This window comes from Paenibacillus rhizosphaerae, from assembly GCF_014192015.1.
GTDB classification, from domain to species: Bacteria; Bacillota; Bacilli; order Paenibacillales; family Paenibacillaceae; genus Paenibacillus_AQ; species Paenibacillus_AQ rhizosphaerae.
The window spans coordinates 1,613,266-1,670,936 of the sequence record NZ_JACHXJ010000001.1; the positions used below are offsets into that span (position 1 = coordinate 1,613,266).

Sequence of the window (57,671 nt, forward strand, 5' to 3'; positions counted from 1 at the left end):
TCCTCTACTGGACAAGGAACAATATAACGCGTGGGTTAACGAACTGGACCGGAAAACCTATAAGGAAGCGCAAAACGCGAGTTTTGACGCGGGGGGGCGCATTGTCGAGGGGAAGAACGGGTACAAGCTCGACCGCAGGGCTTTTTTGATGAAGTATTATGCGTATATGTACGAGACGAGCGGGCCGGCCGCGATTGAAGTTCCAACGTACCCGGTATTTCCGAAGGTCGATACGGAGCTGCTGGCGTCTTTGCGTTCCAAGCAAATCGGTTATTATATTACTTATTTCAACGCCGGCAACCGAGACCGTTCCCATAATATAGCTCTGGCGGCCGAAGCGATTGACGGTACGGTTATCTTTCCCGGTGAACGGTTCTCATTTAACCGGGTGGTTGGCATACGCACGACCGGCAGAGGCTACCGCCGGGCTGCTGTCATTGTGCGGGGCGAATTATCCGAAGGCGTGGGAGGCGGCATCTGTCAGGTATCCTCCACCTTGTTTAATGCTGCCGATCGGGCAGGGCTGAAGATTGTGCAGCGGTACTCCCACAGCCGTCATGTTCCCTATGTCCCTTCAGGCAGAGATGCAACCGTAAGCTGGGGCGGACCGGATTTTGTCTTTGACAACGCGTACAATCAGCCGGTCCTTCTGCGCGCGTTTGCTGGTGGGGGAAGCATGGGCGTGTCCATCTACTCGTCTGACGTGATCGAATACTTCCCGAAAAAGGTACCGAGCATCTCTCATCATCTGCCGGAAGAGGTACGAGACATCACCGCAAGTCAAAGCCCCGGATATCAGAATTAGAGCAGAGGCTTGCCCTTGAAGTGATCTTCGTGGCGCTAACTAGGGCTTAAGCTGCGCAGCGCACGGGCAAATCCGGCGATGCCTTGCCCAATGCATTCCGTCTGTGCACGCGCGAACGTAAACCTGACGAATCCGGCATCCGAACCGTACACGCTGCCAGGCACGAAAACGACGCCGTTCCGGATCGCCGCTTCCAGCAGCTTGGCGTCGTTGACTGGATCAGACAGCTTGCACCACAAATGATGTCCGCCTCTCGGAATATGGTATTGAATCAACCTCGGCAGTTCCTTCCGCAGCGCTTCGATTAGGAGATCACGCTTATACATCAGATTTGTCCGAAGGCGGCTGAGATGAGGTTCAAAAAAGTCCGATTCCAAAAACTGCGCCGCCACCTGCTGGGGAATGACGCTAAGTCCAAAATCCATCTGCTGCCTGGCATCCGCCAATCTGTGCACGACAGAATTCGGGGCAACCATCCAACCGATTCGCAGGCCCGAGGCCGCGATTTTGGAAAAAGATCCGATGTAAATGACGGAACCGGACGTATCCATTGATTTTAAAGGCATGCGTGGTAAGCCTTCGTAATCGGTTAGGCTGTACGGATCGTCTTCGATGATAGGCAGTCCCAGCTCGCTTGCGGCATAAAGGAGCTTTTGGCGCCTGTCATCGGCAAGAAGCGTACCTGTTGGATTTTGAAAATTCGGATTCGTAAATATCATCTTGATGCGGTGTTTTTTGTACAGCCCACGGATTTCTTCCGGCCTCATGCCGTCCTGATCTACGGGAAGCCGGAAGATCCGCAGTCCCGCCGACTGGAACATCGGCAGCGAATAATAATAGGATGGGTCCTCTATAGCAACAGCGTCGCCAGGGGACAGCAGGCATTGCGTAATTAAAAATAAGGATTGCTGAGATCCGGAGGTGATCAGGATGGTTGATTCCGTCGCCTGAACCCCGCGGTATCCGGCCAAATATCGAACCAGAGCCTGCCGGAGCGGAATATATCCCTGCGGGTTGTCGTATCCCAGGTAAGAAGCGTACTGATGACTGCTCATGATTTCACTGATTTCCTTTGTTGGGGCCAAATCCCCCGCGAGTTCTCCACTTGCAAAGTCGACCAGAGAGGGATCCTGGCTGAGGGCCTCCCGAATTCTCCGGAGAAACGGAAGATTCGGAAGAAAGCTTCCGCCTTCGGCATACCGGTTCCAGTTTGGTGTATGTTTCGGTGAAGCGCCCCATTTATACTGGCTCACCCGAGTTCCGCTGCCCGAACGGCTTTCGAGGATTCCGAGCGAACGGAGTTCCGCAAAAGCCTGTACGACCGTGCTCCGGTTTACGCCGATCTGCTCGGCCAATTTCCTTTCCGAAGGCAGCTGGCTGCCGGGCGGAAATTCCCCAAACGAAATTCGCCGCTCGATGTGGTCGGCAATTTGCTGATATAATGGTTTTTTACTTTCACGGTCAAGACCCCACATACTTTTCACTTCCTCGAACAACAATTGAACGACAATTTTTTGTCATCCTTTCCAATATATCTGATTCGCTTAATGATTTCCGTCTTTTTCTCACCGAAAATTTTGCGTTTTCATGAACATGCCCGTTTCATGTAGTGAAATGGATGGGCCGAGAAGCGATTTCAATGGCTGGTGTGTTCACGCCCGATGGTGATTATAATGAATCTGCAGCAAATCAACTTGACGGGCGGGTGAACAGCATGGTCTGGCTGATGGTTTTAGCCGTGATCGTATTAATATGGGGACTCTTCGCAACGATGAGAATTGGACAATCCCCAAGCAATAAAGAACAAAATCCACAATACTTTCAGGATACGGGCAAAAAATGGTTAAGGCTTCTAGGCTTCTATGGAATTAGCATTGTTGCGGCAGCAATAATTATCGTAATTTTGATTAAGTAATGAAGGAAAGGATGACGGCGGGTTCACTGCAGGTCTGATTTTCCTGTCAAAGAGGCCTTGACCAAATTCAACAGAAGCTGAACAAGCAGTCCATTTAAGGACTGCTTGTTTGTTTTTACGAGACAGAAGTAGGTAGACCCGTTGGCCCGCCGCCGCTGGAATCGGGCATCCGCTTCATTCGATCTAACAGCATTCCGTCGGATGACGGGTTCTCCCCCACTACAAAATCCTTCATGTAATAACTGAGATAATCCCCATAGCGGCTGTCCGTCTGCAAGAGGAGTTCGTCCACAAAATAAGCGCCATAAGGTATATCGTCTTTCAGCAGTGTACTTAGGGCACCATAAATCCCGCACGCAACCTGAAAATAAGTGGCGTTGGTATGATAGATCGGATAAATCTCGTCGCTGCTAAGGACGTTGTACATGTAGCGTTCCTTATCCGGGTAAACGAGCAGAACACCCACAAGATCCTGTCCGCCAACTTCGCCGACGGAAGGATCCAGCACCTGATGATTCCAATCCCACAAGTCGTCGATCGTATCCAAATGTCCGCGAATTAAATCAATCGTGTATTCGCTAACACGGTATATAAAGCCCGTTTCAAGATCGAAAGCATGTCCAAGCGACAGAACCTCCTCGTGCGGCATAAGAGATCCGTAAAATTGCTTATCCCCAAGCGTAACTTTAAATTCAAGCTCATAGACGGGGAGCTGCATGATGAATGGAATCCGTCGCTTCATAAATACCGGATAGTTCAGAATCGCTTCATCGAGAAAGCATTCCGGTGACCATGTGGAATAAATCGTTTTGCCTTTGAGCAGAGAGCGGTCCTTATACAGGGAATTGTCATGTTCAACAATAAAGCAGGCCAGCGGCTTATCACCGGAGTTCTTGTTCAGGAGCTGAATAGCCATCCACTGTACCACACCCGGGTTCATTCCTGAACCAATGATGGCTTTCGAATTCGCAACTGATTTCCGACCTTCCTGAAACACATGATAGCGTTCCAGCAGGGAATATTCAGCAAGGCGTTCAATTTCATCAACGGCAGGACATTCCAGCGCTGTGTTGATATAATGGACACCCGCTTGATCGCAGCAATGAAGCATATCAACCGTATCGGCCCATGACACATCAATCACATGCGTCGTGCCGGTATCCGACAAATGCAGGCGGAACCGTTCCAGATTGGTTAGATCGAATTGGTGCAGTGAAGCTTGTTGAATCAAGCGGGGCATAAATGAGCTATAGTATGCCATATCCTGTTGATTCAAATCTATCAGGTGAATTTTGCTGTGCAAAATGAATGAATGGATTGGATCCCGGGCGTCCCCGAGGGATTTCTCCAAAACGGATAGTATCGCTTTCGCAACACCGCCTGCACTACCAAGAATCGAAATAACTGTCCTCGATTTCTTCATGATGTTCAACCCCTTTCTATCTTTACCGTATTCATAGATTGATAGAAAGGATTGTTCGTGCACCTATTACAGCTGCCTTTTTTGTAATCAACAATGTAAGGAACCGAATGTGATTTTAATTCCTGTGTCTGGAGATGATGATAGTAGTGAGGATTGCTGCTGCTCTAGGATCACACTTCTCGTGATGTCGTATGGTAAATAAGTGTAGGAAGGTTTGTCAGTTTAAGGCGGCGAAGAATACATGGCAAGTCTTGTAACAAGTAGAAATGAAGATAATACAATGAGTCATAACAAGCCAAGGAGAATGGAAGACAATGATGGAACAACTCAAAGCTTGGGCCAAACAATTAAAAAGACAGGTATTCATACTCTATTACGCCTATCGGGACATACGCTCCCCATGGTATGCAAAGCTGTTTTCCATGTGCGTCGTTGCCTATGCGTTCAGCCCCATAGATTTAATACCGGACTTTATACCTGTCATTGGTTATGCGGATGATCTGATTTTGATCCCGCTGGGCGTATTGGCTGCTATAAAAATGATGCCTGGAGAGGTCATTGAGGATGCCAAAAAGAAATCGGATGCTCGCATGAACCAAGGGAAACCGGTGAATTGGGTTGCGGGTGTTCTGATTATTTTATTATGGGCAGCTGTGCTGGCCGCGGTATTGATTTACCTGTACACCCGTTTGATGAAACGTGCTGATTTATAGTCGCCCGCCCGATCGGCTTGAGTGATGGCCCGTTCTTATGTTTCAAGAATCCCGCAGCTTCTCCCGATACTCGGATGGAGTACAGTTGTAAACTTTGCGGAACTGGCGGGCGTAATAGTTCTGGTCCCGAAAGCCGCTTTCAAGCGCAACCTGGGAGATGGATAGACCGGGATGGCGAAGTAGCGTGCAGGAATAGTCCAGACGCTTGCGAATGACATAATCCATCGGTGTTGTGTGATAGTTGCGGGTAAAGACGCGCTGAAACTGGCGGGTGGACAGGTAGGCCTTGTCGGCCATCGCTTGAAGGGTGATCGGCTGAAGAAAGTGCTCCTCTATGTAAGTGACGGCTTCACCGATCCGCAGCGCCTTGTTGTCTTCGGGTCCGCTGCCGATCTGATAATAGCGGGAGAGCAGGCCGACCAGCGCGGTAAAATAAGAACGAATCATCAGACGATAGCCCTGTGGCTGCAGCTCACACTCGATCAAAATCAGATCAAGCAGTCTTGTCGCTTCTTGCAGCTGCGCTTCGTTCAGCGTCAGCATACCCTTGAAGTTCATTTCCTTGCGGTAAAATGGTTCGATGTAGAAGAGCGCTTGAAAGCCAGGCAGTAATCTTAGTTCGGACAGCTGCAGAAGCTGCTCGGGCTGGAACATGACGTTGATGTATTCAATACTGTCGACGTTTTTGTATCCATGGGATACGCCGCTGTGAATCAAGAATACCTGGCCGGCTGTAACGGGGTATTCCCTCCCTTCAATGATATGTACGGCGCTGCCCGACAAAATGACGACAAGTTCGGAGAAATCGTGGCTGTGCACAAAATATTCGTGAGTTAGCGGACATTTCTGGATACGGAACGTAAATCCCGGCTCGAGCCCGATGTCCATGGCAAACAGTCTGGTCATCATGTCCACATTATGCTAAACAATGTCGGCATCGTCAAGGCGAAGATCGGCGTCCCGCGCTACCATTAAGTTTACGGGCCAACACAAGGCGGATCGATCTGCTATCGGCTTCGAGATTGTCAATTTGGGGAGGTACATATGAATTTATGGTGGAATGAAAGGACGAATCAACCCGTGAAGCCGGTTATTCTTTTCCTGGGGGACAGCATTACGGCCAGCGGTCATTATATCCGGTACACCGAAGCTTGGCTCCGTCAGCACCGGCCGACGATGGACATGAAGCTGGTTCCATGCGGCGTGCCCAGTGAAACCGTATCGGGACTCAGCGAAGCGGCACACCCGTTTCCGCGCCCCTGCATACACAATCGGCTTCAGAATGCGCTTGAGACGGCATCGCCGGGAATCGTTGCCGCCTGTTATGGTATGAACGACGGGATTTACCATCCTTATTCCGAGGATCGTTTAGCTGCCTATCAAGAGGGGACGTATCGTCTAGTCGAACGCAGCCGCGAGGTTGGTGCAAAGGTCGTGCTGATGACGCCTCCTCCCTTTGACCCGATTTCCATGAACGCCGAGCTTTTGCCCGAAAACGCGCCGGATTTCAGTTATCTCACACCATTCCTGGAGTATGACCGCGTTCTCGAGCAATATTCCGCGTGGCTCCTGTCAGCCGGCGATGTGGCCGACCAGATCATCGACTTTCGCAGTTCCCTGCTGGCTCATACAAAGGAACAAAGAGCACTGGATCCAGCTTACAGCGCAGGGGACGGCATTCATCCAAACCGTGCCGGGCACTGGGTTATGGCCCGTACGCTTCTCAAGGAATTGTTCGGCGCAGAACCTGGTGTTATTCCTGAAGTAGATGCGATTTCGAGATCGCTCGCTGAAGAAACGGATTGACACCTAAAAATCAACCGGATTATAGTTAGGTCACTTCAACAAAGGGGAGGGACAGAGGAACGATGAATTTGCTGCAAATGCTGCGGACGCGGAAATATTTACAGCGGATCTTGCTCAGCTTTATGCTCGTTGTCGCCACGCTGGCGGTGGCCTCCCTATTTATGAACGCCTTCGCACGCGACAAGGTGCTCAGCCTTCAGAACGAAGCCGACCGCAAGCTGCTGACTCAAATCAACTATAACATCGAAAACATGAACGGCATCGTCAAGGATCTGGCGGTATCCTTATTCAACGACGAAGAGCTGATCGCACTGAAATCCGGAGCGGATTACAAGCAGAGCATTCTGAAGATCGAGCGCCTGAATCAGACCGTAGCGGCGTCTCCGTATCTCCACGCTGCCGTCTTTTATAACGGGGCACAGCACCGGTTTTTCTCATCGCTCAACCATGATATGGACAACAGGCTGCTGTATCAAAGGCTGGGGGATTATATGTCGTCCCGCAGCGACCTGCCGAAGCTCCAGTTGATTCCGTTGGATCTGGACGGCGGAAATGAAGGGATCGACGTGTTCGCCTTCTTCATTTATGACGGACCATCCCTAGGTTCGGTAAATGATAACGTCCTGATTTTGACCGTCAAGCCAGGATGGATGTTGGATAACGTGAAAGCGCTTAATCGTGTCGCAGAGAGGGAGAACGACATGCTGTTCGTGACCGACGGTGACGGGCGCATGCTGATCTCCAACGACCGGTCGCTGCCGGAGGGGCTGGGCGTCAAAAAGGATCTGCTTCCGCGAATCCAATCTTCCGGGAGTACGCTGGACTCTTTTATCTATAAGCACGGCTCGCTTAAATATAAGGTGACGTATTTGAGCAAAGGACTGAACAACTGGCAAATCGTCAGCCTCCAGAATTATAACGATGTGCTCGGCAGCGTCCGGCAGATGAAGTGGACGGAGATGGCTGTGACGTTGTCCGTCGCGGTCTTGGCTGTGCTGCTGTCCGTGTTCTTTTCGTTGCGTCTGTATAAGCCGGTCGGACAGCTGTTGACGCTCGTGCCGCCGCAGCGGCGCGATGCTCCCCCGGCGAAGGATGAGCTGTCGATCATCGCCGCCAACGTAACGGAAATGATCGGGAAGCTGAAGGGGCTCGAGCAGGAGAGGGCATCCCAGTGGAACATCGCCAAGGTCTATCATCTGCGCAGCCTGATCGGTCTCAGCGAAGGAGTAAACGAGCTGGAGTTTCGGCGGATCAGAGAGCAGTACGGGCTCGATATCGCCTATCCATCCAGACTCCGTCTGGCTCTGGTCCAGATTGATGACGTACAGAGCCTTGCCCGCGGTCAGGGATCCCAAGCGGAATCGCTGCTGTATTTCGCGATAGCCAATATTGGCCAGGAATTGCTCCGCAAACAGGGGTCCTGCGAGGCCGCAGACATGAAAAGCGGGCATCTCGTCTTTATATCCGGCGGGGAATTCAAGGATCTTACATCGCTTGCCGATCGTTTCCGGGAGCTGCAGCAGACCATCCTTCAATATTATCGGGTCACCTTTACGGTCACGCTCAGCGACCTTTTTGATGACTACCGCGAAATCACGATGCATTATAATTTGGCTGTCCGCCACGCCAATTACCGTATGGTTTTCGGCAAGGGTGCGTTAATAGAGCCGGAACGGGTCCGAAGCTGCGAGGCAAACGATACGTTCCGCATTCCGCAGGAAGTGGAGCGGCGCCTGACGGAAGGATTAAAGAGCGGCGATCTGGGCGAGACGGAGCAGGCGATCCGCCGCTGGAGAGAGCTGATCGGCGGGTTCAGCTTCGAGAACATGTACTCCGCGCTGCTGCATCTGGCGGTCACGCTCAGCAATACGCTGGGCGAGATGAACCAGCACAATCTGAACCCGGTATCGGTCAACGTTCAGGCCATCAACAGGCGCATTCTCGAGAAAGAAACGTTGGATGAAATCGAAACGGTGCTGCTCGACGTCGTTCGCGAGGTATTCGAACAGCGGCGGAACGGGCGTGAAGACAAAAACAGGCTGCTTGCCGATACCGTAAAAGAAATGATTGACAAGCACTATGCCGATCCGGATCTCAATGTGCAGCGGATCGCCGATATGCTGAAGATGAGCTCGGTTTACATCGGGCAGGTGTTCAAGGCGCAGGAAGGAACGACAGTCGTCGACCAGATAAACGCTACCCGCCTGGCCCATGCCCGAACGTATTTGGAACAGCAGGAGCTGACCGTGGCGGAAATTATGGATAAGGTCGGCTTTGGCAACGAGAGCTACTTTTACCGTTTATTTAAACGCCGTTACGGAACCACGCCCAAGGAGTACCGCCTGAAATCCGCCATAGAGAGAAGCATATGAACGTGATGTAGACCCGCACGGGAGAACCTCTTTCCCTGGCGGGTCTTTTGTATGCCCAAGAGGGCTGAAGCCCTGTAAATACAGAAATCCGGCATCTATACAGCCCGTCAGTACAGTGATCCTGCAATTGTACAGTACGCAGCAGTAAGGGTTTTAAGCTATCGTTAGATGTGCAAAGCCTGACACCAGGCAGAGCGCAAAGGAGGAAAGGGGCTTACGATATGTTGAATAAGGTTTCACTGGCGGGTGACACAGAAAACAGCCGGATTGTGCCAGAAACGGGACAAACCGGACCACTACCCTCACCGGATATGCCGCCAAAGCAGCGCAAGCAACAATCGGTCATCCGGAAGGAGCTGCGCCATTTCCGTAACAACCGGGAGCTGTTCCTGCTCTCATTGCCGGGAATATTGTATAAGCTGATATTTGCCTATATTCCGATGGTGGGGCTCATCATCGCCTTTAAAAATTATCGGTACGATCTGGGCATCTTCGGCAGCAAATGGGTGGGACTGGAAAACTTCCGTTATTTATTTTCTACGGATACCGCCTGGCGGATTACGCGCAACACGGTGCTGTACAATGCCGGCTACATCTTGGTGACCACCGTCGCGGCGCTGCTGCTCGCCATCCTGATGAACGAAATCAAGCAGAAATGGAGCAAGTTTTATCAGACCGCCTTGTTCCTGCCGCATTTTCTGTCCTGGGTACTGGTCGGTTACGTGGCGTATGCTTTCTTGAACCATGCGGACGGGCTCATCAACCGGACGCTGCAAGCGTTCGGGATGGATCCGGTGAGCTGGTATCAGAACGCGGCCCCGTGGCCGGTCATTCTCATTCTGGTTCATTTATGGAAGGCCGTCGGTTTCAACACGCTCATCTATTTCGCGGGAATTTTGGGGATCAACGGAGAATATTACGAGGCGGCAAGGATCGACGGGGCGACCAAATGGCAGATGGCCCGCAAGATCACCCTCCCGCTGCTGTCGCCGCTGGTCATCATTCTCCTGATTTTGTCCATCGGCAACATGTTCCGCGGTGATTTCGGCCTGCATTACTTCATTCCGAACAATTCAGGTTTCCTGTACGGGTCCACCGATATTATCGACACTTACGTGTACCGCGCGCTGCGGGAAATCGGGAACGTGAGCATGTCGGCGGCAACGGGCTTTTACCAATCGGTTGTCGGCTTCGTCCTGGTTCTGCTGGCCAACGGCATCGTGCGCAAAATCAATCCCGACCATTCTTTGTGGTAACGAGGTGACGTAAAGTTGACGAAAACATTGGAGCTGTCGAAAATATTGATCAACCTGCTGTTTATCATCCTGTCCGTCTTGGTCGTGCTTCCGTTTCTGCTCGTCATTGCCGTATCACTAACCGACGAAAAGGCATTGTCCCGGGACGGGTATCAATTTATCCCAAAATCGTTCAGCCTGGAGGCGTACCGCTATCTACTGGACGCCCCGGAGGTGATGATCAAGGCATACGGGGTAACGATCACCGTCACGGTGATCGGATCGCTCGTCGGCCTGCTGCTCACCGCGATGACCGCTTACGTCATTTCCCGGCCGGATTACCGCTACAACCGGATGACGACCTTTTACGTATTTTTCACGATGCTGTTCAGCGGGGGACTCGTTCCTTCCTATATTTTAATGACCCAGTACCTGCACCTCAAAGACAGCCTGCTGGCACTCATACTGCCGGTGCTGCTGTCACCGTTTAACATCATGGTCATGAAAGGGTTCATGTCCAAGATACCGCTTGAGATCATCGAATCGGCGAAAATGGATGGGGCGAGGGAATTCCGGATTTTCTTCCGCATCATTCTCCCTTTGTCCACGCCGGCATTGGCTACGTTGGGCTTGCTGATCTCGTTCTCTTATTGGAACGACTGGTTTAACGCGATGCTGTACATCGACGATCCGGGTAAGGTACCGCTGCAGCTGCTGCTGGTCCGAACGCTGAACAGCATTGAATTTCTCACGACGAATACCGAGTTTGCGACGCAGTTGGGCATCGACCTGGCGAGCTTCCCGAACAATTCCGCCCGGATGGCGATCGCCGTGCTGGCCGGCGGACCGATGCTGATCATCTTCCCGTTCTTCCAGCGGTTTTTCGTGAAAGGGCTTACGGTTGGCTCCCTCAAGGGTTAACATACACGCAAGCGATTATAAAAACAGGAGGTCACACAGATGAAGAAAAAGTGGTTTGGCGTGCTGGCGTTTATCCTGCTGGCAGCGACCGTCCTTGCCGGATGCGGCGGCGGAAAAAGCGCGGACGGAGGCGGAGAAACGGCCGGATCAACGGATGTGAAGAACGAGAGCGGATTGAAGCCCGTCGAGCTGACCTGGTATTATCCGTTGTCCCAGCTCCAGCCCGATCAGCAGAAGGTGCAGGACGAAGTCAACAAAATCGTCAAAGAAAAGATCAACGCTACCGTCAAGCTGATGCCGGTCTCCATCGGCGACTACGTGCAAAAAATGAACACCGTGCTTGCAGCAGGCGAGAAATTCGACATTCTCTGGACCGGCTACATGCTGAAGCCGGAGGAGCTGGTACGCAAAGGAGCCATCCAGCCGCTTGACGATCTGCTGAATCAATACGCGCCGGAGCTGAAATCCGATGTGCCGCAGGTGATGTGGGACGGCCTGTCCGTCGACGGCAAGATCTACGGCATCCCTAACCAGCAGATCAACGGTTCCCGCTACGGATTTATCGTGCTGAAGGAGCTTGCCGACAAGTATAAACTGGACACCACGAAGATTAAAAAGATTGAGGATATTGAACCGTTCCTGAAGCAGATCAAGGACAATGAACCGGATATGATCCCGTTCGGTATCTTCGGCACTGATTTTATCAATCCGCAGGTGCATGACGACAAATATTGGATCGTGCCGGGACTTGATGACCACTTCTACATCAAGACGGATGACCCGACCTATACGCTTCAACGTTATCCGGAAGAAGAGCTGAACAATTTCCGCCTGGCCAGCAAATGGTACAAGGAAGGTTACATTTACAAGGATGCGGCGACCGTGAAATCGGGTGACTTCAAAGGCAAGATCGCGGTGGATTACCATATCGTTCTGAAACCGGGCGTCGAAGCTGAAGTCAAGGCGAGAAACGGCGGACACGACGTGGTCATCATCCCGCTCAGCAACTGGTTCTCCAACGGTTATTCGGCGACCACCAATCAATCGATCAGCCGCACTTCGCCGAATCCGGACCGGGCGATGATGCTGCTGAATCTCGTAAACACTGACAAGGAGCTGTACAATCTGCTCTGCAACGGCCTGGAAGGCGTTCATTACGAGAAGCAGTCCGGCGAATACATTAGCGCACTCCCGGATTCCCGATATAAACCGAATATGGACTGGGTGTTCGGCAGCGTATTCAATTCCTACCTGAAGGAAGGCCAGCCGGAGAACGTCTGGGAGGAAACGAAGAAGATCAACGAAACAGCCGAAATCAATCCGGTCGGGGCGTTCAAATTCAATTCGGAGCCCGTCAGCACCGAGATTGCCAACCTGAACGCGGTATGGGGCGAATACAAACGCGGACTTGTGACCGGGACGCTCGATTTTGACGAAACCTGGCCGGTGCTCTACGGCAAGCTGAAGGAAGCGGGCGAGGATAAGTATGTGGAGGAGGTGAAGAAACAGTTTGAACAATTCCTGAAAGACAAGGGGTTGAAAAAGTAAGAAGTTCATTTAAGGCAGAGAAGCGCAAGCAGCGCACGGATAATGGGGAGAAACCTGCTGTCATGGGCGGCTTCATTGGAAGCTTACAACGGGACCGGAGCCGGCCCTAATCCATGCTGAAAGGAAAGAGAAGCCATGGCAAAAAAACGGTTGCTCGCGTTTCTCGCGGCCATCGTGCTGATCACGTTCACCCCGTCTCCGCCGCCAGCTGCAGCGGATGAAGCCGTCATCAAACCAACGGGAAAATCGCTGTATGTAGCCATAAATGGCAGCGACACGAATAATGGATCCAAGAACCACCCGTTTAAAACGCTGGAGAAGGCAAGAGATGCCATCCGGAAGCTGAAAGCGAAAGATGGCCTGCCCGCCGGCGGCGTGACGGTGTATCTGCGTGAAGGGCGGTACGAACGATCAGGCAGCTTTGATTTGAACGAGCAGGACTCCGGCGAAGCCGGGAAGCCGATTAAGTATACGGCTTATCCAGGCGAAAAGGTGACCTTGTCCGGATCGAAACGCATTGAAAAATCCGCCTTCACACCGGTCACCGACCAAGCGACTCTTAACCGGATCATCAGTCCCGAGGCGAGACAAAAAGTGCTGGTAGCCGACTTGGCAGGCGAGGGGATTACCGATTACGGCGAGCAAAGCCGCCACGGCTACTATCTTGCCAACGATCTGAGCAAAGTCCCTCCGATGGAGCTGTACGTCAACGGGCAGGGAATGACCTTGGCGAGATGGCCGAACCAAGGGACGGTACAGATGGATGAAATCATCGATCCGGGCCCGACGCGGAAAGATCCGAACGGGGAGGTACATACGCGCGGAGGAACCTTTTCCTATTCGTATGACCGGCCCCAGTACTGGACCCAGGCGGACGATATTTGGCTGGACGGAATTTTCGGCTACAGCTGGGAATGGTCCTACAACAAAATCGCCTCCATTGACATTGCCGCCAAAACCATTACCCTCCGCTACGGAGAGATGAGCGGCCTGCTCAAAAACTGGTATCCGGATTTTCATTTTGCGCAAAACCTGTTGGAAGAAATCGATATGCCGGGCGAGTATTACATCGACCGCCAGGCGGGTAAGCTGTACTTTTTGCCGAACGCCGAATTTACAGCGGCGAATCCGACGATCGAGGTTACAATGCTGAAAACGCCGATGATCAATGCGCTGAACGCTTCGTACATCGACTTTTCCGAGCTGGTCATGGGAAATGGACGCGACTCGGCAGCGGTAATTATGGGCGGCAGCCACGTGCGTATCCTGAACAGCGAAATCCGCAATTTCACGAACAGCGGCGTGCTGGTCAATACGCAGAGCCGATTCTATTACAATGATTTCCAAGGCGTTCCGGGAACCGACCATGCTATCATCAGCACGCATATCCACCATATCGGCGGGACGGCGGTCACGCTGACGGGCGGTGACAAGACGACGCTCCAGCCGGGAAACAACGTCGTGGAGAATTCGCACATTCATGATTTTGCTTATTACCATAAAGCATACAATCCCGGCGTTCTTCTCTCCGGTGTCGGCAACCGCATGGTGCATAACGAACTGCATGACGCGCCACATCCCGGCGTGCTGATCTTCGGCAACGACCATGTCGTCGAGTACAACAACATATACGATGTGTGCAAAACCTTCTCGGACCTCGGGGCTATTTACATGAACGCGGGCGAAACACCGCAGCAGCGGGGTACCGTCATCCGCAGGAATTATTTTCACAATATTGGAGAAAGCAAGGCCGGCGTGGAGGGCGTCTATCCCGACAACTTCACCATGGGGCTTCAGATCGACGAAAACATCTTCTACAAAATGGGCAATTCGGCGATCAAGAACAACGGCGGCGCACATATTTTGTCCCGGAACAATATTTTCGTAGACAGTAAAGTTCCTTATGATTACGCGGACATCTACCTTGGAGATCAGCCGGACAATCAAATCCCGAAAAACTACATGCCGAAATGGCAGGCGCTGTTCGCTGCCAACAACGATTTTGTAGGCACACCTTATTTGATCAAGTATCCCGAGCTGGCCAACTTTTTTACAGAAAACCGTTATTATCCCGATACCAATACGTTCCAGGGCAACGTCATCTACAACCCGACCATTCCGCGAAGCACGACGACCAATACCAACGGAGCGTATGACAAATTCGGGCTGGTTCAGTATGCCCATAACTTTGTTACGGCGGAGGATCCGGGCTTTGTGGATCTGGCGGGCGGTGATTTGTCGCTGCGGCCGGATGCGGCCGTATTCAGCGCCATACCTGGCTTTCCCAACATCCCGTTCGGAGAGATCGGCATGAACGGCAGCGCCGGCACCAGCACAGGTCAGGACAGTCACCCTGTTCAAGGAGTTGCCGTCTATAACGACAACGTTACGGTCGACCGCTGGAAAACGGTTAAGCTGCAAACGGCGGTCCTGCCATGGAACGCAGACCATCCGGCCCTGACCTTCACGTCTGCCGATCCGGGGATCGCAACGATAGATGACGCCGGGGTCATTACCGGACAGTCTGTCGGCCAAACCGTGATCACAGTGGCATCTGTGGAAAATCCGCAGCTGACGGCTTCAGTGAACGTAACCGTGGAAGCCGGCGACGGCATTATGGAGTTCACCGATTTCGAATCGGGCGCAAATGGATGGCCCGTGGACGCCAACCGGAGCATCGTTAAAGTGGATGACAACCGCTGGTACAAGGTACTGAACGGCGCGTCCGCGCTGAGCAGTAAAAAGTTCTCCGATTATGAGCTGACCTTCAAGCTGAAGACGCCGGGGACGATCGGCGAAAACGCGACGCTGTATATATTCGACCGCCAGGCGGGCAGCGGTTCAAGCCGTATCGGATATAAAACCCGGGCTGACGGAACTTCGTCATGGCTGCTGTATAACTCGGCATGGTCCGTGCTGAAGGAAGTCAAAATGCCTGAACATGATTTGAAGCCGGGCACGGAATATGCCGTCAAAATGCTCGTTAGGGGCGGCGATATCAGCGTGTACGTGAACGGCGAGTTCCGGCTGAAAGGCACGGATCCGGGACATAACGCCGAGGGGCAGGTCGGGTTCTACGTCAACAACGTCAGCGAGATGATGTTCGATGACATCCAGTTCAAGGCGTTGACCACCGATCTGGCCGGCATCATTCCGGCGGAGAACCGGATTCGGCTGGCTGCCGGAGAGAGCAAGCAGGTCCAGCTGACGTTTGATCCCGCGGATACACCGGATACGGATGTGACTTGGCAATCGGCGAATCCATCGGTGGCTGAAGTCAATGACACGGGCGTCGTCAGCGCCGTGTATGAGGGTGAGACGGTCGTCACGGCCGTATCGAAGGTAAACCCGCTGATCAAGGCGGATATCGCGGTCACCGTCTCGAACGTCATGCATGAGACCGATTTTGAATCCGGAGGAAACGGCTGGCCTGTCGATCCCAATCGGAGCATTGCTGCCGATCCGGACGGTAACCGCCGCTATAAAATCTTAAACGGCGCCACTGGCCTGCTGGACCGAAACTTCTCGTCCTACCAGCTTGAATTCAAGCTGAAGACGCCTTCCGTCATGCCTAACGACGGGGTGCTGTATATTTTTGACCGCCAGGACGCCACGGGATCGACGCGAATCGGCTACAAAACAAGGACCGACGGCAGCTCGGCATGGATGCTGTACGACACCGCCTGGCAGAAGATCAAGGAAGAGGCGCTGCCCGCGCAAGACCTGCAGCCGGATACGGAATATGACATCAAGGCGGTTGTCAAAGACGGTGACATCCAGCTCTATGTGAACGGGGAACGGAGACTATCCGGCACTGACCCGGGACATAAACCTTCCGGCAAAGTCGGTTTCTATGTGAGCGGTTTCGATTACATGCTGTTCGACGATATCCGTTTCTCGGTAGTTCCTTAAACTTGCTGTTGTTTAGGGTTTACTTCGGCGCTCTCTCCCTGAAAGGAGGGAGCGCTTTTACGATTCCTGGTCTGTTATCGCTGTCTCAATTTGAATCAATGGTCGATACTGTGAATCTTATACGTCTTCATCGTGCTAAATGTGAGCAATGCGTTATTCATGGATAGCGATATTCTCGGATACGTAAAGATTTGTACCATGACAAAACGATAAAACACCTCAAGGAGGGACAATATGATTCGATGTTTATTTCGGGCCGTCTGGAACGGAGAGGGCAGCCCGCGATCTTTTTTTCGGGCCCAGGAAAGAGAGCTTTCGCTTGCCGATGCGATGGAGCGGCTGCAGGTCGTCCATTTAAGTCTTTTTGCCGATCAAGAACAGTTGTTTCTTTATTATGAATGTCTGGACACGCCGGTTCTTCCGGATAGCTTGCTTACTGAAACCGGAGAGCGGCTCGCGGAATGGCCGGGTGGCACACCGGGAAGACGATGGGTACCGATGACTGATATTTTTCATTACCAGCACCCTATGTCGAATTCGCAATGGGCCCGTGTCCATAAGGAATGCACACCTTACGGAAGAATCGCTCTGCTGGAGCCGGAGCAAACGGCAAGCTATGTATATTATCACTACCAATACCAGGAGGAAAAACCGGGAGACGGCGATAAGTACGGCATGATCGGCATGCACGAGAACGTTTTGTTTTTCTACTCGGAGCTGCCGGAGACGCTCACACCTGTGTCTTATGAGGGCCGGTTAAAAACGTCGCTGAAGCCCGAAAACTGGGCCGAGGCCATGGAGCCTCATTTTATCAAGTGGGAGGGGGCTCCTGACGGACAGGACATTTGGCGCAAGCTGATGCTTGTGCTTGAAGTGCGCAGCCCGGCTGAAAAAAGGGGGGCTCAACATGCGTAATTCGTTATGCCTGAACGGAGACTGGGATTTCATGCCGCTGTATGATCAACCCCAATCCCGCCAGCTGCCGGAGAACATCGTGTATGATCAGCACAAGGTGCAGGTCCCATCCAGCTGGAGGCGGACTTACAAGCAGGGCACCGGCCGGTCGTTTGGGAACTTACCCGAATACGGATATGTCCCAATGGACCTGTACGATTATCCGAAGGAATGGGACGCCGCCGAGGCGGGCGTGCTGCACCGGAGCTTCCGGCTTCCGGACCGCATGGCCGGACAGCGGATCGTGCTGCGCCTAGATGGTATCATGCAGAAGGCCGTCATCTATTTGGACCGGGAGAAAATCGCCGTGTGGGAAGACGGCTACCTGCCGCTAAGGCTGGATATTACATCCCGGGTGCAGCCGGATCGTGATCATCACCTGCACGTCGTTTGCGGGGGCTTTGACCGCGTGACCCTTCCATCGGGCACGCAAAAAGTAACCGGACTTACCGGTTCCTGGTTCGGCACCGTTTGCCGGGGCATATGGCAGGACGTTTACTTGGAAGGTTATCCGGAATTGTCACTGGAGGATGTCAGCATCCGCACGTCCGTCCTGAAAGGGAAACTGGAGGTGCATGCAATTGCCGGAGGAGCTTCCACCGAGATAGAGCACAATTCGGGAGAGATGGAGCAGAATACGGTGCAGATCAGGCTTGTCGTACGGGAGCTTGGCGTGTTGAGCGGGAATGAGCATCATGTGGAGCATGCCCAAGCATCCGCGACTCATCCGGATTCAAACCCGGTTCTTGCAGCGAGTGCAGCGGCTGTTCCTGTTGACGGTGCCGTTATTCAGCTTCCAAGGCTGTGCGAAAACGAGCGGGACGGGGCCGCATACCGCGCCTCCTTCATTCTGGATTGGACGGACGCCCATCAGTGGAGTCCGGATTTCCCATTCCTCTATCGGGCGGAGCTTGAGCTGCTAGTGGATGAGCGGGTCATCGACCGCTGTCATATTACGTTCGGGTTCCGGGAGTTCTGGTGCGAAGGACCGCGGTTTGTCCTGAACGGCATTCCGATCAATCTGCGCGGAGATTCCTGGCATTTTCAAGGCGGGGTGCAGCAGACGGAAGCCTACATCCGGAACTGGTACCGGATGTGCCGCTCCGTTGGCGTGAACAGCATCCGGCTGCATGCCGAGCCGTACCCTGAGGACTACGTGCGCATCGCCGATGAAGAAGGCATGCTCATCGTGGATGAAACCGCGATATACGGCTCGGGCAAATCGATGCAGGCAGACCATCCGGCTTACCTGGAAAACTGCCGGAACCATGTCCGGCGCCTTGTACAGCGGGACAAAAACCACCCGTCCGTCATCTTGTGGAGCGTACAGAATGAGATGCGCTGGGTCGACGGGCGTGACGGTTTCAAAACGCATATCCCCGGCCTGATGGCCGCCATCCGCGAGCAGGACCCGACGCGGCCGATTCTTGCTGAAGGAGACAACCGTCTTCTGTCGAAAGAAGATACGGAGGTGGAGAGCCGCCATTACAATATCGACGGCACGATCGGCCAGTGGGACCGTGACGTTCCGCTAACGTTCGGCGAGCATGGCGGGTGGTGGTACATCTGCCCGCAGAACAGCAGTATGTATGTCGGACTGCGAGCTTACTGCGGGACAGATGAGAGCACGGCCGGGCTTGCCGAAAAAGAGCGGCTGTTTGTGGAATATGCCCGGCGTCAGGGCGTATCCGGCCTTTCGACCTTCAACTTTGCGCATTATTTCATGCGGGCGATGCCTGACCGTGACGTGATGTTACCGCCTGCCGATCCCGGCCAACCCGGCCAGCCCGGCGTCCAGCCGAAGCGGATCCCCGCCTATTCACTGACCTTGAACAACGGTCTGCTGCCTGAAGAGTATCCGGCTTATTCTCCAAATCCGGCCTTTGCCATCATGGCCAGAGCATTCAAGCCGGCCACCATCATCGCGGCCGAATACAATCGCTGTTTTTACGATGATGCGCCGGTTCACCGCAGCTTCGACGTGTACAATGATACCCTTGCGGCGCAGGACGTCCGGGTGGAATGCAAGATCAGGCAGGGAGGGAGGCTGGTTCACGAGCAAAGCTTTGACTTCCGCCAAGCTCCGGCTGAGCACCAAATCATCTCGCTGCAATGGACCCCGGAATCTGTGGATGCAGAAGAACGGGCTGAGCTGACCGCGCAACTGATGCATGACGGGCAGCTTGTGCATGAGCTGCGTATCGAATACAGATTGGTACCCGCCAGGCTGCGCAGCGAAGCGGTAGAAGTCGGCAGGGAAGCATTCTTTTGGGGGCCGGCCGGCGAGTATGACATGATCCGCCGGATGATCCCTGAATGCGCAGCAATAGAGCGGGAAAGCTTGGCAGGACTGCCAGCGGACAGCTTACTCATCATCGGCACCTATGCCGAGGATGCGGACGGCTGGCTGGAAGCGCAGCTGAAGGCATTCGTGGAACGCGGCGCCCGTCTCATTCTGCTGGAGCAAAACCAGCTGTCGGTCGGCAAGCTGACGCTGTCGCGCAGGCCATTCATCCGCGCCCATGCAGGCAGCTACAGCCATCCGGTTCTGAAGGGAATCGGCGACGAGGACTTGATGTTCTGGCATGAAGAGCTGCGGGAAGAAGGTCCGCTGCCGATCATTCATGCGGCCTATGAAAAACCGGTCATCGGCGACTTTACGATGCTGCTGGAATGCGGAGCAGGCGACTTCGGAGACGGCGGAGACTTGTGGTCGCCGCTGATCGAATACCGCAGCGGTGCAGGCATGTTTATCGCGAGCCAGCTCGATCTGATGGCGAACGTCGCGCGCGTTCCGCAGGCCTGCCTGCTGCTGCGGAACCTGCTCGCCTACGCCGGGCGCGCCGTCGACGCGGGCGCAGGCGTATCCGCCGCCCGCACGGCCGCGCTGGTGCGCTCCGGCGGAGCGGCCGCAGCTTTCCTCGACAAGCTGCGGCTGAATTACACGGCGCTTGGCGAAGCGGCGCCGTTCCTCGCGCCGGCGGGCGCAGCCGCCGCGCCAGGGGGGCCGGCGCCGGGCATCGCCCCAGCGCCGGACGCAGGCGGGCATGGCCGGCATGCCGCCATGCCGCCCGGGCAGGACTTCGGCCTGCTGGTGGCCGAAGCCTGCCTGCTTGAGGCGCCGGGCGCGGCCGAGGCCGTCCGGCGCCACGCCGAAGCCGGCGGACGCGTGCTCGTCCTGCCGGCGGAGGGCCCGCAGCAGGCGGCGCTGGCGCGCCTGCTGGACCGTCCCGTGCGGGTGACGCCGCACGAGGCGTATCACTTGGCGGCGAGTGACAGCGCCGCCATGCGCGGCATCAGCCCGGTGGACCTGTTCGGCTTCGACAAGGTATTCTTGTCGCCGCGCGACGTGGTCAACCGGGTGCTGGCCAGCCACAGGATCGAAGCACCCGGGACGGAGGTGCTATGCCGCAGCGTGGAAGGCACCGCCTGGAAGGACTACTTCGTGAACGGCTACACGGCGGAATACAGCCGTTTGGCGCTGGTGGAGCTGAATCGCGCCAAGGCCGTACCCGCTGGGGCATTCGTGATCGAAGCCCAAATTGGCGCGGGAAGCGTGATATGCTCGCAGCTGCTGCCTGATCCCGGCAGCGACAAGGCACTTCGCCTGTATTCGCGCCTCCTCGCCAATCTTGGAGCTTCTTTCGAGGATGGCTTGCTCAGCAGCGAGAAGGGAGATGCACAGTGGGCTGTTGAAGCGGTGATGGCCCTGGCGTGTCCACCGCATGTCGATTACGAGGCGATGAAAGCTTACCACACGGATCCCGAATTTTCGTTGAACAATTTGGGCGAAGGCTTGTACGGATGGATGCAGAAAAAGGAACGGCGCACGGATGATGGATTGCTTCGCCTTGCAGACGCAGGAGACACGCCATGGTTCCTCAGCTGTTTCATCCTGGTGCCCGGGAGGGAAAACGAGCTGCGGCAGGGAAAGCTCCGCATCAACACCCAAGCGTGGTTCGAGATCTATTTAAACGGTGAGAAGGTCGCGAATCCTGATCAGGAAGCGGTCCTGAAGGGCGGGCTGAACCGGCTCATCGCCATCGTTCGCGGGACGGCGGAAGACCTTCTCTTCGGTATGACCTTCCTGAACCGGGACGGCACGTACATGAAGGACTTGGCGTTCCGCCTGACGCTGGACGAAGTCGAGCCGAAATAGGCCCTTATGCAGGCGTGATGTGATGAGGCTAAACTACATTTTTTTAGGGGGCTTCTTCCCGCAGATCCAACACGGAATCCACACTTCATCATTTTTCAGGAGGTTGTTATGAACTGGAGCGCAACGATCGAACAAACGCTGTTAACCACGAAAGCCAATATCGCCCGCTTTCAAGGTCAATTTCCGCATGTCAGCCACGGTGACGGCAAATATCAGCTGGTGAACCATACTGATTGGACGGAGGGCTTCTGGGCCGGCATTTTATGGTTGAGTTATGAATACGGTAAAGATCCGGATATCCATCAGGCAGCGGTCCAAAGCATCCGTTCTTTTCAGGAGAGACTGAAGCAGGAAAGCCACTTACAGCACCACGATATCGGCTTTCTGTATTCTTTATCCGCTATGGCAGGCTGGATTGTCGAGCAGAATGAGGATGCCCGGCAAACCGCCCTGCAGGCCGCTGACCTGCTCTTAAAACGATGGAGGCCGTCTGCGCAAATCATTCAGGCCTGGGGTCCGGAAGGGGACCCGGAAAACGGCGGGCGCATCATCATCGACTGCCTGATGAATCTTCCGCTTCTGTATTGGGCGTCCGGGCAGACCAGCGACCCTCACTATGCCGCGATCGCCCGAATTCATGCGGACAAGAGCCGGAGATTTCTCGTACGGGGAGACGGTTCATCGTATCACACGTTCTATTTCGATCCGCAAACGGGTGATTCGATCCGGGGTGGTACGCATCAAGGCTACAGCGACGGTTCCACCTGGTCCCGCGGGCAGGCTTGGGGCATTTACGGTTTTGCGCTTGCCTACCGCTACTTAAAGGAGCCGTATTTCTTGGACACGGCCAAGCAGCTGGCCCGGTATTTCATGGATCAGGTACCGGAGGATCTCGTGGCTTATTGGGATTTTGACGCCCCGCAGCAGGAAGGTGAACCGAGGGACAGCTCTTCTTCGGCCATTGCGGCATGCGGAATGTTGGAGCTGGCGGAGCATCTGGACGCTTCGGATCCTGAGCGGGCATCTTTTCAGAAGTTTGCGGAGCAGTCCGTCATCTCTATGGCCAACGGATACTTTACGGCAGGCAGCACGAAAGAAGAGGGGTTCCTGCGGCACGGTTCCTACTTTGTCAGAGGGGGGATTTCGCCGGACGATTTTGTCATTTGGGGCGATTATTTTTTCCTCGAGGCACTGATGCGTTTGGATAGCCGCTCGCGTGGCTATTGGTACGAAAGACCGCTCTAACCCAAAAAGGCGGCATCGAAGAAAATGTAAAGTTTAACGAGTATGATCAAAGGAGGCGGCCATCGTGCCGCCTTTTGCCTTAGTTACTCAAATTCTGCTGAACGACAAAAAGTCCCCCGAGAGGGACGACTGAACACAAGAAAAAGGGACACGTTAAAGAACGTATCCCTGCTCCCGGCTACCAAGCTCAAACCTATCGTATATCCTCAATTCTCCTCGAAAAGGTCCTTTATGCAGTCTCACCCTTTACCCTTCATACCGATCTGCCGCGCAACCCGTTCACCAAGCTCCGGAGAAGCTTCGTACAGGTAACTTAATACGATCCGCTGCGTTTCATGGGATATTCCATTCAGATCAGCCGCTAAGTTATCCACCAAATGCTCCTGCTGCGATGGTGAAATGGCGCGGTAAAACTCCCCGGCTTGGGTGAAATTATCCGGTTTGGATATGCCGGTCCGTTCGAGCTTGCCCTCCACGTATCTTCCGTTGCCGCTGGTCATCAGGGAAGCCGGAGACCAATCCTCCTGGTGGTTGATCGGGATGCTGCGAAAACTAGGGCCTAACCGCCTGCGCTGGGAATCCCAGTAAATGTTGGCGCGGCCCTGCAGCATTTTATCATCCGATAATTCGGCCCCCTCCAACAGGTTGGACGGGGAAAAAGCAATCTTCTCCACCTGCCCCATATAATTGTCCGTATTGCGGTTCAATACGAGGCGGCCGACCGGACGAAGAGGGTACTGCTGCTGGTCCCATACCTTGGTATCATCCAGCGGGTCGAACGGAAGATGTGACGCATCATCAGGATTCATCAGCTGCACATACAGCCCGTACTCCACAGTCTTGCCCGCGGCAATGGTATCGTACAGATCCTTGCCGGCAATATCCGGGTTCTCACCCGCCAGCCGGGCTGCTTCCTGCCGATCAATGTACTGCTCGCCGGCTAAAGGCATCCAGTGGTATTTTACATAGGTACGTACGCCCTTCGCATTTTTCCACACGTAAGTGTTCACGCTGTGACCCTTGATATGGCGGAAGCTCTTCACCGTGCCCACGTCCGAGTATAGCCAGACGAGGAAATGGGTGGATTCCGGCGCCCTGGCTACAAAGCTCCAGAATCGTTCGGGATCGATCAAATTGTTTTTCGGTGAGGGCAGAAAGGCTTGGATCGATTCCGGGAACCGGACGGCATCTCGAACTAAAAAGACGGGGATATGATTGCACAACAAATCAAAGACTCCCTGCTCGGTGTAAAACTTGGTAGAAAACCCGCGTACGTTGCGCGAAGTATCCGGTGTGCCTTTATTGCTGACCGCGAGGGAAAAGCGTACCGTGACGGGAACCTGCTGACCGGGCGTTTGCAAAAAGCTGAGCATCGTATAATCGCTCATGGAATGCACCGTCTCAAAGTAACCGAAAGCGCCAAAGCCTTTCACGTGGACGGGACGCTCAATGATTTTCGTATGTACAAAGGTTTCCAGTGTTTCATGTAAAATGTTATCCTGTTCCAGAACGGGTCCCCGTTCGCCAACCGTCTGCGAGTGCATAGCGGCCGGCAGATCTTCTGCCCATGGGAAGGACTGGTTTACGTTATGCGGCCTGTCGTCCCCCGCATATGGATCCGCTGGACTTGGTTGACGGTTCGCTGCATTGCCGGCCTGAGGGGTAGCGCCGTTGGGATGGGAATCTTTCATTCCTTGACCTCCATTTCCATGACTTCTCTCCTATATGGTTTATGCGGACTTCCAATGCAAATATGACCCAGCTGTATTAGGCATACACGCGCTGAACTGAAAACAGGAGAGACGATTGGGCCGATAAGGAGTGATCTATTCCCCGGTCGAAATAGGGTTGGTTATATGTTCATTTCGTCAATAGAACGGAGGGAATGCGATATTATGATTCGTGAAGCGGAATATTGCAGATCCTTGCATTGTCATAAGATTATGCTGCTCAGCCATGCCAAACGGGTCAGGGCCCATCATTTTTCGAACGGGAAGGGTATGACGGCTCTGTGAGCAAAGGATTCAAAAAATATTTGTAACCGTACATTTAGGAAAACCTGAAGATCAGCTCGAAATTCCTCTATAAGAGAAGTGTTCGCTATAATGGGGTAACAGGCATCAAGAAAGGAATGTAATTATGAAGAAATATATCATCATTGGTTCAGGCATCCTGGGAGCATCGACGGCCTATCAGCTGGCAAAAATGGGTGAAGAAGTCCTTCTTATCGACCGTAAGGACCCGGGACAGGCAACAGATGCTGCAGCAGGCATCATTTGTCCCTGGCTGTCACAGCGCCGCAATCAGGCCTGGTACCGGCTGGCCAAGGCAGGAGCGGCTTTTTATCCGGAGTTCATCAAGGAACTGGAAGAAGAAGGCGAGACCCAGACGGGCTATGCGAAGGTCGGTGCCCTCAGCGTTCACCAGGACCCGGACAAAATCCGAAAAATGGAGGAGCGGGCTTTGCAGCGCAAAGGGGATGCACCGGAAATCGGCAGCATTACCCGGCTTTCGGAAGAAGAAACCCATCAATCCTTTCCGCTGCTGGAGAGGGGCTATCAATCGGTTCGGATCAGCGGCGCTGCCCGTGTCGACGGCCGTGCCCTGCGCGACGCTTTGATTCGCTCTGCCCAAAGGCATGGGGCTATCGTGATTCACGGCGATGCAAAGCTTCGGGCGGATGGTAACCGGGTGACCGGGGTAACGGTCGGATCGGATGAATATGCAGCGGACCGTACGATCGTCTGCGCAGGTGCGTGGGCGGGACAGCTCCTGCAGCCGCTCGGTGTCCGCTTTAACGTGCGTTATCAAAAGGCGCAAATTATGCACCTGCAGCTTGGAAGCGGTGAAGATACCGGGACATGGCCAGTCGTCATGCCGCCTTCGGATCAATACTTGCTTGCTTTTGACGAGCAGAAGATCGTGATCGGGGCAACTCATGAAAATGATGTGGAAGGATACGACACCCGAATAACGGCAAGGGGCATGCAGGAGATTTTGAATAAAGGATTAACCTTGGCGCCCGGGTTGGCAGAAGGTACCTTTCAGGAAGTCAGGGTCGGCTTTCGCCCGTTTACCTCCGATTTTCTGCCGGTGATTGGTGCCGTTCCGGGTTGGAGTCATCTGTTTGCGGCGAACGGGCTCGGCGCATCCGGATTGACGGTGGGTCCATTTATCGGCTATCAGTTGGCTAAGCTGGCGAAAGGCATCGAGCTGGATATCGATATTAACGATTATGATATCCGGAAAGCCATTGATGAGCGTACATTAACCGAATCGTAACCCGAACGTAACCCTTCATGGATCACCATTCTACTACAATGGAAATGACATCTATACATAGAATTACGTCTGTAGCGGCGTATTAAAAGGAGAATGATCCATGAAGAAACGGTTGAAGGTGATGATTGCGGCATGTTCGGCATTTGTCATTCTGTCGGGCTCCGCGCTGGCGGTGTCGGCCGGACCGCGGATTTTTATCAATGGGGCGGAATTCGCCAACACTTTTCTGAAATTGAAAATCGAAAACGGAACCGCCATGGTCTCGCTGCGGGCAATTGTGGAGCAGCTGAAAGGCGAAGTGGAGTACAAAAGCGACGGCATTCATGTGTCTTTGCCCGAAGCGAGCAGGCTGGCTCAGCAAGTGAACGGCTTCATGAACGCCCTGCAGGCCGATACGCCGGAGGATGCCGCCAAGACCTGGATCCGCGGTGTCCAGAAGCGCAGCGGACCGATGCAGTACGCGGTGATGACTCCCGCGCTGCAGGCCAAAACCAAACGGCAGTTTGAGGACAATTTCTGGGTTACCGGAGGCTCCAGTCCTCATATGGGTGAGGTCAGCAGCATGACGACCAAGACATTGTCGGACGACAAAGTGCAAATCTCTTTCGATTACCCGCTGGTGACATCCGCAGGAGTGGAGGACACAGGCAAAGCTTCGCTCACGATTGAGAAGGGGTTTGGGCCTGCTGATGACCAGTGGGCGATCTCGTCCATTTGGCTGCAAGATCCCGGAGATACCGGGCTCATGATCGGCGTGGATTAAGGCTTAATCGAAAGCTCGTTTAACAGCGGGCTTTTCTTTTTTGTACTATAGCTTCCTGATTTCCTATGAACTACGATTGTTTTCCATTTTTCTGCATAAAACCCGGCTATTTTTCCCATCGTAAGAACATGTTTCATCAAGTCGGATTTTCAGCAGGAGGCAAAAGATGGCTCAGCAGCAGGATCGGGAAAATTGGCTGGCACTCATCAAAAAGGGAAACAAATCATCGGCGATCGCCATGCTCGGCAATGCGGTCATCGCAGCAGCCAAAGGGGTGGGGGCCGCTTTGAGCGGCAGCGGGGCGATGTTTGCTTCGGCCATGCACTCGCTGGCGGATTGTGTAAACCAAGGCTTTGTGTTTGCCGGAAGCGTGCTTGCGGAAAGAAAGCCCAACCGTAAATTTCCGACCGGCTTCGGACGCGTGATCAACATTTTCTGTATGGTCGCCGTCATTGTGGTGACGATTATGGCCTATGAAACGATTCGGGAAGGATGGCATTTGATTTATCATCCGGCCAAGGCGGGCGGAGCATTCTGGATTAACGTGGGCGCACTTATTCTGAACCTGGTGATCGATGGAGCGATTTTATTTAAGGTGATGAAGGAAATCGCCCGAGAAGCAAGGATCAAGGCCTCCGGAATCTCCCTCATCCCCATGGCCTTTAAGCACGTATCGCGCTCAGCACCTCCGACGCGGCTGGTCTTTTACGAGGATTTGGTTGCGGTCACCGGTGCGCTTCTGGCCCTTGTCGCTGTTGTTGTCACGACATTCACCGCATTTAAAGCACTAGACGGCCTCGTGACCGTCATCATCGGTGTGCTGATGGTCGCCGTTGCTTTCCGGGTAGGCTACGATAATATGGTCGGATTGATCGGTGTGGCCGCGCCCCGCGATGTGGCGGAGAAGGTGTCGTCCATCATTTTGTCCGATCAGGACGTCACCGACATCAACGGTCTGCGGATCATCCAGGAAGGCCGGTACTATCATGTGGACACGATGATCGAGCTTCGGAGCGGCCTGTCGCTTGCCGATGCCGATGATATTAAGTTCCGCGTTCAGGACCAGCTCAGCTCGGATCCGGATATATCGGATGTCGTATTGGGCATCATCGAAGACAATGGCGTGAAAAACTGGACGTCAGAGCATTTGAATGAGTTTTCGTAACAGATTGAATGATGACATTTGAAAAGTCCGCAGAGCGCGGGCTTTTTTTGTTTGGGCTGCACGATTTCGAGTAGACGGTTGAGGGCAAATGCCCTGCCGTTAGCTTACATGTCTAGATCATGCTATTTTCCTGACTTGATCATCAAGGTTTAACTCTAGGCAACCGTTTAGAATATGGGACAGAGCTGGTTGAACACAGGATAGTTGGCGTACCCGCTCTCAGAGAGTCAAAGTTGTAATCATCACGATTAGGAGCTGAGCATCGATGCAGTATACCAACCCCGTCATTCCCGGATTCCATCCGGATCCCAGCATCTGCCGGGTAGGTGACGATTATTATCTGGTCACAAGCACATTCGAGTATTTTCCGGGGGTTCCTATTTTTCACAGCAAAGATTTGGTGCATTGGCGGCAAATCGGGCATTGTCTGACGAACGAGCAGCAGCTGCCGCTGGCTGGTGCAGGCAGCTCAGGCGGCATCTACGCACCAACCCTTCGTTACCATAACGGCATGTTTTATATGACAACGACCAATGTGAGCGGGATCGGGAATTTTTATGTGACCAGTGTAGAGGCAGCCGGCCCATGGTCCGATCCCATACCGGTTGCACAGAGCGGGATCGATCCATCCTTGTTTTTCGATGAGGATGGCCGTGTGTATTTCCAGTCGACCCGAATGGGAGACGAGGGAGACGGGATTTATCAATGCGAGATCAATATAGATACCGGCGAGATGCTTACTGAGAGCCGCTTGATCTGGCAAGGAACCGGAGGGGCGCATCCCGAGGCGCCGCATCTCTACAAAATCGGGGATTATTATTACTTGATGATCGCCGAAGGCGGAACGGAGTTCGGACATATGGCGACGATCGCCAGAAGCACCGATCCCTACGGACCTTATGAGTCTTGCCCCCATAATCCGATTCTGTCGAACCGGAGCCTGAAGAGCACCATCCATGCAACAGGTCATGCCGATCTGGTACAAGCTCATGATGGAAGCTGGTGGGCGGTTTGTTTGGGAATCCGGCCTCCGTCCTATCCGATGCGCCACCATCTAGGCCGGGAAGTGATGCTTGCGCCGGTAACCTGGACGACGGACGGTTGGCCGGTCATCGGGGCAGACGGACACATCGAACCCGTAATGGACTCACCGAATTTGCCTACCGTCCGCTGGGACGACAAACCGGCAAGGGATGACTTTGACGGTTCAAAACTCAATCTGGAGTGGACCTTTTTGCGTAATCCCGTTCCCGAAAGTTGGTCTCTGCAGCGCCAGCCCGGACACCTGGAACTTCGCGGAAATCGGACGACGCTCTCGGATGCCGGCTCTCCGGCGTTCGTTGGCCGCCGACTGTGCCATTTTTCCTGCAATATATCGGCAGCGATGGTGTATGAACCGGCCGGTGACGGGGAAGAAGCTGGGTTAACCGTTTATATGAATGAAAAGTATCACTATGATCTTGCCGTAACTTCAAGGAATGGAGTCAAGAAGATACGGCTTCGGCGCACCGTTGGTTCATTAAGAGTGGAGGAAGAACATGCTTGTCCCGCAGGGCCGCTGGTTCTGAAGATCGAAGCACAGCCTGACAAATTCGTGTTTTATTACGGTCAGCCGGGAGCAGAACTTACGGAGGCCGGTTACGGAGAGACCCATTTGCTTTCCACGGAAGTCGCAGGGGGGTTCACCGGGGTATTCACTGCGATGTATGCAGTATCGGCCAATGAGGAGCCCACGCCTGCTTCATTCGATTGGTTCGAGTATGAGCCGGTTGGCTGACACTGGTACTCCTGCCGTTACTGCTGCACGCTTTTCCGGAATGCTTTAGGTGTCATGCCGTATGTTTTTCTGAACTGGCGCGTCAAATAATTGCTGTCGTTATAACCGCATTCGTATGAGATTTCGGTGATCGAAAGGTTGGTCTGTTTCAGCAGGATGCAGGCCCGTTCCAGGCGAAGCCGCTGAAGATACGCCATTGGCGACGTCTGGTAATACGCCCGGAAGATCCGGTTCAGATGCCGTACGGAAATCCGGGACTTATCCGCGATTTCTTCCAGGGTTACCTGTTCGAGGTAATGATCTTCGATATAGGAAACGGCATTTGCCAAATGCACCAGATTGCTCTCGGTGCCCTGATCCTGGTTCTCATACAGCCTGGACAAGTAAACGGCAAGCTCCATGAACCGTGACGCCAGCATCGTTTGATAGCCCTGGTGCCGATTACGGTATTCGTCAATCATATCGGAAATGACCGAGGCCACATGCTCGAGATTGGAGAGCGGAATATTGAGCTTACTTTCATACGGATGCAGATGACGATAAAGCGGTTCCAAAATAAAAAGCGCCTGAAATCCTTGCGACGCTCTTAAATCCGGGCCGGCATACTTCAGCATGTCGGGGTTGAACATGATGTTGCATATTTTAAAATCGTACGGATCTTTGTACGCATGCTGCGTGCCGCCATTAATGACAAACACGTTGCCTTTTTTGATAAAAGAAGCCTCGTTGTTGACGATATGCGTTGCATGTCCGTTCAGTACGATCACCAGCTCGCAAAAGTCGATGTGCTTATGCAGCTGCATGTCTTCGTCATGACCTCCATACTGGATAAAAAACGGAAACTGCTCGTCGGTCGTAAACCAGTTTAAATATACGTTGATGCTCAAAGTGGATCCCACCCGAAAAAGTATGGTTTGATGTCTATATCATCCTATAACCGCGACTTAAAAATCAAGGTTTACCAGCAGATTACGAATTACAATAGCTATTAGCCAACCGGAAACCGAAAGAGGAGGGATGTGTCAACAATAGATAGGATAATCCGAAAACGTTTTAATGAACGAACATACGGATAGATTAATGAGAGAGCTGATATCAACTTTTTAAACCGAAAATGGCAAACGCACTTTTCACAACAAAAAGGGGGAACGATGAACATGACAGGTACAGCTGGAAAAAAATTCGGGTTGCTTCTTCTTGCCGGTATGCTGCTTATCTCAGCAGGGTGCAGTTCAGGGGGTGGCAAGTCAGCCGATTCGGCTGCGTCTTCCGGCAGCACACAGGATTCCAAAGCGGACGACACGAGCCCGATCACCTTTTCGTTTTTTGGAGCGGACGCGAGCCCGAACTGGAACAAGATGCAGGATGAGGTTGGCCAAGAGATCACCAAAAAAACAGGGGTGACCCTGGATGCGGAGTACGCGGTATCGGGCGCAGGCGCGGATAAAATATCGCTAATGGCGGCGAGCGGTGACTTCCCGGATCTGATTTACGCCAAAGGGGATGTTGACAAGCTGGTGGAAGCCGGGGCTATGATCGACCTGACGGATTTGATCGACAAGTACGCACCCAATCTGAAAAAGGTATACGGCGAATACATGAACCGCCTGCCATACAGCAATGACGACAAATCCATCTATGTCGTACCGAGCAACGCAGCCGTTGATCAGCAAGACTTTGACGCCGGCAGCGGCTTTGAAATCCAAAATGCGGTGCTGAAGGAACTAGGGTATCCGAAAGTCAGAACCGTCAAGGATTTTGAAAACGTTCTCCAGCAGTATAAGGATAAGCATCCCACGATTGACGGCAAGCCGACCATTCCGTTAACTTTGGACGCCGATGACTGGAGAATCATGATCACGGTCACCAACCCCGCGGTGTATGCCACCGGCCTCAAAGACGACGGCGAATACTACATTAATCCGGACACCTTTGAAGCCCAGCTTCACTATAAGCGGCCGGAGGAAAAGGAATACTTCCGCTGGCTGAACCACATGTACAATGTGGGGCTGCTGGACAAAGAAACGTTTGTTCAAAAGAGCGATCAGTATAAGTCCAAAATTGCCAGCGGCCGCGTTCTGGGTCTGATTGATGCCAAATGGGGTTATTCGGATGCGGAGAATGCCCTGAAGACCAGCGGGAAAGCGGACCGCACCTACGCCCATTTTCCGGTGACCATGTCGGAAGAGTATAAGGATCATAACTTCCAGGATACCGGATTTATGTCCGGCTGGGGCGTTGGAATCACGACCGCGTGCAAAGATCCCGTACGGGCGATCAAGTTTCTCGACTTCCTTGCATCCGATGAAGGCCAGGTCCTGATCAACTGGGGGATTGAAGGTAAGCACTATAACGTAGTGGACGGCAAACGGGTTATTCCCCAAGACGTGCTGGACAAAAAAGTGAATGATAACGCCAGCTTTACGAAAACCACCGGTATCGGCCTGTATGGGAACCTGTCGGCTCATTACGGTGACGGCGTCAAGGATGCCACAGGAAATTATTATACGACGAATTTCCCGGAACAAATTATCGCCTCATACACCGAGCCGGAGAAGGAGACTTTGAAAGCTTACGGAGCAACCACCTGGAAAGACTTGTTCCCATCGAGCAAGGAATTTCCGGTCAAGCCATGGGGGGCTGCCTGGAATATTGCGGCACCGCAGGACGGCAATTATAACGTGATCTATCAAAAAACGCAGGATATTATCCGGAAACGAATTCCGGAAGCCGTTCTGGCAAAACCGGAGCAGTTCGACGCGGTTTTTGACGGCATGCTGAAAGAGCTTGACGATGCAGGCGCTGTAGAGATGGAAAAACAATATACGGAACTGGTCAAAGACAGAGTGGAACTGTGGAGCGGTAAATAAACGCGCACAATAAAATGCACAGCAGGAGAATTATTCTCCTGCTGTGCATTTTTTGTGTTTAACATCTGACATATCTGCGTTTAAAACCCAGCTGCTGTTTATCCACCGCTTTTTGAATGCTTTCCGAAGCATTTAGGATACTGCTTTTTTTATTATCCCGGTTCATTTCTACCGGACCGACTGCCTTTGCGGTCTCGACCGCTTTGTCATGGAGCGGCAGATAGGATACGGCGACAGTGTATATAAAATTGTTCATTGCCGATTTTGTGCGTTCAGGAGATTCATGAATGGTCTTTGTTACCGTCTCCAGCATGTCCGCGAGTCTGCTTTCATCAAACTGGGCGTCCGGCCGGCTGCCAAGAAGCCAGCAATAGCAGCTCCAGCCCGCCGACATCTTCAGCTCCTCGCCGCTTGCGATCCATTGATCAGCGACTTCCTGCGCAATATCGGTTTCCGCCAAGGTTACCGCCACCACGTAATCGGACAGCATATAAAAATAGGCCCCCTGAATCCAACGCTCAAAATCCGCCTTGGTCATCGCTTTCGGATCGGCTAGGATGCCGGCAAAGTACATGGCGTCATAGTTTCCCGAGGCGTACAGCTGCTCAGCCAACGCTTGATCGATTTTGATCTTCTTGGCGATAGGTTTCATGGCACCCGTCGCTACGCCAAAGAGCGGTTCGTGCGCTCCATTGGACATATACTGCTTTTTGAGCCGCTCTTTGCCGAGAGCTTCAAGCTCCTGCATGACCTGTTCAAGATCCATGCGATGACACCGCCTTATTTAAATTATTGCCGCATTTATTTTCCGCTTTTGCCGTTCCAAACAAACAGCGAACAGCACTCCACATGACTCGTCTGAGGAAACATGTCCACTGGCTGGGCCCACTGGAGCTCATAACCCCCGTCAATCAGCACCTTGCTATCCTTAGCCAACGTGGAAGGGTTGCAGGATACATACACGAAACGCTTGGGCTTTGTTTTCAGCACGGTATCCAGGAAGCGGCGGTCCAGGCCGGTCCGCGGCGGGTCGGCGACGATGACATCCGGGCGAAGGCCTCCTTTGACCCAACGGGGGAGCAGATCCTCCGCTTCGCCCACATGGAAGGTCGCATTATGACGGCCGTTGCGTTCGGCATTTCGCGCGGCATCCTCAACAGCCTCGGCAATCGTTTCGATGCCGCGAACTTCCTTGGCATGCGGGGCCAGCCAGAGCCCGATCGTGCCGGTGCCGCAGTAAGCGTCAATGACCGTCTCGCTGCCCGTGAGACCGGCTGCTGCCCGGACCGATTCGTACAGCTTCACGGTCTGCTGCGGATTCAGCTGAAAGAACGCGCGAGGGGACAAGGAGAATTCCAAATCGCTCAAGGATTCCTGCATCGAATCGGCCCCCCATAGCGTGATGGTGCGGTCGCCGAAGATCAGCGAGGTCCGTTTCGGATTGACGTTCAGGGCGATTCCTGCCAACCCGTCGATGGACAGCCTGAGCAGACGGACGAGATCGTCCTGACGCGGCAGGCTACTTCCTGCGGAAACTAAAGTTACCTGCAGCTGGCCGGATTGAAAACCGTGGCGAACCACGATCGTACGTACGCCGTCTTTATTTCCGTTTTCCTTGGCCAGCGGAATGCGCAGTTCCTCCAGTACCGACTTCACCTTCTCCACAGCCTCGTTCACCTTGGGATGCTGGATAGGGCAGCCGCTGATGTCCACGATGCTGTGGCTGTCCGCTTCATACAGTCCCGCAACGATCTCGCCATTCCGGCGTTCCACCTGCAGTTGAGCTTTGTTGCGATATCCCCAAGGGTGATCCATACCCAGAATCGGCTTCAGCTTGAGCTGATCGAGACCGGCATACCGGCTGAACGCTTCGCGGACAATGTCCGTTTTGGCCTGCAGCTGTCCTTCATATGAGATATGCTGAATCTGGCAGCCGCCGCATACGCCGAAAACCGGGCAGGGAGGTTCGATCCGGTGAGGAGACCGTTTTTCCACCTCTGTGAGCTGGGCTTTGATAAACTTAGGCTGCACTTCGGTCACCTCAGCTTTGACGACTTCGCCGGACAGCGCACCGTCGATAAAAACCGCCTTCCGCCGATAATAGCCTACGCCTTCACCGTTAATGCCCAAACGCTTGATGGTCACGACGATGCGGTCGCCGGTCCGAAGCTCATCGGCATGATCGCGGGCCGAGCTATGCGGCTGCTTCATCGGTTCATTTTTGCGAAAGCCTTTGCGCGCAGCTGCTTCCTTTCGATATGAATGAGTCCCTGCTTGGGACTGCCGTTTGTTATTGGGATGTTTTCGTTCACTCATGTTCGTTCTACACTCCATCGCTTGTTCTTCGTTTCACTATACCATGCGGCCTGGTATGAATGCCATGTTCTGGCGCGGGGTTCTGCATTTTTCGTGACATTTCCTGCTGGTCAGCGTTTAGATCCATAGAGGCATACGGAGGTGACCTTCTACATATGAAAAAGTTACACGTCGGCACGCAGGATAATATCGTTATCTAACCGGACAGGCTTTCTATGAATTCTATATGAAAACGCCTCTAATTATCCGGGTATCTCCTGAAACCGATATGGCTTAAAATACGCCTGAAGGAGATGATAACGATGCCAGCACAGACCGACTATCCATTTCAGAATACATCCTTACCTCTAGAAGAACGAGTGAGAGACCTGGTCTCCCGATTTACACTGGAAGAAAAAGTAGAGCTGATGGTTCAATATCAAGCTGCCGTCGAGCGGCTCGGTGTGAAAGCGTATAAACACGGAACGGAAGCAGCCCACGGCATGGCGTGGCTGGGAGAAGCGACCGGATTTCCGCAGCCGATCGGCCTTGGCTGTACATGGGACACGGAACTCATGAAACGAATCGGCAGCGTCATCGGTGACGAGGCCAGAGGGTTCTATCGCCGCAATCCCGAAGTGAACGGATTGACGCTGTGGGCTCCGACCGTCGATTTGGAACGTGACCCGCGCTGGGGCAGAACGGAAGAAGCCTACGGAGAAGATCCGATCCTGACCGGGAAACTGGCCTCCGCGCTCATTCAGGGCATTCAAGGCGATCATCCCGTATATTTGAAAGCGGTTGCCACTTTAAAGCACTTTATTGCGAATAATAACGAAGTTGGCCGGGGTGACGCTTCGGTCAGCATTGATCCGCGCAACATGCGGGAATATTATTTGAAAGCTTTTGAGATTCCGTTCAAGGAAGGCGGCGCCCAATCCATGATGACGGCTTACAATGCCATCAACGGTGTGCCTGCGAACCTGAGTCCGGACGTCAAAGCCATCGTCAAGGACGAATGGGGCATGGACGGCTTTGTCGTAAGCGATGCCTTTGACGTGACCGGTACCGTGCGGGATCACGGATACCTCGATACGTATAAAGAAGCCGTTGCCCGCTCCGTTAAAGAAGGCGGAATCGACAGCATTACGGACGATGCGGTCGTGATCAAGGAGGCGCTGCGTGAGGCATTGCGCGAGGGCCTGCTGGCCGAGAGTGATCTTGACGCTGCGCTGACGAATACTTTCCGCGTCCGCTTCCGGCTCGGCGAATTCGATCCTGAAGAGGGCAACCCGTATGCTGCAATCGACGAATCCGCAATTTTGCGGCCGGAGCATGCGGAGCTGTCCCGGGAAGCCGCCCGTAAGGCAATGGTGCTGCTGAAGAATGACCGCGGTCTTCTCCCGCTCAGTGCTGACAAGCTGAACAAAGTGGCCGTGATCGGGCCGCTCGCCGGGATTGTGTACCGGGATTGGTACAGCGGCTCGCTGCCTTATGCCGTTACGCCGCTTCAGGGCATCCAAGAGAAGCTTACCGGGGCAGGAACGAACGGCAAGACACTGTACACTGGGGGAACGGACCGGATTCGGCTCAAATCCAAAAAGACGGGGCGCTATGTACGAATTCAGGACGGAGTTGAGGCCGCGCTGGCTGCAACAACCGAAAACGCGTTAGAAGCGTCGGTGTTTGAAATGACGGACTGGGGATGGGGAAGCCACACCTTGATTGCCGAAGATACCGGCCGCTACCTGACAACCGACGACAAGATCGTGAAAGCATCTTCCGAACAAATTTGGGAGTGGTTCACCAAGGAAGTCTTCCTCATCCATCCTGCCGAGCATGAGCAGCGGTGCGTAACTTTCTCGACATGGAACGGTACACCGGTGACGGTGCACGCCGAAACAGGTCAGCTCCTCGTTGGTGACGGGCAAGCCGCGGAAACCGCAAACGAGATCAACGTTGCAGGTGCTGTGGAAGTATCCGGTGAGGGCGCCCCGATCGTGCACGCGGATTTGTTCGAACTGGAAATCGTCACAGACAAGCTTCAGACGGCCAAAGCAGCAGCTGCAGAAGCGGACATAGCGGTCGTATTCGTTGGCAATCATCCGCTGATTAACGGCAAGGAGACGATCGACCGTCCGGATATTACGCTTCCGGAATCCCAGGAGAAGCTGATTCAGGAGGTCTATGCAGCCAATCCGAACACGGTGGTTGTCGTCGTAGGCAGTTACCCGTATGCGCTGAACTGGGTGGACGCCCATGTACCGTCTGTGCTATACACTTCCCATGCCGGCCAAGAGCTTGGTCATGCGCTGGCGGACGTGCTGTTTGGCGACACGAACCCGGCGGGACGATTGAATATGACGTGGTATAAATCTGTCGACCAGCTGCCGGAATTTATGGACTACGATGTCATTAAGCACGGCAGAACGTATCAATACTTTGAGGGCGAGGCTCTGTATCCGTTTGGACATGGTTTATCCTACTCTACCTTCCGGTACGATGGTCTGCAGCTTGCCAAGGAAAAGCTTACCGCAGGCATGGATCAAGCGGTTCGTCTCACATGCACGGTAACCAACATCGGTGAAGCGGCAGGTGAGGAAGTGGTGCAGCTGTACGGCCGGGCAAATCAGTCCCGTGTCAAGCGTCCGCGCAAGCAGCTGCTTGGATTCCGCAGAGTGATGCTTCAACCGGGTGAGACGGCCGAAGTGTCCTTTGAAGTTCCGCTTGATCAGCTGGCGATTTGGGATGTCACCCGCGAGCGCTACTGCATCGAGAGCGGTACCTATATAATGATGGCCGGGCCTTCTTCGGGTAACCTGCCGCTGATAGCCGAGCTGGTTGTAGATGGGGAGACGATCCCGCCGCGTGACCTCACACGATCTACCAAGGCGATCAATTACGACGAATACGAAGGCGTCTTGATCGGGGAGTGTACGGAAGGCGGCAGCGCCATCGTCGTGAAGGATCAAGCAGGATGGATCGCTTTCCGGGACGCGAAGTTTGAGAGCGGTGCGGATACGCTGCGGATCCGGGCGGCCGGAGCGGGGGATGCCGTCGTAGAAGTGCGGCTGGATAGCCCGGAAGGACTGCCTGCGGGCCGGATCACTCTAACTTCAGGCGATCCGCAGACGTGGCAGGATTATTCCTGCAAGCTGAGCGGAATACACGGCAGTCAGAATGTGTATTTGGTCATAAAAGGACACGTGTCGATCAGCCATTTCCAGTTTTCTTGATGGCCGTCAATTCCCGATGTTAATGATTTCATCTATGTATGGACTTGAGTCCGAAAAAATTTCGATTCCATTGGAAATAAACCCGTCTTGTCTGAGACAGGTTTATTTCCTTTTTTGCGTCGATTCATTATCGTAGTGCTCAATATACTGGTCAATGTTTCCATGCTATAATCGAATCGCCTATCCGAAAGCCGAAAGTGCGACATGATTTGATCTGAAGAAGAGGGGACTCGCCGTGTTAGCGAACAAATCTGGGCCTTTTTACCGGCTGCAGTGGAAGTTGACTTTTTTTTATATCCTTACAACGATTGTCGTCATGATCCTGCTCGAGATGATTGCCGTATTGGGGTATTACGCTTTTGTGAATCTGAATACGAACAAAGTCTTTGCCATGCAAGTAGGGACGGTTGCCCAAAATGCTGTTTCAAGCTTCAGCGGGCCATATATCAACCAAAACAAACTGGATCAAGCCCTACAGGAGTGGCCAGCCGAATTCGGCGCTGAATTCCAAGGTTATTCGGCGGTGGTTGGCCCTGACGGCGAGTTGCTGGCCGTTTCCGGTGAGATTGGGCAAGAGAGCCAATCGCTGCCATTGCCTGATAAAGTCCGGCTGAATATCCAGTCTGCCTTTGCACTAGAGCCCACTGTGGCCAAAACAATGAGAACTTATACAGCTAAGGTCAAAGATACTGTATATATCGTGGCGCCAATTGCTAATCACGTTGAAGTCCGGGCGGTTCTAGTCGTCAAAGCGAGCCATATCCATCTGGCATCCCAAAGCATCAGCCAGTTTATCCCGAATGCGGCAAGTTTTTTCGGTATCAGTTTGTTGGGTTTTCTGACTGGCGCCACAATTGTCGGTATTGCATTCGGCATAGTAACATCTCGGAGTCTCGTCCGCCGGATCCACAAGTTTCTCACGTCGGCGAACCGCTGGAGCGTAGGCGATTTCTCCGTGTTTGTACAGGACCATGCCGGCGATGAGTTGGGACAGCTGGGTCACAGGCTAAATCATATGGCCGGACAGCTCAAACAGCTGATGCGGACGCAGCAGGATTTGGCGGCGATCGAGGAGCGCAATCGTCTGGCACGGGAGCTGCATGACAGCATTAAGCAGCAAATGTTTGCGGTCTCCATTTGGGTAAGTACCGGAAGATCCTTGATTGAACAGGATGGAGCAGCCGCCAAATCGCATTTGGCGGAAGCAGAAAAGTTGATTGGCCATATGCAGAGGGAGCTGAATGCGCTTATATTGGAACTGCGGCCGATTGCATTGGAGGGTAAAGATCTGCCCAGGGCGCTCTCGGAGTATGTAAGTGCCTGGCAGGAGCAGACCGGCATTACGGCAGCATTTGATTCCCTCGGCGATAATGAGGCGCTACCGGCCATCGAGGAAGCTTTCTATCGGATTGCCCAGGAAGCCTTGTCCAATGCCGCCCGTCACAGCGGTGCCGGGGAAGTGACGGTCCGTTTGGAGTGCAGCGATTCCATAACGCTAATGATTCGGGATAACGGACGCGGTTTTGATGAACTGCACATCCGTCCCGGCGTTGGGCTTTCATCCATGAAGGAGCGCATGGCGGCTCTGGGTGGAAAGCTTGACATATGGAGTGAACCAGGCAAAGGTACCTTGATAACAGCACAATGCGATTCTCGTGGTAATCAGAAGGAAATAAGCTGAGGTTTCGAAAAATAAAAGATTTCTTGAGTGGGAGTGAGCCGTAATGACAGAATCGGAACAGATCACCATTCTGATTGTCGATGATCACGCGATTGTAAGGCAAGGATTGCACGCATTATTTAAAATACAGCCGGACTGTCTGGTCGTTGGGGAGGCGGATTCAGGAGAACAAGCGATTCGGATGGCCGGGGAACTGGTACCCGATATCGTGCTGATGGACTTGGTCATGCCTGGCATCGGCGGTGTTGAAGCGACCCAGATGGTAAAGCAGGTCAGTCCAAGATCGCAGGTTATTGTGTTGACCTCATTTCACGATGATCAGCACATTTTTCCCGCACTTCGGGCTGGGGCGCTCTCTTATATACTGAAGGATATCGAACCTGGCCATTTGGTCGAAACGGTAAGACAATCCGTTCGTGGAGAATCGATGATGCATCCGCGGGTGGCCGCCCGTGTCGTTCAGGAAATTCGAGACTCACGGCGGGAAGATGCCAGCCCCTTTGCCGAGTTAAGCGATCGTGAGCTTGAGGTGCTGCGTCTGATCGCCGAAGGGCTGTCGAATGCCGAAATTGCCGAGAAGCTCATCATCAGCGAAAAAACAGTGAAGGGCCACGTCAGCAATATTTTGAGCAAACTCCATATGCTGGATCGGACCAAAGCAGCCGTGTTTGCCTGGCAGAAAGGGTTGATGCGGCCGAACTAGACCACTGAACGAACGTGCCGGTCCTGCCGTTAACGGATCTCCGGTCGGGTGTTGAAACGGTCCTCCGGAAGCGTTTCAAACCATGAACCCTCATGTATCATCATGAACGAAGCCGAAGATGGTAGACCTTCGCTTCTGCAAAAAATACATGATAAGGGTGAGTGCGATGACTGTGATTGTTCGACGGAAAAAGGGAATCGGGGGATTATTGAATCGATGGCCAGCTTGGATCGGAAGTGCAGCGATGATCTGGTCGCTGATCTACGGGGGACTTCAGCTTTACTGGCTGCTAGGGGGCAACGGATATCCTTTTAAGCAAGGAAGCATGGGGATATTTTCCGCCCTGATTACCTATATTCCCCAACTACCGGCCGGAGCGATTTTCGTGATGCTCTGCATTGCCGGCGTATTTGTCGGTGTTGTCATGCATGGCGAACCGACCCGGATTCTTCCGCGCTGGCTGATTCTAGGTTATGCTTGGGGATTCGCAATCGCGTTAATTTTGTTGATCCCGGATATCAGTTTGATCATGAGCATGGCTTACGCCTTTTTATTTAAATTCGCTTTCACTGAGCAAATGCTTTTTCAACTGTTCTGCATATTAGGCGCTTTCTTGTGGGCTTTTGCCGGATTGGGATATCGGCGTAAATCGCTTCGTGCCTGCATGCATTGCGGACGGTCGGAAGGCGGGAATCGCCGGCTGATGGATAGGCTGGGGCGCATCGCAACGGTCATTGCCGCTTTAGCCCCTGTTCCGTATGCGGTTTCCCGGTTTGCTTGGGCGCTTAACATTCCTTTAGGGGTCGACTCAAGCTTCGTACGGGACTTTCCTAGAATGAATCCGATGGCTTATGTTACGGAATGGGTGTTTGGATCATTATGTATTGGCGGCGGGCTGTTGACCCTTGGACTGATCAAGAAATGGGGAGAAGTGTTTCCGCGTTGGTTCCCATTTGTAGGGGGTAAAAGGGTGCCTATATCGCTGGCGGTCATTCCCTCACTGTTCGTAGCCGTTCCGGTCACTGCGGCTGGCGTCGTTTTTAGTTTTGCTTATTTGGGTATCCTCTTCAACTTCATCCCACTCGATGGTTTCCCGTTGAACGCCGTTCAAGGGGGCATTGGCCCGATGATATTATGGGTGCCTTGGGGAGTGGCGCTCGGCATAGCTGCCGTCACATACTATTACCGTCGCCGAGGTGCTTGCGGATATTGCAATCGGCCTTAGGAGGGGCGAACATGAACAAAGATCACATGAGCGATACTTTAACGACCCTGGACATGAATGCCTTTGAACGCTTTACCAAGCGATCGGTTTGGCCCGCATATGCAGGCTTCTGGTGGGCGCTGCTTTATGCCGTTTTAGTACGGTTTTATGAAGCGGCTGCCGGCATCATTGGCGGTTATGGACAGCTTTCCGATCCCAGAGCGTTTAGCATGGCCAGCTATGGAGCGGGTGTGTTGATCATGATCTGCGGCTTTATTCTGCTTGGACTTGTCAAGCCTTGGGGCCTCACGTTTCCCGTCTGGGTACCTCATTTCAGGCACAAAAGGATCCCGCGCCTGTTCATTCTGATTCCCACGCTTTTCAGCTCCGCCATGCTCATAGCTCATGGGACAACTGGGATCGTTACCAAGACGCTGTTTCTGATCGGGGCGATTCCCTTGGAGCTTCAAGGGTGGGCGGTTATTGACAAAGTACGGCTTGCTATATGGGACCTCTGCTTTTACGAGCCCTGGTTTCTGATCATGGGCATTTTAAGCGGACTGGCAGCCGCGTACTATGCGCATGCTTCCGGGGTCATGCTGCCAAGACTCCGGCAATGGGTGATTCGATTTGTTTTGGTCGTATCGCTTCTGACTTCACTACTCATTGCGTCGATTGTATTGGGAGTTTCCGATATTTTGAGTTTTTGATAACAAAAAGGAAAGTTGAGGGACCTCGATTCTATGATTCAACAGATAAATAATTTATGACATTAATAAAAAGTGGGAGTCCTCATGAACAGTAAGCAGCTTCCAGAACTTTGATGCATCACGCCCTCCGAATCTCAACTTGCAGCTTCAGCGCCCGGCATCGTGATACGATCGTCCTGTACTGTATCTCGACCCATCGGCGTGGATACGACAGCCCTTGAAGCCTATCAGCATGGATACCATCAAGGGTTTACCGAAAGCGCGATGACCGCATCTACGAAGGAAGAACATGATTATGTGTGCCATGCGATTTTACCTCGAATCGGAAAGGTGCGCACCAGCGAACAAATCATTAACATGATTAATTAAAATGGGTCTTCATGAAGACAGTAAGCCCCCATCTAACTGAGATCGGGGCTTACTGATCATGCGGCGCATTGTATGTTCCATTCATGGAAATGAGGGACAACCCTTACTGGATGGAGGCTTGCTTCAAATCACTTTTAGGCGGCAGACCATATAATCGGGCATACTCGCGGCTGAACTGGGAAGGACTTTCATATCCAACCTGGAAAGCGGCATCGGCTGCCCCCATTTTTTCGCTGATCATGAGATGCCTCGCTTCCTGGAGCCTGATCCGCTTCTGATATTGCAGCGGGCTCAGTGCCGTGACCTGTTTAAAATGCTTATGAAAGGACGACGCGGCCATATTTACTTCCTTGGCCAGTTCCTCGACGCGAAGCGGCTTGGAATAATCACGATGGATAAGCTGAATAGCCTTCGCAATGGCATGCGCCTGGCTGCCGATCACCGCAAATTGTTTGACCAAATGGCCATGCTCGCCCTGCAGAACACGGAACAGAATTTCCCGTGTAATCAAGGGAGCCAGGATTGGGATTTCAGCAGGTTGGTCGAATAATTTGACCAGCCTCAGCAGGGCATCAAGCAGTTGGGAATTGGTTTTGCCGACAAATATGCCGCTTCCCGGCTCCGATTCTTCAGGCCATGTCAGATCCGTCTGCTGGAGTATATCCAGAATTTGATCCGGCGTAAACTCCAAGTGAAGCCCAATGAATGGTACCTCAGGCGAAGCCTGGGTAATCTCACTTTTGATCGGGAGATGAACGGATGTCACGAGGTACGTGGTCGGATTGTAATGATAAATGTCTTGACCAAGCGCTGCGGATTTGGCGCCCTGGACAATGAAACACAAAGAAGGCGCATACATGCTATGTATAGGTTCGGACGCCGCCGTGGCCCGCATCATGTGCAGCGAAGGAATCTCTGTTACATGTAATCCATCCGTCTGTAAGAACTGGTTTAACCGCTCGGATAATTCAGACAAATACGGTTCAAGTCCGGTGGGTTGCATATCTAGATCCATTATTGAAACGCCTCCTTGTTGAAACATACGGTAAGAATAACAAAGGAGCTGAAATCAAGCAAGAATGGATGGAGTGAATGTTCAGAACGGCCATTTACCTGTCGGGGGGAAGGGGGTTACCGAATCTGCACATAAAATTGACGATGAAGATCGCGCAGCTGCTCGGCAAGTTCAGGAACCGGGCCGTCGATGACCGTGTCAATCGGCATGGATGAAGGGAACCCATCCCGACCAGGATCAGATCGGCGTAGAATGGGTGGATATTCGTCAACTCGATGACATCAGGCTGTATCCGAGGGCAATTGCTGATATTTTAAGGAATAAGGTAACGCACGTCCGGTAACTCGGGGATGTGAATTAAATACTATTTGGAATAAAAGCGTCCTATAAAAGTTTTATATATAGTTTAAAAGCAAAGAGGCCAATTATAGCGGATTCATAATTGATTTGATTTAGGCAGCGTCGTTTTTTTTATGATGTTACAGAACTTAGGCTCTGGTACAATGAACAGGGTAATTATGGAAAAATAAACGTCTTTCTTGATGTCTCTACATCCGATCGGAGGAATTTTCATGCCAAAGTTCATTGGCTCAGCGGCAGTAATTCTGGATGCCGAAGGAAGAGTGCTGCTGGTAAAACACAGCTACGGCAAACACAATTGGGACCTGCCCGGCGGTAAGGCGGAAGAGAACGAGTCGGCTCAGGAAACCGCAAAAAGGGAGGTGTTTGAGGAAGTCGGTATAGAGGTGCTAATCGGGAACTTAACAGGCGTATACTACGATCCGGATTATGACATCCATCACTTCGTTTTCCTTGCAGCTAATAAAGATACCCGTGCTCCTCAGCCAAGCTCGACTGAAATTTTAGAATGCGGATTTTATTCAAGAGATGAACTTCCTAGACCCATTAGCGACTTCACATGCAGACGGATCGAAGAAGCACTGCGCTATAATAATACCCAGGAGTTGTTTCACAAGGTGGGGCCGAGACAATGGATCGAATAAGGATCTGTAGGGGATCTACGATTTAGGGCTATCAAACAAAGAGGTGTGAACATGGAGCTTGCACTCGAATTTATCCAAAGCATGAAGGTCAAGCTGATATCGGAACAAAGAGGGACGCTTAAAGCCATCGAACAAGTATCGGAGGAAGATATTGTCTGGCACCCGACTCCGGATAGCAACAGCATTGCAAATTTGGTGGCGCATATCAGAGGGGCCGCCCATTCGCGAGTCGAGACCATTCTTTTCAACATACCGGACACACGAGATCGGGATAAGGAATTCGAACGGGGACTGATGATGACGAAAGAAGAAGCATATCAACATGCGAAGGAAGCGTTTGACATTATGCTTCAGTATCTTGAATATCTTAAATCCCAGCCAGAGCAATTAATGTCCCAGCCTTTTCTCCATCGGCCGCCGCTTACATACAGCCAGGTAAACAACGAAACGACTGCACTGAATCTGATGATGGCGATGTTCAGAGAAGTCCACTACCATACAGGACAAATCATATATATTGCCAAAATGAAAAAAGGCGAGTTCATGACCGCTACTACGCGGTCATTTGGTTTGTAGCCTCTGGTTTGTCTTTCATATCATTTATGATTGCGGCCTTTCGTTTCCTCATAGGTTGGGTACAAGGGGGCTGGCGTATTTCTGATGACTAGGGATCGGGTCAACCGGACAATCAGCTATTTCACGACCAAAGCAGGCTATTCGATAGAATATTCGATTGTTGGAGAAATTGCATGCGAGTCGATAATACGAACCATCCTCAGATACATGCTGCCGATTGAGCAATCGAAAAGAAACGCAGGCTCCCTTGGTAGGCTACAATCATCATAGAAATGATTATAGCCGGGAGGTATGACGCGAATGAAATTGCACAAGATCACCCCAAACCTGTGGTTCGACTCGCAAGCAGAAGAGGCGGCAAACTTTTATACGTCTATTTTCCATGATTCCAACATCGGCAGAATCGCTCGCTACGGACCGGAAAGCGAAGGCAGGGGCGTAGCGGGAACCGTAATGACCGTGGAATTTCAGCTGGAAGGGCAGTCTTTCGTTGCGCTGAATGGCGGACCGCATTTTAAGTTCAATGAGGCCATATCTTTTATCGTTCATTGCGATGATCAGGAGGAGCTGGACTATTATTGGGATAGGCTCTCCGAGGGAGGAGACGAAAAGGCGCAGGTCTGCGGTTGGTTAAAAGATCAATTCGGCGTATCCTGGCAAATCGTCCCCAGCCAATTAACGGAAATGATCTGTGACCCTGACCCGGCAAGAGCAGGACGAGTCATGCGTGCTATACTCCAGACGAAATCGAAGATCGACATCCAAGCGCTGCAGCAAGCTTATGAAAATTAGAGGTTATTCTTACCCACGTAAATACGAAGGTTCAAAGAAAAGGCCATCCATCAGGGTGGCCTTTTGCATTGCGCGTCTTACAGCTGGAGGTCATCACGATAACGCTGTAAAATTCTTGGCCGTCGCAAATTTTATGTTTTAACCAAGCCGCTGTGATTTACTTCACAGGCAAAGCCTCCCATATCCGTTACGATGTAAATGTAATTGATTTCACAAGGTTGCACGGGAGGCGTGTTTATGAGCAGACGATTGGTGATGATAGGCAACGGGATGGCGGGGGCGCGGTGTATCGAGGAAATTCTCCGCCGGGACCGCGACCGCTACGAGATAACGATGATCGGGGATGAACCGTACCCCAACTATAACCGCATTATGCTGTCCCCTGTGCTGCAAGGGAAAACGACGTTTGAAGAAATCACGATTAACGATTGGGACTGGTATCGGTCCAATAACATACATTTGCTGTCCAAGGAACGGGCAGTCGAGATTAACCGGGCGTCGAAGGAAGTCCGAACCGACCGGGGAACCGTTGTCCCCTATGACGAGCTGATAATCGCGACCGGATCCAGCGCATTTATTTTACCAGTACCAGGACATGAACTGGAAGGCGTCGTCGGATTCCGCACCATTGAAGATACGAAAATGATGCTGGAAACGGCTAAACAGTACAAAAAGGCGGTTGTGATCGGCGGCGGACTGCTTGGCCTGGAAGCGGCTCGCGGATTGATGAACCAGGGGATGGAGGTTCATGTCGTTCATTTGCTGCCCCACTTAATGGAAATGCAGCTCGACGCGGCAGCGGCAAAGCTGCTTCAGCAGGACCTGGAAGCCCAGGGCATGAAGTTTCTGATGGAAAAGAAAACAACTGAAATCTATGGTGTCGGGCGAGTACAAGGGCTTCGGTTTGAAGACGGAACGAACGTCGAATGCGATCTTGTCGTCATGGCCGTCGGCATCCGTCCCAATGCAGCGCTGGCGCGGGATGCGGGACTGGCGGTTGGCCGGGCGATTCAAGTCAACGACCTGATGCAGACGACGGACCCGTCGATTTATGCCGTCGGCGAGTGCGCCGAACATCACGGCATTGCCTATGGGCTTGTAGCGCCATTGTATGAACAGGGCATCGTGCTTGCGGATCACCTTACAGGCCGGCCAACAGAAGGTTATGCGGGCAGCGTGTTGTCCACGCAGCTTAAGGTAGCGGGATGCGATCTGTTTTCCGGCGGAGAAATCCATGCCGATGCGAACACGAAAGCCATCGTCGTGCAGGATGAGGTCGCCGGATCCTATAAAAAGATCCTGGTTCGCGATAACCGTATCGTCGGCGTCGTGCTGTACGGGGAGGTTTCCGACGGCACCCGGCTGTTCAGCCTGCTGAAGAAAGGCAGCGACATACAGGAATATACGAGCGCCTCCGTGCTCCACAAAGCCGGGGGAGACGGCGGGCTCGATGTCGCGTCGATCAGTGCGGACGAAACGATTTGCGGATGCAACGGCGTAACCAAGGGACGCATCGTCGGCGCCATTCTCGAGAACGGACTGACCACGTTCGACGAAGTAAAGGCTGTGACCAAAGCCGGAGGCTCGTGCGGCAAATGCCGCGGCATGGTCGAGGCGATTCTTGCGCACACGCTGGGCGACAAATTTGACGCATCGGCGCAGAAGGCGGCAGGCATGTGCGCCTGCACGACGCTTACCCGCGATGAGGTGGTGGCCGCAATTCGCGAGAAAGGCCTGCAGTCGCCGCGGGAGACGCGCATCGTGCTCGGGTTTGCATCCGAGGAAGGCTGCTCGAAGTGCCGTCCGGCACTGAATTATTATCTGCGGATGCTGCATCCTGAGACGTATGCCGACGATAAGGCATCCAGATATGTCAACGAACGAATGGAAGGCAACATGCAGAAGGACGGCACATTCTCCGTCATTCCGCGGATGTATGGCGGAACAACGACACCGGAGGATTTGATCCGCCTTGGCGAAGTGGCGAAGAAATACAACGTGCCGCTGGTGAAAATTACAGGCGCCAGCCGCATCGGGCTGTACGGCGTACAGAAGGAAGACGTTCCGAACGTTTGGGAGGAGCTGGAGATGCGTTCGGGATACGCCTACTCCAAGTCGCTGCGTAACGTCAAATCGTGTGTCGGTTCGAGATTTTGCCGGTTTGGCACCCAGGACTCGTTAGGACTTGGCGTCCGGCTGGAACAGGAAATCGAGATGGTCGATACGCCGCACAAAATGAAAATGGGCGTGACCGGCTGCCCGCGAAACTGTGCCGAGGTATTGACGAAGGATTTTGGCGTCGTCTGCGTGGAGAACGGATACCAGCTGTATTATGGCGGAAACGGCGGCACCGAGGTCCGGGAATGCGACAGCCTGACGACGGTGGCGACAGAGGACGAAGTGATCCTGTTGGCTAAAGCCTACGTACAGCTGTACCGGGAAACCGGCATTTACGGCGAACGCACCGCTCCATGGGTGAAGCGGATGGGCACGGATTGGGTGCGCCAAATGCTGAGCAATGAGCAGGAGATTGCCGGTTTAGCCAGCCGCTTCGAGCTTGCGAAGACAACGTATCGCGAAGCTTGGTCGGCCGCGCTGGAAGACGAAGAACGCCGCCGGATGTATACCGTGGAGAGACCATAAGGGGAAGGAAGGCGCATGAGCGTGACGAGAGAAATGGTGAAAGTAATGAGGCTGGAGGAACTGAAGCCGCAGATTGGCAAGGAGGTACGCGTTGGCGATGAGTCGGTTGCATTGTTCCGGCTGTCAAACGGGGAGGTGCGGGCGGTAAGCAACCGGTGTCCGCACAAGAACGGTCCGCTGGCTGAGGGAATCGTGTCGGGTGAATTTGTCTTTTGTCCGCTGCACGACTGGAAAATTTCGCTGACGACAGGGGAAGTGCAAAAGCCGGACGACGGCTGCATCCAGACCTACGAAACCGCGGTCATTGACGGTTACGTCTATATTGGAGGACTGAAGGAGCATGAAAAACACCATCCAGATCGTTGAAACCGCCGGGGTAAACAAGGTTAGCCTCATGAACCGGAGTATAGGCAGATACTTTGTATCCTCCATGCTTGCTGGAATGTTCGTTGGTCTCGGCATTATACTGATCTTTACGATCGGCGGACTGCTCGCGCCGGTCCACGCACCCGCCATGAAGATCGTCATGGGAGCCAGCTTTGGCATCGCCTTGAGCCTGGTTCTGATGGCAGGATCGGACTTGTTTACCGGCAACAATATGGTTATGGTAGTCAGCACGCTGAACAAGAAGACGACCTGGCTCGATACGCTTAAAATATGGCTGTACAGCTATGTCGGCAATTTTGCCGGTTCCTTGCTGGTCGCCGCGATCTTCGTATGGACGGGATTGGCGAAAGGGGGAACGGCCGAATTCATCAACAGCACGGCCGCCGTTAAAATGAATGCGCCGTTTATGGAATTGTTCATGCGGGGAATTTTATGTAACACGCTTGTCTGTCTTGCCGTCTGGTGCTCCATGAAGCTGAAGGAAGAGACCGCAAAGCTGGTCATGATTTTCTGGTGTCTGTTCGCCTTTATTACCTCCGGGTTCGAGCACAGTGTGGCGAACATGACGCTGCTGTCGGTATCGATCTTCATCCCTCACCCGGAGACGGTAACCTGGGGAGGACTGGCCGCAAACCTGATTCCGGTGACCCTCGGCAATATGGTCGGCGGCAGCGTGTTCGTAGGGCTTGCATATTGGTATATGACGAAAGATAAAGAGAAGGTGGAGATCGAAACTCTGCCGCAAAGCAAAAGGTCTGCAAGTTAAGGTTGTGAAGTAATCAACGCGGTGAGCCTGCTCTTAAAAAGCCCCAAGCGTGCAGCGGGAAAGAAAGCAGGAAAGCGTGGTACGCCCCATCAGGTCGCTTTCTTGGCCTTCGGCTTCCACGTTGGCTCTTCGGTCTCCGCAGGTTCCTCGATGATGGCCATCGCTTCCTCGTAACGGCGGCTTTTGAATAGAACGATCAGATTCTCCAGATCTTCCCTGTCCAACAGCTTCACCCCGTTCACGGCCGCCAGGATGCGGCAGGCTTCGGTGTATCTGCCGGAAGTCAGCACGATTGCCCGTTCAGCTTCATAGTAACGCATGGAAGTATAAATCTCCTGAACCGCGCCGATGCCGACCGGATTGCTGTTCCCGTAGCGTTTGGCCTGTAAGACGTTCCTGAGTCCGTTCTGATCCGTAAAAACTAAGTCGGCGCCGAAATCCCTGCTGGCCGTGGTCTGATACACTTCCCTGTAGCCAAGCTCGTGAAACAGCCGGAAGAGATACAGCTCAAATTCGGAGCCGTCCGCCATTAAATCGATATCCTTGATGGTGATCTTGCGAGGATTCGCCTCCCGGCGGATCCTTTTTCTCCGGTTTTTGACCAAACGTATGACGAATAGGACGAGGAGCAGGGCAACCAGCCCGGCGATCATGATGGTTGTTGTATCCAAGGTAGTAGGCAAATTAGGTTCCTCCAAATATCCGAATGTTTGTTCCTATCCACTATATCAAAATCGCGTCAACGAAGGAAGTCATTTAAAATCACTTGCCGGCTGCTCATGACCGTGAGAGAGTAAGTATATACAACTTAAAACATGGGGTGTGATCGATAAATGACCGATACGTTGAATATCGATGAATGGTTGGATTGGGAAGGGGATCGTGATCGCGATTCCACTCTAGTGGTGCTGATGTGCGGAATCGCCGGTTCCGGGAAAACTACATTTTCTAAAAGATTGGAGGAACAAGGGTTCGCCCGTCTCTCTATCGACGAGGAGGTGTGGAATATGCACGGCCGTTACGGAATCGATTATCCGGTTGAAAAATACAGAGAATACCTGGATGAAGCACATGCAAGCTTGCGAACAAAGCTAGCTTCATTTATTCAAGACAAAAAGCGGGTTGTGGTCGACTCCAGTTTTTGGAGCCGTTCTGCGAGAGATGACTATAAACGGCTTATTGAACATTGGGGAGGGGAGTGGAAGTTAATTTATTTGAAAGTGCACCCTGATGAGTTGCGAAAACGCCTTAAGGTCCGAAGCCACCGTTTCGATGCCAATGCCGCGTTTCCTATTACCGAGGAGACGCTGAACAATTTTCTTAACTCGTTCGAAGAGCCTCAGGGGGAAGGAGAAATTGTTGTAGAACATGAGTGAGGGCAGCAATGCGCTCTCATCCAGCGGATTGCCAACAGGCCGCCGTAAGTAACGGCAGCCTGTTCACGATGAAATACTTTCAGTTCGTGCTATTGATTATAGATCTTTGAAAGTGGAAGTTTTGATCGCATTGTTGACCTCTATATCTCTCAAAGGCCCCATCGTTTTTATCAGAATATTTGGAACAATCAGCAGCAGCACGATCGAGCCGTAGACGCCGGCGGTATAACTCGAAGCGTATTCAAACCCGAAGCCTTGATCGAAGAAGGACGTGATCAGATGAATCAACAGGTTCGTAAAACAAAAGGCATAGCTTCGAATCATCCAGTTGCGGTGCCGGATGACCCGTTTCTTCTTGATTTGAACGAGTGCCGTCACCGTAATGAACAGCCAGATTAAATTCAGCGCGTTAAAAGCCATGCTCGTCATTTTACCTCCTGTGGCGTAAGGGGCCATATACCCGGAAGTAATAACGACAAGAAGCACCGATACCATATATAAGTATCCATTGATCCGGTGGAATTTGCGGCTTTTTTGAAAGATGCGGTTGGAAAAATTGACAAGCCCAGCCGCCATGGCAATGCACGCAAAAGCAACGTGTATTCGCATGACGCTTAACCACGCGGGGAGGTGAATTTCACGTTTTAGACCGGTTTTATGGCTTAAAAAGCCTTCCGCTCCGGGATCGATAATATAATTTTCCAATATAGCATAAAGGATAAACAAAATACTGAGACAGGCTAACAAACTATATAAGATTTTTCGTTTGTTCACTTCATTCACAACCCCCGAAACTCTTCATATCATTGTTGAAAGTCTATTTCAAGCGCTTGCCGACGACCTTGGAAGCCGGAAGTACGCCGGCTTTGGCGGTGCCGTTCAGCTCGTCTCCGTCGACGGTCACTTCGAATTTTAAGTTTAAACGCATCGGCTTGGTCACTTGCTGGGACCAGGTCAGCCTGTTGCCTTGAATAACGGGATTCATAAATTTGACCGATTCATCCCCTTGGGTGGCCGTTCCGTGAATTTCCCCCTGATTTGTAGCGATTGAGAGCTTGACATCCATTTTGCCCACGGGCGTTGCAATGGTCACCTCCCATTCTCCGTCGAATACGGGCCCTGTTCGTTCGGATGTGTTTTGCAGGAGAGGGGAAGGTGGATTCACCGTTTCAGTACTCAGTACAAGGTTCGATTCCTTGTCTGTTTCGGCCTTTTCCGAGTTCGGCACCAACCCCTGCGCCCGCCACGCGGTACCTCTCCGCTCATATTCGAACAACTGCTCGACGGCGTGCGCGATCCGGGGCCCAAGCTCTCGTTCAACCAAATGCAGGGCGACATCGAGCCCCGATGTCACGCCGCCGCCACTAACCAAATTGCCGTCGTCAACGACGCGTGCCTTGACGGGCAGGGCACCGGTTGCTCCAAGAACCTCCATGCCCAGATGATGCGTAACGGCGCGTCTCCCTTCCAGTAAGCCTCCCATGGCCAAAACCAAGGATCCGCCGCATACGGTAGAGACAATGACATCTTTCCTTTCAAGGGCTTCCCTGATCTTGACGGTCAATTCCGTATTTGCGGTTCGTGCCAGTATGGCTGGAACGGAATCGGGACCGTCGCCTTCGACATCCCCGGCTGCGCCGGGAACGAGTATAATTCCCGCACGATCCGGGTCCAGCTTGCCGCCCGCTGCAATAGGCAAACCTTGGGTGCCGCTGGACACGGTTCTTGCTCCTTCGGCGGTGACAAGCTTTACTTCCAGCGCATCACTGGACATCATCGCCGCGGCACTAAAAACCTCATAAGGCGCCAAGGCGTCCAGCAGATCGAAGCCATCAAAAAGAACGATTTGAACGGTTATCATCGATATATCCTCCTACATTTTCGTCGTTATTTGCTCAGCAAGTCCTTAAGCCGGATATATTCCTGTTTGTCAATTTCACCTTTGGCCATCCTGTTTTTGAGGATCCAGTCAATGTTATCCTCCCGGCTTCTGTTTCCGGACTTGTGACGAATGGAATAGATCCGAACCGCCAAAAAACATAAAAGTGCGATGCAAAACAATGCACTGAACACATAAACACTGCTGTTTTCCATGGTCAACCTCCTTCACGAACAACATCCTATCAAATGAATATCTCAAATGAAGAAATAAAAGTGTCACAAAACGATAAACATTGCATCACAAAATGGGTAGGGCGGTTAGCTCTTCACCAAAAAGATGATAAACTAGGATGCGAAGGTGGGATGTACATGAGCGGAAGCCATACGATACTCGTTGTAGACGACGATCCCAGCATCGTCGAACTATTGAAAGATTTTTTGGAAAATGACAATTTTCTCGTGATCACGGCCTGCGATACGGCAGAGGCGTGGGACACATTCGAACGGAATACGGTTCACGCCATGATTCTGGATATTATGATGCCGGGACAAAACGGGTTTGATTTATGCCGCCGGATTCGCGCGGTTAGCGACGTTCCAATCCTATTTCTGAGCGCGCGCAGCGATGACGTGGACAAGATTCGGGGGCTGACGCTCGGCGGCGATGATTATATCGTGAAGACGGCCTCACCGGGAGAGATTGTTGCCAGAGTAAAAGCCGTACTGCGGCGCACCGCTTCACGGGAGCAGACGAATGAAAGGATCCTAGATTACGGCCGGATTCAATTAAACTTGTCAACCAGGGAAGTGTTTGTGGATGGGCTCAGCATCGTGCTCACTCCGAAGGAGTATGATTTGCTGCGATTGTTCGCCGAACATCCAAGGCATGTATTTTCCTATGAGCAGCTGCTTGCCAAGTTTTGGGAAGGGATCGGTGACCGGCATACCATTCGGGTTCATCTTAGCCGGCTTCGTGAGAAAATAGAGGTTGATGCAAATCATCCGCAATACCTGGTCAACGTATGGGGAGTAGGGTATCGCTTCGAGGGAGGATAAGATGAAAACACTTCGTATTCGCACGTTTACGATACTCTGCTTATTTATGATCACGCTCGTGCCATGGGTGTTCTACGTTGCGGCGCACTTCCTGGAAACCCATTCACTAAACATCGGATCAAACCAGCCGTACGATGAAAGTATGCAGAGACATATAACCGAGGCCGTTCACATGATCGAGGCGGGCTCGGGCCAATGGCGGGATCCGAATTGGCAAGGCCAGCTGCTTAGCGAGCTGCATCAATCCAAGCTGGATGCGGTCATCATATCAGATTCCGGTGAGGAGATTTATCGGTCAGCCGAAAGTGAAGGTGGTCTGCGATCAACCGAGCGGTTCTCGGTCATGGAGAACGGTCATCTGCTTGGAAGGGTGGTTGTTTACCTGCCCAAGTCCAAAACGCTGCCGATGATATCGGCGTTCGCCGGATTGCTGCTCGCCTTTTTCATCGTTGGAATCGAAATGCGGAGGTTTCTGCTGAAGCCTCTGGAGAAGATGAGCCGGGCCGCCAGACAAATCGCTTCAGGCGATTGGGAGGTGCGGTTACCGAGGTCCAGAATTACGGAAATCGCTGAAGTTGGGGATGGGTTTGATGTGATGGTAAAAGGGCTGCGAACGTCATACCGGAAGCAGGTAAAGCTGGAGGAAGAACGCCGCTTTGTCATATCTGCGGTCGCGCATGATTTGCGTACTCCGTTGTTCGCCCTTCGGGGATATTTGGACGGCTTGGAGCAAGGCATTGCCCAAACGCCGGAGAAAATTTCAAAGTATGTAGCGGTATGCAAGGAAAAATCGGCGCAGCTGGATCGATTGGTGGAAGACCTTTTTACTTTTACGAAAATGGAGTATTGGGATCGTCCATTGAACAAGGCGCCCATCGATTTACCGGTTGTACTCCAGCAATCGATCGACAGCTTGAGTCCCAGTGCCGGACTTAAAAGCATTGCGATCAAAAGCCATCTGGCCGCCGATTGCATCGTCAGCGGTGATGCGCATCTATTAGAGCGCGCCCTGAGCAACCTGCTGGATAATGCGGTAAGACACACCCCGCACGGGGGGATGATTGACGTCCGATGTAACAAGGAAGAAGGCAAAATCACATTCATGATCCGAGACAATGGGACGGGGTTCACGGCGGAAGAGCTGGAGCGCGTGTTCGAACCGCTCTACCGCGGGGAAGCGTCCAGAAACCGTTCGACCGGAGGCAGCGGTCTGGGTTTGACCATATCACAGCGAATCATTCGGCAGCATGGAGGCGAACTCACGGCAAGCAACGATCCGCAAGGCGGCGCACGGCTGACGGGCTGGATTCCAGCTGCAGACGCGCACATTTCATGATGTAGCATACAGCGGATAACGCATTCAGATAAGCTGGTCACTGCCATAGGGCGACCGGCTTTTTTTACGTATATACGGCAGTTTCTATCTTTCGGATAGCCCTGATTTGGCAATATGTCAGGTTGACTCGACAATATTTTGTTTTCCTATATATAATATGTATAAATTTTCCCCAGTTAAGAAACACCTCGCTCAGGTTAAAAGTTGTCATTTTGTTGCGTAAGTACAAAGTCTTACCATGTCATCCAGCTGTAACCTTAGAGAAACAAGAGCATATTTTTCTAAGGATTGGGAAGCGCTTGCAAACAAAGTGCCAGTCCATCGCGATACAGAAACGAATTTAAAACTCACTAATAAGGGTGGTATAATATGAATTTATCGACGCTTCGAAGATGGCTATGGCCGCAAACGAGTTTCCAAGGGAAAATTTTTATGGCCTTCGGCCTGATCACATTTCTGTCCATCGTCTCCGTAACTGCCATTGTCTACGTGAATATGCGCGAAACGATCAAGCATAACGCGGTTACTTCCGTCTCGGACAGTATCCGGCAGGCGGATGAATCACTTAACGTGATGCTGGAGGAGATCGACCGGCTGAACACGGTTGTCGTAACCAATAAAAATACGGTGATCCAGACGATCATGAGCCCGAACGAGGAACCCAGTTATGAATGGTTCCAGGAACAGAAGCGGATTACGGAGTTTTTATCCGGACTGATTCAGTACAAGCCCTATATTTCCCGTATGGCGGTCGTCGGTCTGAACGGAAAAGTATTTTTCACCGGGGGTCCTTGGATGGACCGGAGCGTTCTGGGAACCCCGATGCTGAACTATATGCTGCACAACGGGTCGCGCCATGCGTATTTTAAGCCGGAAGGAACCGTGGATGCCATTACTGTCGGCCGAGAGATTCGCTATAACCGCGAGACGGTCGGCATCGTCATGGTCGACTTGGACTACGATTTTATTAAAAAAACATACGGGGTCAAACCGACTGCAGACAGCATGCTGTATGTTCTTGATGAGCAGAACGGCTATGTGTATCAATCCGAGTCCGCTCCATCCTCTTTTGCGCCTCCGCTGGAAAGAATCGTCCAGATCAAAGGCAAGCTTACCGGTGATAACGACGTGGTGGAGCAGAGAATCAACGGCAGGTCCTACATCGTGGTCAGCCGCCATTCCGAATACACGGGCTGGAGCACGCTGGCTCTGATTCCGCTTGACTCGTTACTTAGCGAATCGACCCGAATCCGTAACTTGATGACCGAGGTATCGATTATCGTCTTCATCGTCATCCTGATCGGTTCCCACCAGGTCTCTTCGCGGACCACGCTAAATATCCGGCGGCTCAGATCGATGATGATGCAGGTGAAGGACGGTAATCTGTCGTTTCCCAGAACAGAGATTCACTCGAAGGACGAGATCGGACAGCTGTACCGCGTGTTCATCAGCATGGTCGACGAATTGAAACGGCTGATGGAAGGCATCCGGTACAGCGAGAAGAAGAAGCGGGAGGCCGAGCTGACCGCCCTTCAGGCGCAGATCCGTCCGCACTTTTTGTACAATTCGCTGAATACGATCAAGTACTTGGCCAAGCTGAACGGAGTACCCAATATCGAGGAAGTATCAGGTTCGCTCATTGAGCTCATGCGGGGATTACTGGGGAATTCCAACGAATTTTTGACGCTGCGCGAAGAGCTTGACTATGTGAACAGCTACATATCCATCGTGAAGTACAAATATTTGGAGCCCATCGAGGTGCATACGCAGATCGAA

Annotated in this window: 44 protein-coding genes (2 of these 44 only partly in view); 33 read left to right on the plus strand and 11 right to left on the minus strand. The window is 52.7% G+C overall.

The features are described 5' to 3' along the window. Positions 1-805, plus strand: the 3' portion of a protein-coding gene (locus FHS19_RS07040) for a VanW family protein (protein WP_183581487.1). The gene continues 116 nt to the left of window position 1, outside the view; only the last 805 of its 921 coding nucleotides appear in the window; its start codon lies off the left edge, out of view; the stop codon is at positions 803-805. Positions 806-840: 35 nt separating this feature from the next. Here FHS19_RS07040 and pdxR read toward each other — a convergent pair whose 3' ends face one another. Beyond that, positions 841-2,280, minus strand: coding sequence for a MocR-like pyridoxine biosynthesis transcription factor PdxR (pdxR, locus tag FHS19_RS07045; RefSeq protein WP_183580575.1), 1,440 nt, complete (start codon positions 2,278-2,280; stop codon positions 841-843). Positions 2,281-2,423: 143 nt separating this feature from the next. Between pdxR and FHS19_RS07050 the strand changes: the two genes are divergently transcribed. Next, positions 2,424-2,720 (plus strand): hypothetical protein, encoded by a 297-nt coding sequence (locus FHS19_RS07050; protein WP_183580578.1) that lies wholly within the window; start codon positions 2,424-2,426, stop codon positions 2,718-2,720. A 115-nt stretch (positions 2,721-2,835) separates the two neighbouring features. On the opposite strand, the gene FHS19_RS07055 is transcribed toward FHS19_RS07050, so the two are convergent. Continuing rightward, the gene (locus FHS19_RS07055) at positions 2,836-4,143 is read right to left on the minus strand and encodes a Rossmann-fold NAD(P)-binding domain-containing protein (RefSeq protein WP_183580581.1); all 1,308 of its coding nucleotides are present in this window, start codon (positions 4,141-4,143) and stop codon (positions 2,836-2,838) included. Between the two features lie 314 nt (positions 4,144-4,457). Between FHS19_RS07055 and FHS19_RS07060 the strand changes: the two genes are divergently transcribed. Beyond that, positions 4,458-4,856, plus strand: a complete 399-nt coding sequence (locus tag FHS19_RS07060) for a YkvA family protein (RefSeq protein WP_183580584.1) — start codon at positions 4,458-4,460, stop codon at positions 4,854-4,856. 42 nt (positions 4,857-4,898) lie between these two features. On the opposite strand, the gene FHS19_RS07065 is transcribed toward FHS19_RS07060, so the two are convergent. Then, positions 4,899-5,765, minus strand: a complete 867-nt coding sequence (locus tag FHS19_RS07065; RefSeq protein WP_183580587.1) for a helix-turn-helix domain-containing protein — start codon at positions 5,763-5,765, stop codon at positions 4,899-4,901. A 135-nt stretch (positions 5,766-5,900) separates the two neighbouring features. On the opposite strand from FHS19_RS07065, the gene FHS19_RS07070 reads away from it, so the two are divergent. From FHS19_RS07070 to FHS19_RS07110, 9 genes are all read left to right on the plus strand, one after another. Then, the gene (locus FHS19_RS07070) at positions 5,901-6,662 is read left to right on the plus strand and encodes an SGNH/GDSL hydrolase family protein (RefSeq protein ID WP_183580590.1); all 762 of its coding nucleotides are present in this window, start codon (positions 5,901-5,903) and stop codon (positions 6,660-6,662) included. Positions 6,663-6,724: 62 nt separating this feature from the next. Beyond that, positions 6,725-9,034, plus strand: coding sequence for a helix-turn-helix domain-containing protein (locus tag FHS19_RS07075; protein ID WP_183580593.1), 2,310 nt, complete (start codon positions 6,725-6,727; stop codon positions 9,032-9,034). Between the two features lie 221 nt (positions 9,035-9,255). Further along, positions 9,256-10,290, plus strand: coding sequence for an ABC transporter permease (locus FHS19_RS07080; protein WP_183580595.1), 1,035 nt, complete (start codon positions 9,256-9,258; stop codon positions 10,288-10,290). Positions 10,291-10,305: 15 nt separating this feature from the next. Continuing rightward, entirely contained in the window at positions 10,306-11,190 is an 885-nt protein-coding gene (locus FHS19_RS07085) for a carbohydrate ABC transporter permease (protein WP_183580598.1), read from the plus strand. A 39-nt stretch (positions 11,191-11,229) separates the two neighbouring features. Continuing rightward, positions 11,230-12,738 (plus strand): ABC transporter substrate-binding protein, encoded by a 1,509-nt coding sequence (locus tag FHS19_RS07090; protein WP_183580601.1) that lies wholly within the window; start codon positions 11,230-11,232, stop codon positions 12,736-12,738. A gap of 135 nt (positions 12,739-12,873) precedes the next feature. Beyond that, positions 12,874-16,650, plus strand: coding sequence for an Ig-like domain-containing protein (locus tag FHS19_RS07095; protein WP_183580604.1), 3,777 nt, complete (start codon positions 12,874-12,876; stop codon positions 16,648-16,650). A gap of 234 nt (positions 16,651-16,884) precedes the next feature. After that, positions 16,885-17,565 carry a hypothetical protein gene (locus FHS19_RS07100; protein WP_183580607.1) on the plus strand — a complete coding sequence of 227 codons (681 nt, stop codon included), beginning with the start codon at positions 16,885-16,887 and terminating at the stop codon, positions 17,563-17,565. Then, positions 17,558-21,763 carry a glycoside hydrolase family 2 protein gene (locus FHS19_RS07105; protein WP_183580610.1) on the plus strand — a complete coding sequence of 1,402 codons (4,206 nt, stop codon included), beginning with the start codon at positions 17,558-17,560 and terminating at the stop codon, positions 21,761-21,763. The genes FHS19_RS07100 and FHS19_RS07105 overlap by 8 nt, the downstream gene beginning before the upstream one ends. 108 nt (positions 21,764-21,871) lie before the next feature. Next, positions 21,872-23,008: a glycoside hydrolase family 88 protein gene (locus tag FHS19_RS07110; protein WP_183580613.1), complete on the plus strand. Its 1,137-nt coding sequence runs from the start codon at positions 21,872-21,874 to the stop codon at positions 23,006-23,008. Positions 23,009-23,247: 239 nt separating this feature from the next. Here FHS19_RS07110 and FHS19_RS07115 read toward each other — a convergent pair whose 3' ends face one another. Beyond that, on the minus strand, positions 23,248-24,552 hold the full coding sequence (locus FHS19_RS07115; protein ID WP_246426515.1) for a catalase: 1,305 nt from the start codon (positions 24,550-24,552) through the stop codon (positions 23,248-23,250). 595 nt (positions 24,553-25,147) lie between these two features. Between FHS19_RS07115 and FHS19_RS07120 the strand changes: the two genes are divergently transcribed. From FHS19_RS07120 to FHS19_RS07135, 4 genes are all read left to right on the plus strand, one after another. Further along, on the plus strand, positions 25,148-26,290 hold the full coding sequence (locus FHS19_RS07120; RefSeq protein WP_183580619.1) for an NAD(P)/FAD-dependent oxidoreductase: 1,143 nt from the start codon (positions 25,148-25,150) through the stop codon (positions 26,288-26,290). Positions 26,291-26,390: 100 nt separating this feature from the next. Continuing rightward, entirely contained in the window at positions 26,391-27,053 is a 663-nt protein-coding gene (locus FHS19_RS07125; RefSeq protein ID WP_183580622.1) for a hypothetical protein, read from the plus strand. Between the two features lie 166 nt (positions 27,054-27,219). Then, a complete protein-coding gene (locus tag FHS19_RS07130) occupies positions 27,220-28,218 on the plus strand; it encodes a cation diffusion facilitator family transporter (protein WP_183580625.1) in 999 nt (332 codons plus the stop codon). 265 nt (positions 28,219-28,483) lie between these two features. Next, a complete protein-coding gene (locus FHS19_RS07135; protein WP_183580628.1) occupies positions 28,484-29,995 on the plus strand; it encodes a glycoside hydrolase family 43 protein in 1,512 nt (503 codons plus the stop codon). Between the two features lie 17 nt (positions 29,996-30,012). On the opposite strand, the gene FHS19_RS07140 is transcribed toward FHS19_RS07135, so the two are convergent. Beyond that, complete coding sequence (locus tag FHS19_RS07140) at positions 30,013-30,882, minus strand: AraC family transcriptional regulator (protein WP_246426446.1); 870 nt, start codon at positions 30,880-30,882, stop codon at positions 30,013-30,015. A 270-nt stretch (positions 30,883-31,152) separates the two neighbouring features. On the opposite strand from FHS19_RS07140, the gene FHS19_RS07145 reads away from it, so the two are divergent. Further along, positions 31,153-32,865: an ABC transporter substrate-binding protein gene (locus FHS19_RS07145; protein ID WP_183580631.1), complete on the plus strand. Its 1,713-nt coding sequence runs from the start codon at positions 31,153-31,155 to the stop codon at positions 32,863-32,865. A 58-nt stretch (positions 32,866-32,923) separates the two neighbouring features. Here FHS19_RS07145 and FHS19_RS07150 read toward each other — a convergent pair whose 3' ends face one another. Both FHS19_RS07150 and rlmD read right to left on the minus strand, forming a co-directional pair. Next, the gene (locus FHS19_RS07150) at positions 32,924-33,631 is read right to left on the minus strand and encodes a DNA alkylation repair protein (protein ID WP_183580634.1); all 708 of its coding nucleotides are present in this window, start codon (positions 33,629-33,631) and stop codon (positions 32,924-32,926) included. Positions 33,632-33,666: 35 nt separating this feature from the next. Continuing rightward, on the minus strand, positions 33,667-35,076 hold the full coding sequence (gene rlmD, locus FHS19_RS07155) for a 23S rRNA (uracil(1939)-C(5))-methyltransferase RlmD (protein ID WP_246426516.1): 1,410 nt from the start codon (positions 35,074-35,076) through the stop codon (positions 33,667-33,669). A gap of 407 nt (positions 35,077-35,483) precedes the next feature. Here rlmD and FHS19_RS07160 point away from each other — a divergent pair, with 407 nt between their 5' ends. From FHS19_RS07160 to FHS19_RS35875, 6 genes are all read left to right on the plus strand, one after another. Beyond that, positions 35,484-38,396, plus strand: coding sequence for a glycoside hydrolase family 3 protein (locus tag FHS19_RS07160; RefSeq protein WP_183580641.1), 2,913 nt, complete (start codon positions 35,484-35,486; stop codon positions 38,394-38,396). A 235-nt stretch (positions 38,397-38,631) separates the two neighbouring features. Then, positions 38,632-40,077 carry a sensor histidine kinase gene (locus FHS19_RS07165; RefSeq protein ID WP_312887156.1) on the plus strand — a complete coding sequence of 482 codons (1,446 nt, stop codon included), beginning with the start codon at positions 38,632-38,634 and terminating at the stop codon, positions 40,075-40,077. Between the two features lie 43 nt (positions 40,078-40,120). Then, entirely contained in the window at positions 40,121-40,780 is a 660-nt protein-coding gene (locus tag FHS19_RS07170; protein WP_183580644.1) for a response regulator, read from the plus strand. Positions 40,781-40,946: 166 nt separating this feature from the next. Continuing rightward, entirely contained in the window at positions 40,947-42,005 is a 1,059-nt protein-coding gene (locus tag FHS19_RS07175; RefSeq protein WP_183580647.1) for a hypothetical protein, read from the plus strand. Between the two features lie 11 nt (positions 42,006-42,016). After that, positions 42,017-42,694, plus strand: a complete 678-nt coding sequence (locus tag FHS19_RS07180) for a DUF3995 domain-containing protein (RefSeq protein ID WP_183580650.1) — start codon at positions 42,017-42,019, stop codon at positions 42,692-42,694. Between the two features lie 201 nt (positions 42,695-42,895). Continuing rightward, positions 42,896-43,063: a hypothetical protein gene (locus tag FHS19_RS35875; protein ID WP_512699187.1), complete on the plus strand. Its 168-nt coding sequence runs from the start codon at positions 42,896-42,898 to the stop codon at positions 43,061-43,063. Between the two features lie 103 nt (positions 43,064-43,166). On the opposite strand, the gene FHS19_RS07190 is transcribed toward FHS19_RS35875, so the two are convergent. Continuing rightward, positions 43,167-44,078 (minus strand): AraC family transcriptional regulator, encoded by a 912-nt coding sequence (locus FHS19_RS07190; RefSeq protein ID WP_183580653.1) that lies wholly within the window; start codon positions 44,076-44,078, stop codon positions 43,167-43,169. A 572-nt stretch (positions 44,079-44,650) separates the two neighbouring features. Here FHS19_RS07190 and FHS19_RS07195 point away from each other — a divergent pair. From FHS19_RS07195 to FHS19_RS07220, 6 genes are all read left to right on the plus strand, one after another. Continuing rightward, the gene (locus FHS19_RS07195) at positions 44,651-45,082 is read left to right on the plus strand and encodes an NUDIX domain-containing protein (RefSeq protein WP_183580656.1); all 432 of its coding nucleotides are present in this window, start codon (positions 44,651-44,653) and stop codon (positions 45,080-45,082) included. A 51-nt stretch (positions 45,083-45,133) separates the two neighbouring features. Then, positions 45,134-45,658, plus strand: a complete 525-nt coding sequence (locus FHS19_RS07200; RefSeq protein WP_183580659.1) for a DUF1572 family protein — start codon at positions 45,134-45,136, stop codon at positions 45,656-45,658. Between the two features lie 300 nt (positions 45,659-45,958). After that, positions 45,959-46,450, plus strand: a complete 492-nt coding sequence (locus FHS19_RS07205; RefSeq protein ID WP_376771823.1) for a VOC family protein — start codon at positions 45,959-45,961, stop codon at positions 46,448-46,450. Between the two features lie 237 nt (positions 46,451-46,687). Continuing rightward, positions 46,688-49,093: a nitrite reductase large subunit NirB gene (gene nirB / locus FHS19_RS07210; protein WP_183580665.1), complete on the plus strand. Its 2,406-nt coding sequence runs from the start codon at positions 46,688-46,690 to the stop codon at positions 49,091-49,093. Between the two features lie 15 nt (positions 49,094-49,108). Continuing rightward, complete coding sequence (gene nirD / locus FHS19_RS07215; RefSeq protein ID WP_183580668.1) at positions 49,109-49,459, plus strand: nitrite reductase small subunit NirD; 351 nt, start codon at positions 49,109-49,111, stop codon at positions 49,457-49,459. After that, on the plus strand, positions 49,434-50,246 hold the full coding sequence (locus FHS19_RS07220; protein ID WP_183580672.1) for a formate/nitrite transporter family protein: 813 nt from the start codon (positions 49,434-49,436) through the stop codon (positions 50,244-50,246). The genes nirD and FHS19_RS07220 overlap by 26 nt, the downstream gene beginning before the upstream one ends. Positions 50,247-50,335: 89 nt before the next feature. Here FHS19_RS07220 and FHS19_RS07225 read toward each other — a convergent pair whose 3' ends face one another. After that, entirely contained in the window at positions 50,336-50,899 is a 564-nt protein-coding gene (locus FHS19_RS07225) for a restriction endonuclease (protein ID WP_183581491.1), read from the minus strand. Positions 50,900-51,079: 180 nt separating this feature from the next. Here FHS19_RS07225 and FHS19_RS07230 point away from each other — a divergent pair, with 180 nt between their 5' ends. Continuing rightward, positions 51,080-51,622 carry a P-loop nucleotide/nucleoside kinase family protein gene (locus FHS19_RS07230; RefSeq protein ID WP_183580675.1) on the plus strand — a complete coding sequence of 181 codons (543 nt, stop codon included), beginning with the start codon at positions 51,080-51,082 and terminating at the stop codon, positions 51,620-51,622. 96 nt (positions 51,623-51,718) lie between these two features. Here FHS19_RS07230 and FHS19_RS07235 read toward each other — a convergent pair whose 3' ends face one another. Beyond that, positions 51,719-52,396 carry a DUF2306 domain-containing protein gene (locus FHS19_RS07235; protein WP_183580678.1) on the minus strand — a complete coding sequence of 226 codons (678 nt, stop codon included), beginning with the start codon at positions 52,394-52,396 and terminating at the stop codon, positions 51,719-51,721. Between the two features lie 43 nt (positions 52,397-52,439). Then, on the minus strand, positions 52,440-53,483 hold the full coding sequence (locus FHS19_RS07240; protein WP_183580681.1) for a DJ-1/PfpI family protein: 1,044 nt from the start codon (positions 53,481-53,483) through the stop codon (positions 52,440-52,442). A gap of 389 nt (positions 53,484-53,872) precedes the next feature. On the opposite strand from FHS19_RS07240, the gene FHS19_RS07245 reads away from it, so the two are divergent. From FHS19_RS07245 to FHS19_RS07255, 3 genes are all read left to right on the plus strand, one after another. After that, complete coding sequence (locus FHS19_RS07245; RefSeq protein WP_183580684.1) at positions 53,873-54,559, plus strand: response regulator transcription factor; 687 nt, start codon at positions 53,873-53,875, stop codon at positions 54,557-54,559. Between the two features lies 1 nt (position 54,560). Continuing rightward, the gene (locus FHS19_RS07250) at positions 54,561-55,895 is read left to right on the plus strand and encodes a sensor histidine kinase (protein WP_183580687.1); all 1,335 of its coding nucleotides are present in this window, start codon (positions 54,561-54,563) and stop codon (positions 55,893-55,895) included. Between the two features lie 369 nt (positions 55,896-56,264). Beyond that, positions 56,265-57,671: the 5' portion of a cache domain-containing sensor histidine kinase gene (locus tag FHS19_RS07255; protein WP_183580690.1), read on the plus strand. Its footprint extends 393 nt past the window's final position; only the first 1,407 of its 1,800 coding nucleotides appear in the window; its start codon is at positions 56,265-56,267; the stop codon falls past the right edge of the window.

Coding starts and splice junctions, on each gene's coding strand:
- pdxR (WP_183580575.1), bottom strand. CDS start 2,280: ATGTGGGGTCTTGACCGTGAAAGTAAAAAACCATTATATCAGCAAATT.
- FHS19_RS07050 (WP_183580578.1), top strand. CDS start 2,424: ATGGGCCGAGAAGCGATTTCAATGGCTGGTGTGTTCACGCCCGATGGT.
- FHS19_RS07055 (WP_183580581.1), bottom strand. CDS start 4,143: ATGAAGAAATCGAGGACAGTTATTTCGATTCTTGGTAGTGCAGGCGGT.
- FHS19_RS07060 (WP_183580584.1), top strand. CDS start 4,458: ATGATGGAACAACTCAAAGCTTGGGCCAAACAATTAAAAAGACAGGTA.
- FHS19_RS07065 (WP_183580587.1), bottom strand. CDS start 5,765: ATGATGACCAGACTGTTTGCCATGGACATCGGGCTCGAGCCGGGATTT.
- FHS19_RS07070 (WP_183580590.1), top strand. CDS start 5,901: ATGAATTTATGGTGGAATGAAAGGACGAATCAACCCGTGAAGCCGGTT.
- FHS19_RS07075 (WP_183580593.1), top strand. CDS start 6,725: ATGAATTTGCTGCAAATGCTGCGGACGCGGAAATATTTACAGCGGATC.
- FHS19_RS07080 (WP_183580595.1), top strand. CDS start 9,256: ATGTTGAATAAGGTTTCACTGGCGGGTGACACAGAAAACAGCCGGATT.
- FHS19_RS07090 (WP_183580601.1), top strand. CDS start 11,230: ATGAAGAAAAAGTGGTTTGGCGTGCTGGCGTTTATCCTGCTGGCAGCG.
- FHS19_RS07095 (WP_183580604.1), top strand. CDS start 12,874: ATGGCAAAAAAACGGTTGCTCGCGTTTCTCGCGGCCATCGTGCTGATC.
- FHS19_RS07100 (WP_183580607.1), top strand. CDS start 16,885: ATGATTCGATGTTTATTTCGGGCCGTCTGGAACGGAGAGGGCAGCCCG.
- FHS19_RS07105 (WP_183580610.1), top strand. CDS start 17,558: ATGCGTAATTCGTTATGCCTGAACGGAGACTGGGATTTCATGCCGCTG.
- FHS19_RS07110 (WP_183580613.1), top strand. CDS start 21,872: ATGAACTGGAGCGCAACGATCGAACAAACGCTGTTAACCACGAAAGCC.
- FHS19_RS07115 (WP_246426515.1), bottom strand. CDS start 24,552: ATGCACTCGCAGACGGTTGGCGAACGGGGACCCGTTCTGGAACAGGAT.
- FHS19_RS07120 (WP_183580619.1), top strand. CDS start 25,148: ATGAAGAAATATATCATCATTGGTTCAGGCATCCTGGGAGCATCGACG.
- FHS19_RS07125 (WP_183580622.1), top strand. CDS start 26,391: ATGAAGAAACGGTTGAAGGTGATGATTGCGGCATGTTCGGCATTTGTC.
- FHS19_RS07130 (WP_183580625.1), top strand. CDS start 27,220: ATGGCTCAGCAGCAGGATCGGGAAAATTGGCTGGCACTCATCAAAAAG.
- FHS19_RS07135 (WP_183580628.1), top strand. CDS start 28,484: ATGCAGTATACCAACCCCGTCATTCCCGGATTCCATCCGGATCCCAGC.
- FHS19_RS07145 (WP_183580631.1), top strand. CDS start 31,153: ATGACAGGTACAGCTGGAAAAAAATTCGGGTTGCTTCTTCTTGCCGGT.
- FHS19_RS07150 (WP_183580634.1), bottom strand. CDS start 33,631: ATGGATCTTGAACAGGTCATGCAGGAGCTTGAAGCTCTCGGCAAAGAG.
- rlmD (WP_246426516.1), bottom strand. CDS start 35,076: ATGAAGCAGCCGCATAGCTCGGCCCGCGATCATGCCGATGAGCTTCGG.
- FHS19_RS07160 (WP_183580641.1), top strand. CDS start 35,484: ATGCCAGCACAGACCGACTATCCATTTCAGAATACATCCTTACCTCTA.
- FHS19_RS07170 (WP_183580644.1), top strand. CDS start 40,121: ATGACAGAATCGGAACAGATCACCATTCTGATTGTCGATGATCACGCG.
- FHS19_RS07175 (WP_183580647.1), top strand. CDS start 40,947: ATGACTGTGATTGTTCGACGGAAAAAGGGAATCGGGGGATTATTGAAT.
- FHS19_RS07180 (WP_183580650.1), top strand. CDS start 42,017: ATGAACAAAGATCACATGAGCGATACTTTAACGACCCTGGACATGAAT.
- FHS19_RS07190 (WP_183580653.1), bottom strand. CDS start 44,078: ATGGATCTAGATATGCAACCCACCGGACTTGAACCGTATTTGTCTGAA.
- FHS19_RS07195 (WP_183580656.1), top strand. CDS start 44,651: ATGCCAAAGTTCATTGGCTCAGCGGCAGTAATTCTGGATGCCGAAGGA.
- FHS19_RS07200 (WP_183580659.1), top strand. CDS start 45,134: ATGGAGCTTGCACTCGAATTTATCCAAAGCATGAAGGTCAAGCTGATA.
- FHS19_RS07205 (WP_376771823.1), top strand. CDS start 45,959: ATGAAATTGCACAAGATCACCCCAAACCTGTGGTTCGACTCGCAAGCA.
- nirB (WP_183580665.1), top strand. CDS start 46,688: ATGAGCAGACGATTGGTGATGATAGGCAACGGGATGGCGGGGGCGCGG.
- nirD (WP_183580668.1), top strand. CDS start 49,109: ATGAGCGTGACGAGAGAAATGGTGAAAGTAATGAGGCTGGAGGAACTG.
- FHS19_RS07220 (WP_183580672.1), top strand. CDS start 49,434: ATGAAAAACACCATCCAGATCGTTGAAACCGCCGGGGTAAACAAGGTT.
- FHS19_RS07225 (WP_183581491.1), bottom strand. CDS start 50,899: ATGATCGCCGGGCTGGTTGCCCTGCTCCTCGTCCTATTCGTCATACGT.
- FHS19_RS07230 (WP_183580675.1), top strand. CDS start 51,080: ATGACCGATACGTTGAATATCGATGAATGGTTGGATTGGGAAGGGGAT.
- FHS19_RS07240 (WP_183580681.1), bottom strand. CDS start 53,483: ATGATAACCGTTCAAATCGTTCTTTTTGATGGCTTCGATCTGCTGGAC.
- FHS19_RS07245 (WP_183580684.1), top strand. CDS start 53,873: ATGAGCGGAAGCCATACGATACTCGTTGTAGACGACGATCCCAGCATC.
- FHS19_RS07250 (WP_183580687.1), top strand. CDS start 54,561: ATGAAAACACTTCGTATTCGCACGTTTACGATACTCTGCTTATTTATG.